This is a genomic window from Streptomyces sp. SAS_281 (assembly GCF_052542855.1).
Map to the genome: position 1 here is coordinate 1 of NZ_JBMNDO010000060.1, position 47704 is coordinate 47704.

The following is a 47704-nucleotide window of genomic DNA, read 5'->3' on the forward strand; positions in this document are numbered from 1 at the left end:
TGATATCGAAGTCGCGTTGGCGTGGGGGCTCGCCACTTGGTGTGGTGAACACCTCGGCCCCGGGCAGGTCAGACGTTGACGCCGAAGTCCTGCGCGATGCCGCGCAGACCGGAGGCGTAGCCCTGGCCGATGGCGCGGAACTTCCACTCCGCGCCGTTGCGGTACAGCTCGCCGAAGACCATGGCGGTCTCGGTCGAGGCGTCCTCGGACAGGTCGTAGCGCGCGAGCTCGCTGTTGTCGGCCTGGTTGACGACGCGGATGTACGCGTTGCGGACCTGGCCGAAGCTCTGCTGGCGGCTCTCGGCCTCGTAGATCGAGACCGGGAAGACGATCTTGTCGACGTCGGCCGGGACCGTGGCCAGGTTGACGTTGATGACCTCGTCGTCGCCCTCGCCCTCACCGGTGAGGTTGTCACCGGTGTGCTCGACGGAGCCGTCGGGGCTCTTGAGGTTGTTGAAGAAGACGAAGTTGCCGTCGTTGGCGACCTTGCCCTCGGCGTTCGTCAGCAGAGCACTGGCGTCGAGGTCGAAGTCCCCGCCGGTGGTGGTACGGGCGTCCCAGCCGAGACCCACGATGACCGCGGTCAGGTTGGGCGCGGCCTTGGTCAGCGAGACGTTGCCGCCCTTGCTGAGGCTGACTCCCACGAGTCCTCCCATTGGTTTCTTGGGGGCCGGCCGGTGCCGGCGCCTCCACGTCGTGTTGACATCCGGTCAACGAGTGGATCCTAGTGACCGGTTCCCGGCCGAAACAGGCTTTCCGCCCCGGGTCGGCCCGCGATCCGTCCGAAGCCGGATCAGAGGGTGCCGAGCGCCTTGACGTAATCGTTGAGGTCGCGCGCGTCGGGCAGGCCGTTGACGACCGTCCAGCGCACCACGCCCTCCTTGTCGATGATGAAGGTGCCGCGCACCGCGCAGCCCTTCTCCTCGTCGAAGACGCCGTAGGCCCGCGAGGTCTCGCCGTGCGGCCAGAAGTCGGAGAGCAGCGGGTACTCCAGACCCTCCTGCTCGGCGAAGACGCGCAGGGTGTGGATCGAGTCGTTGGACACGGCCAGCAGCTGCGTGTCGTCGTTCTCGAACGTGGGCAGCTCGTCGCGGAGCGCGCACAGCTCGCCCGTGCAGACGCCGGTGAAGGCGAACGGGTAGAACAGCAGCACCACGTTCTTCTCGCCACGGAAATCAGAGAGCTTCACGGTCCGGCCGTGGTTGTCCTTCAGCTCGAAATCCGGGGCCTGGGTGCCGACCTCGATCGCCATGAAAACGCGTCCCTTCGCTACGTCACCGGGCTGGGCTGTCCGGGTGACCCCCACCCTACGCAGACCCCCCGGGCGCCCGTGCGGCACCCGGGAAAGCTTCCCGCGTACGCGCGGATCAAGCCAACGGGTATCCGGGACACGGATGTGCGAGCCGGACGTACGAAGGCCCCCGGCCGGCGTGATGCCTGTCGGGGGCCTTCAGGGGTTGGTGGGGTCAGCGCTTGGCCTTGGCCGCTTTGGGCGTGACGAGACGGCTTCCCGACCAGTCCTTGCCCGCGCTGACGCTCTTGGTCTGGGCGAGCCCGGCGGTCTGGGCGGCCTCGTTGATGTCGCTCGGCTCGACGTATCCGTCGCGGCCGGTCTTGGGCGTCATCAGCCAGACCACACCGCCGTCCTCGAGCAGACCGATGGCATCCACCAGCGCGTCCGTAAGGTCGCCGTCCTCGTCGCGGAACCACAGCAGGACGACATCAGCGATGTCGTCGTAGTCCTCATCGACGAGGTCCTGGCCGGTAATGGCCTCAATGCCCTCACGGAGCTCCAGCTCGACGTCGTCGTCGTAGCCGATCTCCTGGACCACCTGTCCGGGCTCGAACCCCAGGCGTGTCGCCGGGTTGGTCCGCTCCTCCGCGTGGTCCGCGGTCGCGCTCACGGGTTGCCTCCTGATCATGTTTCGGAAAATGCTTCAGCCACGCGCGTGCGCGGGGCGTTGGCCGTAGTCCACACGGGAGCGGCGGATCGCGCAAGTACCCAGCGTACGAGACCGCCTAAACGGTGACGTTTCCTGCCACGTCGCCGCCCTTCAGGCAGCCCTTCTGCGAGGGCTTCGCGTCCTCCTCCACTCCTGTCGCGTCCTACGTCCTTGGACAGCTTATGCCGTTTCGGTCCGGCATTCGGAGCCGAGCAGCTTTTGGGAACACTTGCACGCCTTGGGCGTATGGTTGCGTTCCGTCCCTTCTCGCCCCGCCTGCCCCACCCTGTCCGAGACCTTCTGCCTGCACCGATACCCACTCGGCGGCCGTCCATCCGCCCCGGCGGAACCGGGCGGGGGACGCGTTCGGGGTTACCTCTCGGTAGAGATGACGTACGCGTTTCAGCGGTACACGATGGGTTGGCGTACACGTACCTCTCGTCCGGGGGCAGGACTCCCGTAACAGGCCCCGAAGCGCAGCACCGAACAGCGAAGGAACAGCGTGGCTTCCGGATCCGATCGCAACCCGATCATCATTGGCGGCCTTCCGAGCCAGGTCCCGGATTTTGATCCCGAAGAGACCCAGGAATGGCTCGACTCCCTCGACGCCGCCGTCGACGAGCGCGGCCGTGAGCGGGCCCGCTATCTCATGCTCCGGCTCATCGAGCGAGCGCGCGAGAAGCGCGTCGCCGTGCCGGAGATGCGCAGCACGGACTACGTCAACACGATCGCCACGAAGGACGAGCCGTTCTTCCCCGGCGACGAGGAGATCGAGCGCAAGATCCTCAACGCGACCCGCTGGAACGCGGCCGTGATGGTCTCGCGCGCCCAGCGACCGGGGATCGGCGTGGGCGGTCACATCGCCACCTTCGCCTCCTCGGCCTCGTTGTACGACGTCGGCTTCAACCACTTCTTCCGGGGCAAGGACGACGGTCTGGGCGGCGACCAGATCTTCTTCCAGGGGCACGCCTCGCCCGGGATCTACGCCCGCGCCTTCCTGCTGGACCGGTTGAGCGAGGCGCAGCTCGACGCGTTCCGCCAGGAGAAGTCGAAGGCGCCGAACGGGCTGTCCAGCTATCCGCATCCGCGGCTGATGCCGGACTTCTGGGAGTTCCCGACGGTGTCGATGGGCCTCGGCCCGCTCGGCGCGATCTACCAGGCGCGGATGAACCGGTACATGGAGGCGCGCGGCATCGCCGACACGTCGAACTCGCATGTGTGGGCGTATCTCGGTGACGGCGAGATGGACGAGCCGGAGTCGCTCGGCCAACTGTCCATCGCCGCGCGCGAGGGCCTGGACAACCTGACCTTCGTCGTCAACTGCAACCTCCAGCGCCTCGACGGCCCGGTGCGCGGCAACGGCAAGGTCATCCAGGAGCTGGAGTCCCAGTTCCGGGGCGCCGGGTGGAACGTGATCAAGCTGGTCTGGGACCGGTCCTGGGACCCGCTGCTGGCGCAGGACCGCACCGGCATCCTGGTCAACAAGCTGAACACGACGCCGGACGGGCAGTTCCAGACGTACGCGACGGAGACCGGCGCGTACATCCGGGAACACTTCTTCGGGGACGACCCGAGGCTGCGCGAGATGGTCAAGGACATGACCGACCAGCAGATCCTGCACCTGGGGCGCGGCGGTCACGACCACCGCAAGGTGTACGCGGCCTATGCGGCGGCCAAGGCCCACAAGGGCCAGCCGACGGTGATCCTGGCGCAGACGGTCAAGGGCTGGACCCTCGGGCCGAACTTCGAGGGGCGCAACGCGACCCACCAGATGAAGAAGCTCACCGCCGAGGATCTGAAGCGCTTCCGGGACCGGCTGCACATCCCGATCGCCGACAAGGAGCTGGAGGACGGCAACCCGCCGTACTACCACCCGGGCCGCGGCTCGGAGGAGATCCAGTACATGCACGACCGCCGCAAGGGCCTGGGCGGCTACGTCCCGACCCGGGTGGTGCGCGCGAAGCCCCTGCCGCTGCCCGAGGACAAGACGTACGCGGCGGCGAAGAAGGGCTCGGGTCAGCAGTCGATCGCCACCACCATGGCGTTCGTCCGCATCCTGAAGGACCTCATGCGGGACAAGGAGATCGGCAAGCGCTTCGTGCTGATCGCGCCCGACGAGTACCGCACCTTCGGCATGGACGCCTTTTTCCCGAGCGCGAAGATCTACAACCCGCTCGGCCAGCAGTACGAGTCGGTCGACCGCGATCTGCTGCTCGCGTACAAGGAGTCGCCGACCGGGCAGATGCTGCACGACGGCATCTCGGAGGCGGGCTGCACGGCCTCGCTGATCGCCGCGGGCTCCGCCTACGCGACGCACGGCGAGCCGCTGATCCCGGTGTACGTCTTCTACTCGATGTTCGGCTTCCAGCGCACCGGTGACCAGTTCTGGCAGATGGCGGACCAGCTGGCGCGCGGCTTCGTGCTGGGCGCGACCGCCGGCCGGACGACGCTGACCGGCGAGGGGCTCCAGCACGCCGACGGGCACTCGCAACTGCTGGCGTCGACCAACCCGGCCTGCGTGGCCTACGACCCGGCGTTCGGGTTCGAGATCGCGCACATCGTGCAGGACGGTCTGCGCCGGATGTACGGCGGGACCCCCGAGGAGAACGAGGACGTCTTCTACTACCTCACCGTCTACAACGAGCCGATCCAGCACCCGGCGGAGCCCGCCGATGTCGACGTCGAGGGCATCCTGAAGGGCGTCTACCGCTACAGCGGCGGGGAGAGGGGCGAGATCCCGGCCCAGATCCTGGCTTCCGGTGTGGCGGTGCCATGGGCGGTCGAGGCGCAGCGCATCCTCGCCGACGAGTGGAACGTGAAGGCGGACGTCTGGTCGGCGACCTCCTGGAACGAACTGCGGCGCGAGGCCGTGGACGTGGAGCGGTACAACCTGCTGCACCCGGAGGAGGAGCAGCGCGTGCCGTACGTGACGCGCAAGCTGTCCGGGGCGCAGGGGCCGTTCGTGGCGGTGTCGGACTGGATGCGGTCCGTGCCGGACCAGATCGCCCGCTGGGTGCCCGGGGCGTACCAGTCGCTGGGCGCGGACGGGTTCGGGTTCGCTGACACGCGGGGCGCGGCGCGGCGGTACTTCCACATCGACGCGCAGTCGATCGTGCTCGCGGTGCTCACGGAGCTGGCGAAGGACGGGAAGGTGGACCGGTCGGCGCTGAAGACGGCGGTGGACCGCTACGAGCTGCTGGACGTGGCCTCGGCCGATCCGGGGGCCGCGGGCGGCGACGCGTAACACGGGCGCGGAGACCGGCCCGGTGCGGGGCGGTGGGACCCGGGGAGGGTGCCGCCGCCCCGCGGCGCGTCCGGAGCCGGTCAGCTCTCCCACACCTTGAAGGCGCGCACCTGGTAGGGCGAACGCGGCAGCCAGGTGCCGCCGCCCGGGTACGTCTCGAACTCACCGGTTTCCGCGCACTCGGCGGACTGATAGGTGGTGACGGGCCGGCCGGTGCGGTTGGCGAGGGCCTGGGCGGTGGTGCCGGATGGCAGCGGGACGCAGCTCTCGATGTCGATGGTGGACAGCTCATGGGTCTGCCGGGCGCCGGTGAAGTCGGGCTTCGCCCAGAGGCACAGCTGCCCGCTCCCGCATTCCCCGAGCCGGACGGGCGCGGCGGGTGCGGAGGCCCGGGCGGGTGCGGAGGCCCCGGCGGGTGCGGACAGGAACAGGGCGGTGACGGCCAGGACGGCTGCGGCGACGGTCGTACGCATGTGAGTGGAACCCCCGTGTGATGGACGTGTGATGGACATGCCGTGAGGAACTGCTGATGCGGGGCGTCCACCGATGTGGATCTCCCGGCACCCACCTTGCTTGGTTACGGAGAGTAATCGGAAGGGTCGGAGCCCGACTTCACTCCGAAAGGTGACAACCCCCACAGGGTTGACGCGAACGGTGCGGAGCGTGCCGCAAGGCCGTACGCAGGGTGAGGCGATCACGGTGTCCTTCCGCACAGTCGAGTGATCTGGGTCACCCTGCTCCCGAACGGGCTCCACCCGTCTCCTAGGGTGGTCCGGAGTGACTTCCTTCGACTCCTCCCCCACGCTCACCGCCTGGCGCGCCCTGCTCGCCGTAGCGGTCGTTTTCGTGATGCTCGCGACGACCGGCTGGACCGCTGTGCACCACCAGCGCTCCGGCGACTCCCGCGCGCTCGCGCTGGCCGCCTGGGCCAAGGGGTCGATAGCGGGCCAGCCGCTGCCGGACGCCGACACCGCGCCGTACAAGCTGGCCCACTTCTTCGCCACGCTGACACCGGGGCAGCGCGCGCACCTCGCCGACAGATACCCGCTCGTCGTGGGGAACCTCAACGGCGCCCCGGTCACCACGCGTTACCGCGCGAACCGGCGGGCGATCGGGCAGGCCGGTGCGATCGAACGCCAACGCGTCCACGACACCAGACTCTCCGCGTCCGGCCGCGCCGAGGCCCAGCACCGGCTGGACCGATTCCGCTCGATGCTCGCCCGGGACCGCCACTTCCTGGCGTTCGACCCGTCGGGGCGCGGGCTCGCCGCCGAGGTCTTCGGCGACCTGGACCGGGCACGGCGCATCTCGCTCGTCGTGCCCGGCGTCGACACGAATCTGCTGACCCTGGAACGCACCGGCGCCAAGACCAACGCCGCGCCCGTCGGCATGGCCAAGTCGCTGTACGCCGCCGAGCGCGCCGCGAGCCCCGAGGCGCGCACCGCCGTCATCGCCTGGGCCGACTACACCACGCCCGTCGGCATCGGCATGGACGCCGCCCTCGGCAACCTCGCCGAGCGCGGGGCGGTCCGGCTCGACGCGCTCGTCCGGGCACTCCCGGGACCGGCCCCGGTCTCACTGTTCTGCCACAGCTACGGCTCCGTTCTGTGCGGGGTCGCCGCGAGCAGGCTGCCCGGCCGGGTCGAGGACATCGCCGTGGCCGGCAGCCCGGGCATGCGGGCGGACAACGCCGGACAGCTGCACACCCGGGCGCACGTGTGGGCGATGCGGGACAGCGGCGACTGGATCGAGGACGTGCCGAACCTGGAGTTCGGGGGCCTCGGACACGGTGCCGATCCGGTGGACCACGACTTCGGCGCCCGGGTCGTCTCGGCGGACGGCGCGCTCGGCCACAGCGGCTACTTCGAACCGGGCACCGAGAGCCTGGACAACTTCGCCGCGATCGGAGTTGGCGCATACACGTCGGTGACCTGCGCACCGGCCGACAGCACCTGCAACGACGGGGTGTACGCCAACGCGACAGCCTGACACGCGTAGAGACACCGCCTCCGGCCTCCGGAAGCGGTCGACTCCGAGAGGGGACGGGGCGGGCAAGTGCCGCATACGATGAGGCCCATGGGTGATGTGCTGGCCGGAATTCATGCCACCTGGGAGTTCGACGCCGACTCCGTGCTCATCCGCTACGAACGGGGTATCCGCACACCGAGACTCCTCCAGAGCCTCCGTGAGCGCCGCGTCCCGCACGCGGCGCTGTCGTCGGTGACGCTGACCCCGGGCAGGCGGGGCACGGTGGTGCTGCGCGCCGTCCCGCGCCCCGGGGCCGACCCGCTCCTGGAAGCCGCCGCCGGACAGCTGAAGGACGGCTGCGACCCGTACCGGCTGGTGCTCCCCGCCGCCCGCGAGACCCTGGCCGAGTACTACGCGGACGAGCTGCGGTCCTGCCTCGGCGCGGACTCGGGCGATCCCGCCGACCGTTTCCTGGTCGCGGCCCCGGAGGCCCCGATGCAGTTCAAGGCGTACGACGGGCGGGCCGGCTTCGACGGTGAGCGGATCTCCTTCCGCTGGTCCTGGACGGGCGCCTCGTCGGAGAAGTGGAAGGCCGGCGACCAGACGTTCCCGGTCACGGATCTGTGCGGGGTCGAGTGGCGCTCGCCGGAGGGCCTGGAGGGCTATCTGCGGCTGCTGCCCAGGGGCTCGGACACCGCGGTCCCCGCGTCCGGAGGGCTCACCGCTCCCGCGACGGGCGGGACGGCCACCGGCCTCCAGCCGGTGATACCCCGGCCCGCCCGGGCCGACCAGGACCCCGCGGCGGTGATCTTCGGGCTTGGCTACGGCCCGGTCCACGAGTCGCTGCCCTTCGCGGCGGCCGTCCTCGAATCCGTGCGCAGGAAGCAGTCCGCGTCCCCGGCCGCCGGCGCCCTCACCGCAGCCGCCCGGCGCGATCCGGCCGACATCGCGGAGCGCATCCACCACCTGGGGGAGCTGCACCGGGCCGGCCTGGTGACCGATGAGGAGTTCAGCGCCAAGAAGGCTCAGCTCCTGGCCGAGCTGTAGCCGGCCGCCGCCCGAGATGACCGAGCCGATACCCGCTTCCGCCCCCGCGCACACCACCGGTTCCCGGCGGTGGACGAGTTTCCTGCCGCAGGCCGCCGCCGTGCTCCTGACGGTGCTCTTCCTCCCCGTCACCCTGGCCAATCTCCTCGACCAGTACGGGCTCGGCGGCGCGGTCGCCACCACCCTCGCCGTCACCCAGGCCGGGCCCCTGCTGCTGATGGCGCACCGCCCTCTGTGGGCCTGGTGGATCGTCTTCCCGGCGGACGTCGCGGGCGCGCTGGTGCTCCTGGGGCAGCCGGCCCGCGAGTACGACGTGTGGCCGTGGCCGCCCGCGCCGCTCATCGCCCATCTCTTCCTGCTCCTCGCGCTGGCCCTGCGCAGGTCCCGGCGGGTTCTCGTCGCCGTCTGGCTGGCGATCGGGGCGGCGAGCCTCATCCTCCATCTGGTCCGCGCGGACCGCAGCGACGGCTCCGCGCTGCTGCTGCCCCTGTGCGCGGCCGTGGTGCTGGTGATCGGCGCGGCGGTACGGGAACGGCGCGTCGCGCAGCGCCGGCTCGCCGAGCAGGAGACCGTCAGCGAGGCGGAGCGCGCCCGGCGGACGCTGCTGGAGGAGCGGGCCAGGATCGCCCGGGAGCTGCACGACGTGGTCGCCCACCACATGTCCGTGATCACCGTCCAGGCGGACTCCGCGCCCTACCGGCTGCCGGAGCTGTCGGACGAGGCACGGGAGGAGTTCGGGACGATCGCGGCGAGCGCGCGGGAGTCGCTGGCCGAGATGCGGCGGCTGCTCGTGGTGCTGCGCGGTGACGGCGCGGAGGGCGAACGGGCCCCGCAGCCGGGGATCGACCGCTTGCAGCAGCTGGTGGAGTCGACGGTGCGGACGGGGCTTCCCGCCGAACTGTCGCTGGCCGCCGGTCTGGGTGACATACCGTCGGCCGTTGACTTGTCTGCGTACCGGATCGTGCAAGAGGCGCTGGCGAACGTGGTCCGGCACGCGCCGGGTGCCCGAACGCGGATCTCGGTCACCTCGGACGGCGGGCAGTTGACGGTGCTGGTCGTCAACGCCCCTCCGGAGCAGCGGGTTTCGCCGCTGGAGACGGCGGGAACGGGCCACGGTCTGATCGGGATGCGGGAGCGCGTACGGTTGACGGGCGGCTCACTGGACGCCGGGCCGCTGCCGGACGGGGGGTTCCGGGTCGCCGCGCGGCTGCCGCTGTCCCCGGCCGGGCCCGACGACGCCCCCTGAGTCCGGAGGAACCGTGACCATCCGTGTGATCATCGTCGACGACCAGGCCATGGTGCGGGCGGGTTTCGCCGCCCTGCTGGCGGCACAGGCGGACATCGACGTGGTCGGTGAGGCGCCGGACGGGCGCCAGGGCGTCGAGGTCAGCCGCCGTGTCCACCCGGACGTGGTCCTGATGGACGTGCGGATGCCCGAGATGGACGGCCTCGCGGCGGCTCGCGCGCTCCTCGACCCGCCGCCGGGCGTGGTCCACGTGCCCAGAGTGCTGATGCTGACCACGTTCGACGTGGACGACTACGTGTACGAGGCGCTGCGGGCCGGGGCGTCCGGCTTCCTGCTGAAGGACGCGCCCCCGGCGGACCTGATCGCGGCGGTCCGGGTGGTGGCGGCGGGCGACGCGCTGCTCGCCCCCTCCGTGACGCGCCGTCTGATCGCCGACTTCGCGAAGCAGGGGCCTGCGGCGGCGTCCCGGGGCGGGGCGACGCTGCGCCTCAACGGGCTGACGCCGCGCGAGACGGAGGTCCTGGAACTCATCGCGCGCGGCCTGTCGAACCAGGAGATCGCCGGAAAGCTGGTGCTCGCCGAACAGACGGTGAAGACGCACATCGGGCGCGTCCTGGCGAAACTGTCCCTGCGCGACCGGGCGCAGGCGGTGATCTTCGCGTACGAGGCGGGGCTCGTCGTCCCCGGCTCCGCCTGACGCGCCCGCCCCACCCCCTACCCGGGTATCACACGGCTTGGCCCCCCGGTGTGACGCCCGCGCACCCACCGCGTTCCTACCTTCCTCCCGTCGCGCCGAACGGCGTGCGGGGACCGGCCGGTTCGGCCGGAGAGGAAGGGCGGGGCGGATGAGGCGTTACGCGAGGACCCTGGTCGCGGCCGCGCTCGCGGTCACCGTGGTGTCGGGGACGGCGGGCTGGGTGTCGGGCAACGCCCAGCAGGCGGTCACGGGTCCGCCGCCGGGCACGGCCTCCTGGCGGGCCGACCACACGCTGGGCCGCGAACTGCCCGACCCGGAGGCCGATTCGCCCGCCGAAGTCGCCGCGTTCTTCGCGGGGTTGAACGAGGCGCAGCGACAGGCCCTGGCCGCACGGCATCCGCTCGTCGTCGGCAACCTCGACGGCGCCCCCGTCGAACTGCGCTACCGCGCCAACGCCCGTGCGCTGAGGGCGTCCCACGACTCCCGCTACGTCCACCTCGCCGAGGACCCGGCCCGCCGCTTCCTGGCGTTCGACCCGCGCGGCCGGGGCCAGGTCGCGGAGGTCTTCGGCGACCTGACGGCCGCTCGGCGGGTGTCCGTGGTGGTGCCCGGGTCCGACATCGACGCCGGCACGTTCGACCGTACGACCGATGTGTACGGCACCCCGGCCGGCATGGCCAGGTCGCTGTACGCCCGTACGGGGCCGGGCACCGCCGTGATCGCCTGGGCCGGGTACACCACACCGGTGGGCCTCGGGCTCGACGCGGCCCGGGGGACGCTGGCGGAGGCCGGCTCCGCGCGGCTGACCCGGTTCACGGACGGGCTGAGGGCCGCCGGGGCGCCCGTCGCCACGGTGTTCTGCCACAGCTACGGCTCGGTCGTCTGCGGCCTGGCCGCGCACCGGCTGCGCGTCGCCGACCTGGTGGTCCTCGGCTCGCCCGGGATGCGCGCGGACAGCGTGGCCGGTCTGCGCACCGGGGCGCGGGTGTGGGCGGCGAAGGACCCCGGCGACTGGATCGACAAGGTCCCGCACGTCGAGTTCGCCGGGCTCGGCCACGGCGCCGACCCCGCGTCGCCGGGGTTCGGCGCCCGCCGGGTGCCCGCGGACGACGCGCAGGGGCACACGGGGTACTTCGCCCCGGGGACGGAGTCGCTGCGCGCGTTCACGGCGATCGCGACCGGGGCGTACGACTACCGCCCCAGCTCCTCCGCCAACCCGACGATGACACCGGCCGGGCCGCGCAGGTAGCAGAGCAGGTAGCTGTCCTCGAAGCGCGCGACGGAACCGACGAGTTCGCCGCCGAGCGGGCGCAGCCGGGCGACGGTGTCCTCGATGTCGTCCACGGCGAACATCACGCGGTGCGTACCGAGCACGTTGTGCGGCCGGTCGCGCGGGGCGTCGATCGGCGCGGGGCTGAGGTACTTCGCCAGCTCCAGGCGGCTGTGCCCGTCCGGGGTCCGGAGCATGGCGATCTCGCAGTGGGTGCCGTCGAGCCCGGTGCACTGCTCGGCGAAGCCGCCCTGGACCTCGCCCTTGCCCTCCAGCTCCATGCCGAGTTCCCGGAAGAACGCGACGGCGGCGTCCAGGTCCTCGACCACGATGCCGACGTTGTCCATCCGCTTGATCGCCATGCGGCTGCCTCCTCTGTCGCTTCCTCCTACGGACGCTACCCCGCGCTACTCGCGGGCGAGGGAGGTCAGGCTCATGTCCTGGTAGCGGTCGCCCGCGACCTGCCCGGCGATCGGTTCGAGGAGGGCCAGCTCGTCGTCGGTGAGCGTGAGGCGGGTCGCGCCCACGTTCTCCAGGAGGCGGTGGCTCTTGCGGGTGCCCGGGATCGGGACCACGCCGATGCCGTGGACCTGGGCGCGCTGCTGCACCCAGGCGAGCGCGACCTGCCCGGCGGTCGCCCCGTGCGCGGCGGCGATCTTGCGGACGGGCTCCAGGAGCGCCGCGTTGGCCTTCGCGTTCTCGCCGGTCATGCGGGGCTGCGAGGCGCGGAAGTCGCCCGGGGCCAGTTCCTTGCCCGCGTCCGTGAAGGACCCGGTGAGGAAGCCCCGGCCCAGCGGGGAGTACGGGACGACCGTGACGCCCAGTTCGGCGGCGGCGGAGAGCGCGCTGCGCTCCACGTCCCGGCTGAAGAGGGACCACTCGGACTGGAGGGCGGCGATCGGGTGCACTGCGTGCGCCTCGCGCAGTTCGGCGCCGGTGACCTCGCTGAGCCCGAGCTGTTTGACCTTGCCCTCCCGGACCAGCTCGGCCATGGCGCCGACGGACTCCGCGAACGGGACGGCGCTGTCGTGGCGGTGCATGTAGTAGAGGTCGATCACGTCGGTGTCCAGGCGGCGCAGGCTCGCCTCGACGGCCTTGCGGATGTACGCGGGGCTGTTGTTGACGCCCCGGTAGTCGGGGTCCTCGTCGCGCCGCTCGATACCGAACTTGGTGGCGAGGGTGATCTCGTCGCGGTGCGCCCCGACGAACGGCGCGAGGAAGGTCTCGTTGGCGCCGCTGCCGTAGATGTCGGCGGTGTCGAAGAGGGTGACGCCCGCCGCCAGCGCCGTCTCCAGCGTCTCGCGGGCCGAAACCTCGTCGGTGTCGCCGTAGAACTCGCTGATGCCCATGCAGCCGAGGCCCTGGACCCCGACGCGGGGGCCGCCGCGGCCGAGTTCGACGGTGGCGATCTTGTTGTCAGTCATCAGGCACTGGGCCCTTCCGGCACCCTGCGGGCGCCCGCATAGAAGTCGATCTTGTAGTCCAGCACGGCCAGGGTGTCCTGGAGCTCCGCGATCCGCGTCCTCACGTCGCGGCGGGTCGCCTCCAGCAGTTCCTGCCGTTCCTCGAAGGTGTGGTCGCCCTCGCGTATGAGCTCGGCGTACCGGACCATGTGCGCGACCGGCATCCCGGTCAGCCGCAGCTTGGTGACGAAGGCGAGCCAGTCGAGGTCCCGGTTGCTGAAGCGGCGCTGACCGGTGTGCGACCGGTCGACGTGCGGCATGAGCCCGATCCGCTCGTACCAGCGCAGGGTGTGGGCGGTCAGCCCGGTGAACGCGGCGACCTCGCTGATCGTGTAGCGGTCCTGCCCGTCGGGGCGCGGGTGCGCCGAGGGGGCGGAGGCGCAGATATCGGTCCGGGTCGAAGTGGTCTCCATCACCGTCATGCCTCCACGCTATGACGTTGGAGTGCACTCGAAGCAAGCACCACCGGGTGCGGTTTCCGACAGACGGGCTACGGAATCTACTCTCGTACGCATGCAGAGCCTGGCGATGATCGAGAACTGGCCCGTCCCCACCGCCGCGGCGGCCGTCGTACGAGCGGACGGCACGGTCGCCGGTACGCACGGCCCGACCGCGCACCGCTTCCCGCTCGCCTCCGTCACCAAACCGCTCGCGGCGTACGCGGCGCTGGTGGCGTACGAGGAGGGCGCCGTGGAGCTGGACGAACCGGCGGGCCCCGAGGGCTCGACCGTGCGCCACCTCCTCGCCCACACCAGCGGCCTCGCGTTCGACGAGCACCGGGTGATGGCCCCGCCCGGCAACCGGCGCCTCTACTCCAACGCGGGCTTCGAGGTGCTGGGCGACCACATCGCGAAGACCACCGGGATCCCGTTCCCGGAATACGTCCGACAGGCGGTCCTGGAACCGCTCGGGATGACCGCGACCACCCTGGCCGGCTCCCCCGCGAAGGACGGCGTCTCCACGGTCGCCGACCTCGCGCGCTTCGCCGCCGAGGTGCAGGCCCCCCGCCTCCTCGACCCGCGCACCGTGCTCGCCGCGCAGACCGTCGTCCACCCGGGCCTGAAGGGCGTCCTCCCCGGCTACGGCCACCAGAACCCCAACGACTGGGGCCTCGGCTTCGAGATCCGCGACTCCAAGTCCCCGCACTGGACCGGCGCCTCCTCCTCCCCCGCGACCTTCGGCCACTTCGGGCAGTCGGGCACGTTCCTCTGGGTCGACCCGGCGGCGGGCGCGGCCTGCGTCGCGCTCACCGACCGGGCCTTCGGCCCGTGGGCGGTCGAGGTGTGGCCGCCGTTCACCGACGCGGTGCTGGCGGAGCTGGCGGGCTGAGCCGGGCCGGCCGCCCCGGTCAGCGGTCGTTCACCGTCGCCACCCGGCCCGCGTACCGCTGGGTCCAGCCGGTGCCGGTGTCGGCGGTGAGCACCACGTCGTAGTAGCCGTGCTCGGTGGGCCACTCCACGACCGCGGAGTGGCCGCCGGGGACGGTGACCTTACGGGTGCCGCCCGCGTAGTCGTTGGCCTCCAGGGTGTACCGGACGGGGTGGCGGCCGTCGTTGTGCAGCCCCAGGCGGACCACCGGACGCCGGCCCCGGACCAGCCGCGCCTCCACGCGCGGCAGGCCGATGCGGCGGGTGCTCGCGTCCTCGGGAACGACCTGCCCGGCGAAGGAGCGCAGGAACCCGTCGGGGCCGTACACCGAGAAGGCGTACCTGCCGTCGGTGGCGGTCGTGTCCCAGGTGTACGAGCGCGGGGCCGCCTCGCTCACCGTGTGCGGGATGTTCTCGAACGGGAGGTACCGGTCGGGGAAGACCTGGAGGCTCACCGCCTTGCCCTCCGGGCCGCCGGTCAGCGTCATGGCGGCGGTCACCGTGCCGGCGGCCCGGTCCTCGGTGAGCACGGCGTGCGGGTGGAAGGAGAGTCCGCGCGGCTCCATCCGGTCGCGGGGCGGCCTCGGCGGGGTGCCGGTGACCGGGTCGGCGATGACGACCGGGCCGGGTCGCGGGTGCGCGAAGTCGATCGCGCTGGTCAGGTCGCCGGCGATGGAGCGGCGCCACGGGGTGATGTTCGGGCAGGTGAACGGCTTGCCCAGATGCGCGGCCCAGGTCTCCAGGAACTTCACGGTCGAGGTGTGGTCGAAGACCTCCGAGGCGACGTAGCCGCCGCGCGTCCACGGGGAGACCAGCAGCATCGGGACGCGGGGCCCGAATCCGTACGGGGTGGTGCCGGAGTACTCGCCGGGGGTGCCCGCCTCCGGGCGCGGCGGCAGGACGTGGTCGAACTTCCCGTCGTTCTCGTCGTAGGTGATGATCACCAGGGTGTGGTTCCAGATGTCCTCGTTGCTCTGGAGCGTCTTCAGCACCTTGTTCATGTACCGCTCGCCGTGCACCGTGTCGAAGCCCGGGTGCTCGCTCCACGCGGCGGGCATGACCACCCAGGACACCTCGGGCAGCGGGTGCTCGGCGCCCGGCTCGCAGGCGGCGATCAGGTCGCGCAGGACGGCGTCCAGGTTGGCCTCGGAGTCGTCGTTGGGGGTGGTGGCGCCCGCGTAGACGAAGGAGTTGGCCTTCCAGACCTTTCCGGTGCCCGGTTCGAGCTCGGCCGGGTCGGCGGTGCGGGGGTCGAAGACGGCGAAGCTGTTGGTGACGTTGCAGCCGTACTCGCCGACGTACCCGCTCTGGAGGCTCTTGCCGACGCCGTTGCCGCTGTTGTCGGAGTAGACCCGCCAGTTGATGCCGGCCTGCTGGAGCTGTTCGGGGACGGTGGTCCAGCGGCGGGTGTAGTTGTTCTGCCCGGCGTTGCTGGTCTCGCCGCCGGCCGTGCCGCTCATCAGGTAGTAGCGGTTGGGGATGGTGGGTCCGTGCAGCGAGCAGAAGTTCATGTCGCAGACGGTGTACTGGGAGGCGAGCGAGTACATCCACGGCATGTAGTCGGGCGTGTAGTACCACATGCAGTGGTCGCCCTTGTCCTGCACCCAGGTGTCCCAGCGCCCGCCGTTGGCACCGTAGAAGTTGTGCTTGTCGCTCCAGGTGGCGGTCGAGACGGCGGGCGTCACGATGGCGCCGGCGGCGTCGCGCTGCTGGAAGACGGTGGTGCCGTCCTGGAACGTCAGGACCTGCTTGTCGTCGTGGCCGCGCGCCCCCTTCAGCTGGCCGAGGTAGTGGTCGAAGGAACGGTTCTCCTGCATGAGGATCACCACGTGCCTCAGGTCGGAGATATCGCCCTTGAAGCCTTTGGGCAGGCGGTATTCGGCCGCCTCGGCCTGCGCACCACCGACCGCGTCGGCCACCGGCCCGGCGGCGAGGGCGCCGAGCGACACGGCGGCCGTCCGCAACATCCGGCGACGGCTGATGCGCATCTCATTGGTGAGCTCGCCGGTGTCGTCGGCTTCGGTGTCCGAACACGGGATCTCGCTGATCTGAAGGGTCATCGGGGCACCTCTGGGGGAGAGTGGTTCACGAGGAGGAGGGACGTCTGCGCGCCTGCGAAAACTAGGCCGCCGGTGCGAACGGCGGGCGAACCGTGGACGTATTCCTGAGGCACCGGCAGATTCACATGGCCCCGCCACGCAGTCGAGATCCCGCACGGTGATAGCCGAAAGTCGTGCCCCGTTGGCCGGTCCACCGGTCTTGCCGGGACGCTGGCCGCCGGTCACGGACGGCCGCTACGCTCCCCGCCCATGACCGACGACACAGTCCGCGCCACCGCGTCCGACGTCCCCGCGCTCGCGGGCGTGCTGGCGAGCGCGTACGCCGAGGACCCGGTCTGGTCCTGGCTGATGCCCCGCGACCGCGACCGGCGGCTGCGGCTGCTGTTCACCGCGCACCTGGCACAGCAGATCCCGGCGGGCCGGGTGTGGACGGACGAGGACCGCACGGTGGCGGCCGTCTGGGCGGAACCCGGTGCCTGGAAGCTCCCGGCGAGCTACCTGCTGCGCAACGCGGGCACGCTGCTGCGGGCGAGCCGGGCGCAGCTCCCCCGCACGGCCGGGCGCTTGCTCGCCCTGGAGCACCGGCACCCGGCCGGCCCCGCGCACTGGTACGTCGAGTACATCGGCACCCACGCCGACGCACGCGGTACGGGACGCGGCTCGGTGGTCCTCGGCGGCCTGCTGGAACGGGCGGACGCGGACGGCCGCCCGGTCTTCCTGGAGTCGAGCAACAGCCGCAACCTCACCTTCTACCGCCGCCACGGCTTCGAGGTCCGCGAGGAGATGACGTTCCGGTCCGGGCCGCCGATGTGGTCGATGTGGCGGCGGTAGCCCGCCCCCGCCACCGCAATTTTCGTCACCCATCGTGTTTACGGGGCCGGTTTCCGGTTACGACACGTAGTGACAGACCGTCAGTACCCGACGGAAGGCAGGAACATGAACGCCCTCATCGTGCTGATCCTCGTCGCGGTCCTCGCCCCGCTCGCCTTCGTGGCCCTGGCCCCGAAGGTGCCCGCGCGGCGCAACGCGTTTCCCGGCCGGAGCAGCGGCCGGAGCCGTCGGCGCCCGGCGGCGGTGCGGCTGAGTGAGATCCCGCGCCAGCAGACCGACCGGCACCACGCCCGCTGACGCGGGCCGGTGGCCGGGGTGCCGGTCAGTCGCACAGCTCCCAGACCAGCACCTCGGCCGCGTCGGCGGCGACCAGTTCGAGACCCCGTTCAGCGGTGACGCGGGCCGCGTCGCCCGCCGCCAGCTCCTCGGCGCCGATGCGTACGGTCCCCCGCACCACGTGGACGTAGACCCGTGGGGCGTAGGGGACCTCCGCGCGCCCGCCCTCCGAGAGGCGGCGCACATGGAGCATGGCGCCTGCCTCGGGGAGGGCGTACGGGGTGGAGTCGGCGATGCCCGGGACGGTCGTGTACGAGGGCTCGCCGCCGGGCTCCAGGGGCGCGAGCCACATCTGAAGGAACGTCAGCGGGCGCTCGCCGTCGTTGCGTTCGACGTGGCGGACGCCGGACGCGGCGCTGAGGTGCTGGACGTCACCGGCCCGGACCACCGTGGCGTGGCCGGCCGAGTCGCGGTGCGTCAGCTCGCCCTCGACGACCCAGGTGACGATCTCCGTATGGCTGTGCGGGTGCTCCTCGAAGCCCGCGCCGGGTGCGAGGCATTCCTCGTTGCAGGCGAGGACCGGGCCGAAGCGGAGGTTGTCGGGGTCGTAGAAGGTGCCGAAGGAGAACGAGTGGCGGGACGCGATGCCGGCCGCCGCGTCCCCGCCCTCGAACCGGTCGCCCGCGCGGTGTACGGAAATCACCCGTCCACGGTAGCCCGCCGGCCCTCGCGCGGCCCCGCCCGCGGCGGAACCGGCCCGCCATCGGGCCCGCGGAGCGCCGGAGGGCCCCGGAAACCCTTGCTCCGCGCCCCGGACCCGGCCGCCACCGGCCCCGGCCATCCGGACGCGCGGCCGGATAGGGCAGTCTTGTGCACGTGCCCCGACCCGATCCTGAGCAGCCCGCTGCGAACGACGCCCACCTCCATGCCGCGACCCTGAAGCGGCTTGAGCAGTCCTCCGGCCGGCTGGCCGCGAACGCGATCGCCCGCATGGACGAGTCGCTGCCGTGGTACCGGGCGATGCCCCCGGAGAACCGGTCCTGGATCGGCCTGGTCGCCCAGGCCGGTATCGCCGCGTTCACCGAGTGGTTCCGGCATCCGGAGACCCCGCAGGCGATCTCGACCGACGTCTTCGGGACCGCCCCGCGCGAGCTGACCCGGGCGATCACACTGCGGCAGACCGTCGAGATGGTGCGGACCACGATCGAGGTCATGGAGGCCGCGATCGACGAGGTCGCCGCGCCCGGCGACGAGTCGGTGCTGCGGGAGGCGCTGCTCGTGTACGCCCGCGAGATCGCGTTCGCGACCGCCCAGGTGTACGCGCAGGCGGCCGAGGCCCGGGGCGCCTGGGACGCCCGCCTCGAATCGCTCGTGGTGAACGCGGTGCTGTCCGGCGAGGCCGACGAGGGCGCCGTCTCCCGGGCCGCCGCCCTCGGCTGGAACTCCCCCGAGCACGTCTGCGTGCTGCTCGGCACCGCCCCGGACGGGGACAGCGAGCTGACCGTGGAGGCGATCCGGCGCGCCGCCCGGCACGCCAAGCTCCAGGTCCTCACCGGGGTGCTCGGCCACCGCCTGGTGGTCATCGCGGGCGGCAGCGACAACCCGCTCCAGGTGGCGAAGGCCCTGATCGGGCCGTACGCGGCGGGCCCCGTGGTGGCCGGGCCCGTGGTGGCGGACCTGCTGGCCGCGACCCGCTCCGCGCAGGCCGCGGCCGCCGGGCTGAAGGCGTGCGGAGCCTGGCAGGACGCGCCGAGGCCGGTGCTCGCGGACGATCTGCTGCCGGAGCGCGCGATGGCGGGCGACCCTGCCGCGCGCGAGCAGTTGGTGGAGGAGATCTACAGACCGCTGGAAGAGGCGGGCTCCGCGCTCCTGGAGACGCTGAGTGTGTATCTGGAGCAGGCGAGCAGCCTGGAGGGCGCGGCCAGGATGCTCTTCGTGCATCCCAACACCGTGCGCTACCGGCTTCGACGTGTGACAGACGTCACCGGCTGGTCACCTTCCGATGTGCGCTCGGCGTTCACTCTGCGAATCGCCCTGATCCTGGGGCGCCTGGCCGACCGGGATACGCAGTCCTAGACTTTTGTCGGACATCAACAATTCCCCCTACGGTTCTTCGTCCCTGTCCCCACGGGTGTTCCGGACCGTTCACAAGAGAGAGTGTGAGGGTGCTCGTACTCGTCGCTCCCGGCCAAGGCGCTCAGACGCCCGGCTTCCTGACTCCCTGGCTCGACCTCCCCGGTGCCACCGACCGCATCGCGGCCTGGTCCGACGCCATCGGGCTCGACCTCCTGCGCTACGGCACCGAGGCGGACGCGGAGGAGATCCGCGACACCGCGGTGGCCCAGCCGCTGCTGGTCGCCGCCGGTCTGCTGTCGGCCTCCGCGCTCGACGCCTCTCCGGACGTCGTCGCCGGCCACAGCGTCGGTGAGATCACCGCCGCCTCGTTCGCCGGTGTCATCGGCGAGGAGGCCGCGCTGCGCTTCGTCCGTACGCGCGGGCTCGCCATGGCCGAGGCCGCCGCGGTCACCGAGACCGGGATGGCGGCCCTGCTCGGCGGCGACCCCGAGGTCACCGTGGAGCACCTGGAGAAGCTCGGGCTGACCCCGGCGAACGTCAACGGGGCCGGCCAGATCGTCGCCGCGGGCACCGCCGCCCAGATCGCCGCGCTGACCGAGGACAAGCCGGAGGGTGTGCGCCGCGTGGTGCCCCTGAAGGTGGCCGGCGCCTTCCACACGCACCACATGGCGCCCGCCGTCGAGCGGCTGCGCGCCGCGGCCGGGGACCTGGACGTCTCAGAGCCCTCGGTGACGTACGTCTCGAACGCCGACGGCAAGACCGTCGCCACCGGCCACGAGGTCATCACCCGGATCGTCGGCCAGGTCGCGAACCCGGTCCGCTGGGACCTGTGCATGGAGACCTTCAAGGAGATGGGCGTCACCGCGCTCATCGAGGTCTGCCCCGGCGGCACGCTCACCGGCCTGGCGAAGCGGGCGCTGCCCGGCGTCCCGACCCTCGCGCTCAAGACCCCCGACGACCTCGACGCGGCCCGCGCGCTCATCTCTGAGCACGCGGGCGCCTAAGGAGCCCGAGAGCATGTCGAAGATCAAGCCAAGCCAGGGCGCTCCGTACGCGCGGATCATGGGTGTCGGCGGCTACCGCCCGACCCGGGTGGTGCCCAACGAGGTCATCCTGGAGACGATCGACTCGTCCGACGAGTGGATCCGTTCCCGCTCCGGTATCGCGACCCGCCACTGGGCCTCCGAGGAGGAGACCGTGGCCGCGATGTCCGTCGAGGCGTCCGGCAAGGCCATCGCGGATGCCGGGATCACCCCGGAGCAGATCGGCGCGGTCATCGTCTCCACCGTCTCGCACTTCAAGCAGACCCCGGCCATCGCGACCGAGATCGCCCACAAGGTCGGCGCGGGCAAGCCCGCCGCCTTCGACATCTCGGCCGGCTGCGCGGGCTTCGGCTACGGGCTGACCCTGGCCAAGGGCATGATCGTCGAGGGCTCGGCGGAGTACGTACTCGTCATCGGTGTGGAGCGGCTGAGCGACCTCACCGACCTGACCGACCGGGCCACGGCCTTCCTGTTCGGCGACGGCGCCGGGGCGGTCATCGTCGGCCCCTCCAAGGTGCCCGCCATAGGCCCGACGGTCTGGGGCTCCGAGGGCGACAAGTCCGAGACGATCAAGCAGACCGTGGCGTGGAACGACTTCCAGCTCGGCGATGTCACGAAGCTGCCCCTCAACGACCGCGGCGAGGTCAAGTTCCCCGCCATCACGCAGGAGGGCCAGGCGGTGTTCCGCTGGGCCGTCTTCGAGATGGCGAAGGTCGCCCAGCAGGCGCTGGACGCGGCCGGGATCTCCCCGGAAGACCTGGACGTCTTCATCCCGCACCAGGCCAACATGCGGATCATCGACTCGATGGTGAAGACGCTGAAGCTGCCGGAGAGCGTCACGGTCGCCCGTGACGTGGAGACCACCGGCAACACCTCCGCCGCCTCGATCCCGCTCGCCATGGAGCGGCTCCTGGCGACCGGTCAGGCCAAGAGCGGCGACACCGCGCTCGTCATCGGCTTCGGGGCGGGTCTCGTCTACGCCGCGACGGTCGTTACTCTCCCCTAGGCACACCGGGCTTTTCGCCCGGACGCCCGAACCCAGCAGAAATACATCGAAGGAGCGCCGAAATGGCCGCCACGCAGGAAGAGATCGTCGAGGGTCTCGCCGAGATCGTCAACGAGATCGCCGGTATCCCGACCGAGGACGTCAAGCTCGACAAGTCCTTCACGGACGACCTGGACGTCGACTCGCTGTCCATGGTCGAGGTCGTCGTCGCCGCCGAGGAGCGCTTCGACGTGAAGATCCCGGACGAGGACGTCAAGAACCTCAAGACCGTCGGCGACGCCGCGGACTACATCCTCAAGCACCAGGACTGATCCAGCCGGTTCGTGTGTCGCCACCCGGCGGTGGCGCCGCTGATTCACGACCCCCTACACGTGGAGAAGATTTTCCAGTGAACTCGACCAATCGCACCGTGGTCGTCACCGGTATCGGCGCAACCACTCCGCTGGGTGGCGATTCCGCATCGACCTGGGAAGGTCTGATGGCCGGGCGTTCCGGCGTCAAGCCTCTTGAGGGCGAACGTTTCGCCGAACTGCCTGTCCGGATCGCGGCCCTGGCGGCCGTCGATCCCGCTGACGTCCTGCCCCGTCCGCTCGCCCGCCGCCTGGACCGCTCGGCGCAGTTCGCGCTGATCGCGGCCCGCGAGGCGTGGGCGGACGCGGGCTTCACCGGCAAGGCCGGTGAGGACGAAACGATCCAGCCCGAGCGGCTGGGTTCGGTGATCGCCTCCGGTATCGGCGGCGTGATCACCCTGCTCGACCAGTACGACGTGCTCAAGGAGAAGGGCGTACGCCGCGTCTCCCCGCACACCGTGCCCATGCTCATGCCCAACGGCCCGGCCGCGAATGTCGGTATCGAGGTGAACGCCCAGGCGGGCGTCCACACCCCGGTCTCCGCCTGCGCCTCGGGTGCCGAGGCGATCGGGTACGCCGTCGAGATGATCCGCACCGGCCGCGCCGACGTGGTCCTCGCCGGCGGCACCGAGGCGGCGATCCACCCGCTGCCGATCGCCGCCTTCGCCAACATGATGGCGATGTCCAAGAGCAACGACGAGCCGGAGAAGGCTTCCCGCCCGTACGACGTGGGCCGCGACGGCTTCGTCCTCGGCGAGGGCGCCGGTGTCGTCGTCCTGGAGTCCGCGGAGCACGCGGCGAAGCGGGGCGCCCGGGTCTACTGCGAGGTGCTGGGCCAGGGCCTCTCGGCCGACGCCCACCACATCGCGCAGCCGGAGCCGACGGGTCGCGGTATCGCCGCGGCGATGCAGAACCTGCTGGACCAGACGGACCTCAAGCCGTCGGAGATCGCCCACCTGAACGCCCACGCGACGTCCACCCCGCAGGGTGACCTCGCGGAGGTCAAGGCGCTGCGCGCGGTGCTGGGCGAGGACCTGGACCACGTCGCGATCTCCGCGACGAAGTCGATGACGGGCCACCTGCTCGGCGGTGCGGGCGGCATCGAGACCGTGGCGACGGTCCTGGCGCTGCACCACCGGATGGCTCCGCCGACGATCAACGTGGACAACCTGGACGAGGAGATCGACGCGGACATCGTCCGGGAGGCGCCCCGGGCGCTGCCGGAGGGGCCGATCGCGGCGATCAACAACTCGTTCGGCTTCGGCGGCCACAACGTGGTGCTGGCGTTCCGTAGCGTCTGACGCGTGAAGCACGTCGCTTGTGCGTGAAGCCCGTGCCCCTGAGGGGGTGCGGGCTTCTGCTTGCCCCGGCCCCTCCGGCGATCGAGGAGCGCGGTCCGGGACGGCGCCCGGTCACACGACCTGGTGCAGCCAGCGGACGGGAGCGCCCTCGCCCGCATGGCGGAACGACTCCAGCTCGTCGTCCCACGGCTTGCCGAGGAGCTTGGCGATCTCCGCCGCCAGGTCCGTCTCGCCGCCCGCGGAACGGGCCAGCGCGGCGCGGAGGCGGTCCTCGGGGACCAGGATGTCGCCGTGCATGCCGGTGACGGCGTGGAAGATGCCCAGCGTGGGCGTCGAGCTGTAGCGCTCACCCTCCGCCGTGGGTGACGGCTCCGCCGTCACCTCGAAACGCAGCAGGTCCCAGCCGCGCAGCGCGGACGCCAGCTTGGACGCCGTGCCGGGCCGTGCCTGCCAGGAGAATTCGGAGCGCCAGGTGCCCGGCGCCGCCGGCTGTCTGATCCAGTCGAGCTGCACCCGCCCGCCGAGGACTCCCGCCACCGCCCATTCGACGTGTGGGCAGAGCGCGCGCGGCGCGGAGTGAACGTACAGGACTCCACGTGTCGTCACCGGGACCTCCAGTGTGGGACGAGGTTCGCCTTCCCCAGCGGCCTGTCATCAGTAAACATCATCGGGAGATATTCTCCGGAAAAGCGACAGTATGTGACGCGGTGTGATGTTCGGATGCCACCCGAGTGGAGCCGGGCGCCGCGCAAGCCACTGGTTCGACGGGGAAAAGCTACCGCGCCCCGGTGTCGGAGGTGTGACGTACCGTCGGTCCAGGGCCCCTTCTTCGCTCAGTCTTCACCCGGCGGAGCGGCGGGGCACGAACAAGGAGGAGACCAGGCAATGCCGGATCGGTCCGCACGGCACCGCTCACGCACCGCACTGGCGGGGCTGGCCACTCTGGCCTGCCTGGGCTCGGCGGCGCTGGCCGGCTGCGGCTCGGGGTCCGACGGGACGACGAAGGGCTCGGCGGCCGAGCGCCGTCCGTCCCCGGCGGCGGGCCCGGTCTGGGACCCGCGGCCGAAGTCGATCGCGGCGGTCGGGGACTCCATCACGCGCGGCTTCGACGCGTGTTCGGTGCTGGCCGACTGCCCGGAGGTCTCCTGGTCGACCGGCACGGACAGCTCGGTGCGCAGCCTGGCGGTCCGGCTCCTGGGCGCGTCCGGCGCGGCGGACCACAGCTGGAACCACGCGGTGACGGGCGCCCGGATGGCGCAACTGCCGGAGCAGATGGCGCTGGCGGCGGACGAGGACCCCGGCCTGGTGACGGTGATGATCGGCGCCAACGACGCCTGCCGGGACTCGGTGCGGTCGATGACTCCGGTGGCGGACTTCCGGAGGTCGTTCGAGACGTCGTTGCGCGAGCTGCGCGCCGGGGCGCCGAAGACGCAGGTGTACGTGTCGAGCGTGCCGGACCTGAAGCGGCTGTGGTCGCAGGGGCGCGCCAACCCGCTGGGCAAGCAGATCTGGAAGCTGGGCATCTGCAAGTCGATGCTGTCCGACGCGGACGACATGGGCGCGGCGGCGGTGGCCCGGCGCACCGCGGTGCAGGAGCGGGTCGTGGCGTACAACAAGGTGCTGCGCGAGGTGTGCGCGAAGGACCGCCGCTGCCGGTACGACGGCGGGGCGGTGTTCGACTACCGGTTCACCGGCAAGCAGCTCAGCCAGTGGGACTGGTTCCACCCCGGCCGCAACGGGCAGGCGCGGCTCGCCGAGATCGCCTACCGGAATGTCACGGCGGTGCGACCACCCGCGTAGAGTCGCTGATCATGGAAACGGGTTCGGGCACGGTGATCGGTACGGAGCACTTCGGCACCCTCGCGGACGGCACCGCGGTGCACCGCTGGACGCTGGAGCGGGACGGCACACGGGTGCGGGTGCTGACGTACGGCGGCATCGTGCAGTCGGCCGAGGTGCCGGACCGGGACGGCGTACGGGCCGGGATCGCCCTCGGGCTGCCCGACCTGGCCTCGTACCAGGAGTACACGGCGCCGTACTTCGGGGCACTCGTCGGCCGGTACGCGAACCGGATCGGCGGGGCGTCCTTCGAGCTGGACGGCCGTACGCACCACCTCACGCGCAACGAGGGCCGCAACCAGCTGCACGGCGGGGTGCGTGGCTTCGACAAGCGGGTGTGGGACGCGCGCGCGGTCCCGGAGGGGGTGGAGCTGTCCCTCGTCTCGGCGGACGGCGAGGAGGGCTTCCCCGGGCGCGTCGAGCTGACGGCGGCGTACACGCTGGACGAGGGCGGGGCGCTGCGCATCGCGTACCGGGCGGTGACGGACGCGCCGACCGTGCTGAACCTGACGAACCACACCTACTGGAACCTGGCGGGTGCCGACAGCGGCAGCGCGCTCGGTCAGCGGCTGCGGATCGCGGCCGGGGCGGTCACCCCGGTGGACGAGGAGTCGCTGCCGACCGGCGAGTTCCTGCCGGTGGAGGGCACGCGCTTCGACTTCCGCGAGCCCCTGCCGGTGGGCAAGGGGTACGACCACAACTTCGTGCTCGACGGCACGGCCCCGGCGGCGGAGCTGTACGACGAGGGGTCCGGGCGCGTGCTGACGGTGACGACGACGGAGCCCGGGCTCCAGCTGTACACGGCCGACCACATGGACGGGCGGCCGTTCGGCCCGTGCGCGGGGATCGCCCTGGAGACCCAGCACTTCCCGGACTCGCCGAACCGGCCGGAGTTCCCGAGCACGGTACTGCGGCCGGGCGAGGTGTTCGCGTCCACGACGGTGTACGGGTTCTCGGTGCGCTGAGCGGTTCGCGGTGGGCCGGGCGGTTCGCGGTGCGGTGAGCGGGGCGGCCGTTCAGTCCGCGGCGGCGGCCGTCTCACCCTTGCCCGCGTCGTCCGCCTCTTCGTCGCCGACCAGGCTCCGCGCCAGCAGGGTCGCCCCCGCGACGGCCCCGGGCATGAGGACCACCGCGACGAACGGCAGCATGAACGCCAGCCCCAGCGGTACGCCGAAGCCGAGGGTGCGCACGCGGTTGCCGCGCAGCAGGGCGAGGCGGTCCTTCAGCGCCATGCCCCGGCGCTGGAGCGCGACGGCGGTCAGCTCCTCGGCCAGGAAGTACCCGGTGACGCAGAAGCCGAGGACGGGGACGACGGTCTGCCCGGCGACGGGCACGAAGCCCAGGGCGAAGAGCAGGATCGCGTACAGCCCGACCCGGACCAGGATGCGCACGCTGTCGCGGGCGGAGATCCACAGCTCCCGCCAGAGCGGCAGCCCGGATTCGGGGACCGTGCCGCCCTCGGTGCGCTCGACCTCCTCGGACAGCGACTCGTAGAAGGGCTGCCCGACCAGCAGGGTCACGGCGGTGAAGGTGATCACGGCCAGGAACAGGCCGAGGACGAAGACCAGCACGGTCAGGGTGTTGCGCAGCAGGCCCAGCCAGGGCGAGGACCAGTCGTCGGCGAACGGCGTCGCCCACGCCGCCAGGTCGTCGGCGCCGTAGCCGAGGCCGACGAGGGCGCCCGCGTACAGCACGAGGGTGATCAGACCGGGCAGCAGCCCTATGCCGAACCACTTGCCGTGGCCGAACACCCAGCGCTGGCCCTTGATCAGAAAACCGAGCCCCGCCCCGAGATCACGCATGGCCTCAGCCTAGCGGGACCCGGGACGGGGCTCGGTTCAGTGGGAGGGGCGCGGTCAGGCGACCGCGAGCTCCACCTTGATGTTGCCGCGCGTGGCGTTCGAGTACGGGCAGACCTGGTGGGCCTTCTCGATGAGCGCCTGCGCGGTCGCCCTGTCGACGTTCGGGATGGTCGCGGTGATGGCGACCTCCAGACCGAAGCCGCCGGCCTCGGTCTTGCCGATGGAGACCGCCGCGGTCACCGTGGAGCCGGAGATGTCGGCCTTCTCCTGGCGGGCGACGACGCCCAGCGCACCCTGGAAGCAGGCGCTGTAACCGGCGGCGAAGAGCTGCTCCGGGTTGGTGCCGGCGCCGCTGCCGCCCATCTCCTTCGGCGGGTTGACGACGACGTCGAGCTTGCCGTCGTCCGAGGCGACGCGGCCGTCACGACCGTTCTCGGCGGTGGCGACGGCGGTGTACGCGACGGCTATGTTCTGAATGGTCATGCTGAGGATTCCTCCTGCTGATGCGCCGCGACTCGCGCCCACGATCGCGGCGGCCTGGGTTGAGCCTAACGGGTACGGGGAAGGGCGGTTCAGCCGAGGGAGACGATCATCTTCCCGGTGTTCTCGCCGCGCAGCAGGCCGAGGAAGGCGTCCACGCCGTTCTCGATGCCCTCGACGACCGTCTCGCGGTACTTCAGCTCGCCCGAGGCCAGCCAGCCGGCCACGTCCTGGACGAACTGCTGCTGGAGGTCCTGGTGGTCGCCGACGAGCATGCCCTGGAGGCGCAGCCGCTTGCCGATGACCAGCGCGAGGTTGCGCGGGGCGGGGCTGGGCTCGGTGGCGTTGTACTGGGCGATCATGCCGCAGATGGTGGCGCGGCCGTGCACGTTGAACGAGGAGATCGCCGCTTCCAGGTGCTCGCCGCCGACGTTGTCGAAGTAGACGTCGATGCCGTCGGGGGCGGCCTCGCGCAGCTGCTCGGCGACGGGGCCGTTCTTGTAGTTGAACGCGGCGTCGAAGCCGTACTCCTCGGTGAGGAGCTTGACCTTCTCGTCGGAGCCCGCGGAGCCGATGACCCGGGACGCGCCCTTGATCTTCGCCATCTGGCCGACCTGGCTGCCGACCGCGCCGGCGGCGCCGGAGACGAAGACCGCGTCGCCCTCCTTGAAGGACGCCACGTCGAACAGACCGGCGTAGGCGGTGAGCCCGGTCATGCCGAGCACGCCGAGGTAGGCGGAGAGGGGGGCGATCGAGCCGTCGACCTTCACCGCGTGCTGGGCGGGGACGCTCGCGTACTCGCGCCAGCCGAGGCCGTGCAGGACGTGGTCGCCCACCTGGAAGCCCTCGGCGTTCGACGCGACGACCTCGCCGACGGCGCCGCCGTCCATGGGGTGGTCGAGCTTGAACGGCGGGGTGTACGACTTCACGTCGTTCATCCGGCCGCGCATGTAGGGGTCTACGGAGAAGTGCAGGTTGCGCACGAGGACCCGGCCCTCGGCGGGGGCGGCGACCTCGGCCTCACGCAGTGCGAAGTCCTCGGCCTTCGGCCAGCCGTGCGGGCGGGCGGTGAGGTGCCATTCGCGGCCGGACGTGGGAAGAGCTGCAGACATGGGCTCGGGGTCTCCTCGGTGTGGGGTGTCGGTTCAACGGAAGCCCGAAAAGCTTCACTACCTGAAACAACCATGCTCCTGGATATTTCATGTTGTCAAGCAACTGGTTATCCTGTGTGTCATGGCCACCCCGCGCACAGACCCCCTGACCCTCGAAGTCATCGAGCTCATCGGCAGCGTCGTCGCGCGTTACTACGAGGAGTACGACCGGGCGGCCGCCGAGCACAGCCTCACGGGCGCGCAGGCCCGGGTGCTGGGACTGCTGTCCGTCGAGCCGCTTCCCATGCGCAGGATCGCCCAGAAGCTGAAGTGCGAGCCGTCCAACGTGACCGGGATCGTGGACCGGCTGGAGGCGCGCGGCCTGGTGGAGCGGCGTCCGGACCCGGCCGACCGGCGGGTGAAGCTGGCCGCGCCGACCGAGCGGGGCGCGGCGACGGCCGCGCAGCTTCGGGACGCGCTGGACTTCGCGCGGGAGCCGCTGGCGGGGCTGTCCGCGGCGGACCGGACGGTGCTGCGGGATCTGCTGCGGCGGATGCTGGGCGCCTGAGCGGCGGGCGGGCACGATGGGGTCCATGAGCGCCGCCGCCCCTTCCGGGCCCCGCTTCGGGCCCCGTGAGTTCCAGCTCGTCCTGTTGCGCCGGATGGCGGACCACCAGCCGGGACTGGTGGAGGACGCCCGGCGCGAGTTGGGCGCGTCGCTCGCGGAGATGCGGGAGGCGAACCGGCGGTGGCAGGCGATGGTCCGGGCACCGCGCGGGCGGGGAGCGCTGCGGCGTTACCGGTCGGTGCTCGGCGAGCCGGAGTCGACGGGCCGCCGGGTCCTGGGTGACCTGGAGTTCGACGTGCTGCTGTGGCCGGTTCCGCTCTGGCCGGAGCTGCGGTTCGAGGTGATGGTGGCGCCGGGCGGCGCGGTGTGGAACGAGTGGCTGGTACGGGCGCGGGGCGCGGCGGTGCCGGTGCTGCGGACGGTGGACGACCTCGTGCCCTGGTCGTGCACGGTGGACGAGGTCGCCCGTGCCTTCGCCCCGGCGCGGCCGATGGAGGGGAGCGCGCCGACACGGTGGGCGTTGGGCATCGGGACCGGGGCGGGCGCGTGTGTCGCGGAGTTCACGTGGGGGTTGTTGCAGCGGGTGGTGCCGGGGGGTTGAGGGGCCCCGAACGCCGGACGGGCCGGATGCGGGTGCCGGGGCGGTGTTCGTACGTGCGGACGCGCCATGGGCGCGCAACGCGCTCGACACGCCGTCAGGGTGTCCCTCCTCCGGCTCAGTCCAGCGGGCGTGGGGGCCCCGAACGGCGCAGGCTTTCAGGAGAGCCGGCTGTCCGTCGGTCGCCCTCAACGCTCTCGGGAGGAACCCGCCGTGACCGTCAGCCTTGAGCAGTTGCGCCGTTGCCACGTCGCCGTCGACCTGGGGGCCTCCCGCACCCGCGTGTACGTCAAGGGGCCCGGCCTCGTCGTGGACGAGCCGAGTGTCGCCGCCGTCAACACCCGTACCGGCTCACTCATCGCCGTGGGCGCGCTCGCGGAGCAGATGACGGGCCGGACCCCGGACTACATCCGGGTGGCCCGGCCCGTGTCCGGCGGGACCGTCGTGGACATCGAGATGGCCCAGCGCATGCTGCGCCACCTGCTCGGCGAGAAACTCCGGCGCCAGCTGCGCCGCAAGCCCTGGCTGCGCGCCGCCGCCTGCACGCCGCACGACAGCGACCCGCTCGCGCGGCGGGCCTCCGTGGAGACCCTGGTCGGCCTCGGCGCCCGGCGGGTGGAGCTGGTCGACACCCTGATCGCGGCGGCCGTCGGCTGCGGGCTCCCGGTCGAGCAGCCGACCGCGACCATGATCATGGTGTGCGGGGCCGCGACGACGCAGATCGCGGTGCTCTCGCTCGGCTCGATCGTGACGGCGGTACGCCTCCCGGTCGGCGGCGACGCGATCGACCACGCGGTGATCCAGCACCTGCGCCAGCACCACGAACTGATGCTGCCGAGCCAGTCCGTGCGCCCCCTCCAGCTCGCCCTGAGCGACAACGGGCTGACCGCACAGGGCCCCTCGGTCACCGAGATCCACGGCCGGGACGTCGCCACCGGCCTCGCCCGGTCCGTCCAGGTCGACACCGCCGCGATCCGGCAGGCGATCCACCGCCCGCTCACCGCCGTCCTGGACGGTGTGGGCAAGGTGCTGCGGGACTGCCCGCCCGACCTGGTCGCCGACCTCGCGGACTGCGGGATCATGATGGTCGGCGGGAGCGCCCTGCTGCCCGGCCTCGACCGGATGCTGCGCGATGCGACCGGCGTGCCGGTGCACATCGCGGAGCGGCCCGACACCTGCTCGATCCTCGGTCTGGGCGCCATGATGGAGGGCGAGATCAGCCCCCTGGTGCTCGACCCGCTGGCGAGCTGACCCGGGCGGCGGGAGCGGCGGATGACGGACCGGCCACAAGGGGCGCTCCCGGACCGGGGCCTGCCCAGGTCGCCGCTGCTGCCCCGGCTGCTGGAAGCCGTGCTGAGCGTCGGCTCGGACCTCGAACTCCGGGCCACGCTCCAGCAGATCATCGACACCGCGACCGCCCTGACCGACGCCCGGTACGGGGCGCTGGGCGTACTGGACCCCGTACGCGGCACGATCCGCGAGCTGTACGTATGCGGGATGAGCGAGGACGAGCAGGCGGCGATCGGTGACTTCCCGGACGGGCACACCGGCATGCTCGGCGCTCTCGTCGACGCACCGGGTCCGCTGCGCTCCGACGATCTGACGGCCGATCCGCGTGCCACCGGCATTCCGCCCGGGCACCCCCCGATGCGCTCGTTCCTCGGCGCCCCGATCCGGGTGCACCACGAGGTCTTCGGCAACATCTACCTCGCCGAGAAGCCCACCGGGCACTTCACCGAGACGGACGCGGGACTGCTGAAGGTCCTCTCCGCGCAGGCGGGCATCGCGATCGGCAACGCCCGGCTGTACGAGAGCGCCCGCCAGCGGGCACGCTGGATCGAGGGCGCGGCGGCCGTCACCAACACCCTGCTCACCGGCGAGAACCTGTCCGACGCGCTGACGACGGTGGCGGAGCGGGCACGGCTGCTCAGTGACGCCTCGGCCGGGGTGATCCTCCAGCCCACCGACGCGGGCGGGATGGAGATCGTGGTCGCCTCGACGCACGAGGACCCGGCCGGTCTGGTGGGCACGGCGATCGCCCCCGGCTCCCCCGTCCTCGAACAGCTGCTCGGCGGCGAGGCCGTGTTCATCGAGGACTCTGCGACCGATCCCCGGATGACGACGCCGGTACGGTCGCGGTTCGGGCCGAGCATGATGCTGCCGTTGCAGAGCGGGGGCCGGCTCATCGGGACGCTCGCCCTGCCCCGGCGGCGCGGAGCGCGCCCGTACACCGGCCTGGACCGGCTGCTGGCCGCCCAGTTCGCTTCGCAGGCCGCGCTGGCCCTGGTGCTGGCGGACTCGCAGCAGGACCGGGAGCGGCTGGCGGTGTACGAGGACCGCGACCGGATCGCGCGGGATCTGCACGATCTGGTCGTCCAGCGGCTGTTCGCCACCGAGATGATGCTGGAGTCGACGCGCCGGAGGGCCGGTGCCGGGGAGACGGGCGAGCTGCTCGGGACGGCCGTGGACGAGCTGGATTCCACGATCCAGGAGGTGCGGACGGCCATCTTCGCGCTCCAGCAGCCGCCCGCCGAGGCCCCCGCCACCTTTCGGGGGCAGGTTCTCCGGGAGACCGGGGGCGCGGCGGCGGTGCTCGGCTTCCAGCCGTCGGTGCGGTTCGCCGGGGCGGTGGACGCGCTGGTGGCGGAGCCGGTCGGCAAGCGGCTGCTCGCGGCGCTGCGGGGCGCGCTGGCGGCGGCGCACCGGCGGGCCGGGGTCTCGGCGATCGAGGTGGAGGTGGACGCGACGGCGACCCTGCCGGACGGGCGGGGCGGGGTCCGCCTCACGGTGGCGGACGACGGGCGCGAGCCGGACGGTTCGCGGGCGGGGACGGTGACCTGGGAGGCGCCGCTGTGAGGGAGCGGGTCACGGGCCGGGGGCGGCGCGCAGGGCGACCCGGGTGTTCGAGTGCGCGACGCCCGCCTCGCGTTTGAGGCGGCGCAGGAGGGTGTCCAGGGCGGCGGTGTCTGCGGCGGTGGCGCGTACGAGATAGTCGTGGCCGCCCGTCACGTGCACCACCTCGGTGATGCCGGGCAGGGTCAGCACCGCCCGTTCGAACGTCTCGTTGGTGGTGTCCATCCGCAGGGTCACGTCGATGAAGACGACGAGCCCGGTGCGGGTGTCGGCGGCCGGGTCCACGATCACCGTGAAGCCGCGGATGACACCGTCCTTGCGCAGCCGCCGGACCCGGTCGGCCGCCGCGTTGGCGCTGAGTCCGACCCGTACGCCCAGGTCGCGGTACGAGATCCGGGCGTCCTCCTGGAGGACACCGAGGATTTCCCTGTCCAGACGATCCATGGTCCCCATTGTGACAGTTTCGGCGCATATGCGAAGAGTGGGGCGGTATCCCCCGTACGGAGCAGGCCGACGGGCCCACGGCCCGTTGCCGTCCTTGACTGGCTGTGTGGACACAGCCGCGAAGCAGTCACCCGCACCCGTGGACGCCCCGGGCTCCGCCGCGTACCGGAATCTGATCATGGCCACGATCGGCTTCACGCTCACCTTCTGGGCGTGGAACCTGATCGCGCCGATGTCGGGGGACTACAAGGACCGCCTCGGCCTGAGCTCGTTCCAGCAGTCGCTGCTGGTGGCGGTGCCGGTGCTGGTCGGCTCGCTGGGCCGGATCCCGGTGGGCGCGCTGACCGACAAGTTCGGGGCGCGGCTGATGTTCCCGCTGACCTCGGCACTGACCATCCTGCCGGTGCTGCTGCTGATCCCGGCGAGGAACTCGTACGGGGCGATGCTCGCCGTGGGATTCCTGCTGGGCGTCGGCGGCACGACGTTCGCGATCGGCATCCCGCTGGTCAACTCGTGGTTCCCGCCCGCCAAACGCGGTCTCGCGCTCGGCGTCTTCGGTATGGGCATGGGCGGCGTCGCGCTGTCCGGCTACTTCACACCGCGCATCGCCAAGCACGGCGACAACCTGCCGTTCCTCGTGGTCGCCGGCGCCCTCGTGGTGTACGCGGCGCTCTCCGGGCTGCTCATCAACGACCACCCGGGCCGCAAGGTGCCGACGGATTCGCTGGCCCACCGGCTGGGCTCGGCGGGCCGGCTGCGGGTCACCTGGGAGCTGTCCGCGCTGTACGCGATCGGCTTCGGCGGCATCGTGGCGTTCGGCGTGTACCTGCCGACGTACCTCAAGACGTGGTACGAGCTGACGCCGACCGACGCGGGCACGAAGGCGGCCGGGTTCGCCCTGGTCACCGTCATCTTCCGGCCGATCGGCGGCTGGCTCTCGGACCGGATCCACCCGGCGCTCGTCACCTCGGTGGCGCTGGGCGTGGCCGCCCTGATGGCGATCGTCCAGGCGTTCGACCCGCGGCTGGACCCGACGGGCACGGTCGCGCTGCTGGTCATGGCGGCGGGCCTGGGCACGGCGAGCGGCAGTGTCTTCGCGCTGGTCTCCCAGGTCACCCCGCAGGCGAAGGTGGGCAGCGTGACCGGCATCGTCGGCGCGATGGGCGGACTCGGCGGGTTCGTACCGCCGCTGGTGATGGGGGCGATCTACAGCGCGAAGGACTCGTACTCGATCGGCTTCATGCTCCTGTCCGACCTGGCGCTGGCGGGCTGCGTGTACGCGTACGGGCGCATGCGGAACGTGCGGGGGGACGGATGAGGCGGGGCGTGAGGCGGGCCTCATTCGCGCCGGTTCCCGGGGCCGGGCGGAGCGCCGCACCCTAGGGTGCGCAGGGTGATGCCACTTCTGCCCGCACTCCAGGACCCGTCCGGTCCGGCAGCCGTCCACGAGGCCGTCCGGTTCGACGACGTCACCCTCACCTACTCCGGGCTGGCCCGGGTCACGGACGCCCTGGCCGCCCGGCTCACCGGCGCCGGCCGGGTCGCCGTCTGGGCCACACCGACCGCGCACACCGTCGTCGCGGTCGTCGCCGCGCTCCGGGCCGGGGTGCCGGCCGTCCCGCTGAACCCGAGGACGGGTGAACGGGAGCTCGCCCACATCGTCGCGGACAGCGCGCCCTCGCTGGTGCTCGCCTCGCCCGACGACGTCCTCCCGCCCGCCCTGGCCGGTCTCGGACGCCTCGACGTCACCACCGCGTCCCCGGACCCCGCGCCCGCCGCCGTCCTCCCGGAACCGGACCCGGAGGCCCCCGCGCTCGTCGTGTACACCTCCGGGACGACCGGCCCGCCGAAGGGCGCCGTGCTCCCCCGCCGGGCGCTCGCCGCGTCGCTGGACGCGCTGGAGGACGCCTGGGGATGGACCGCCGACGACGTCCTGGTGCACGCGCTCCCCCTCTTCCACGTGCACGGGCTGATCCTCGGCGTCCTGGGCCCGCTGCGCCGGGGCGGCTCGGTGCGCCACCTGGGCCGGTTCACGCCGGAGGGCGTGGCCAGGGAGCTGGGCGCGGGCGGCACGATGCTGTTCGGCGTACCGACGATGTACCACCGGCTCGCGGAGTCACTGGCCGGCCGGGAGGCGCCGGCCGGGCTCGCGAAGGCCCTGGCGGGCGCCCGGCTGCTGGTCTCCGGGTCGGCCGCGCTGCCGGTCCACGACCACGAGCGCATCGCGGCGGCGACCGGCCGCCGGGTCATCGAGCGGTACGGCATGACGGAGACCCTGATGAACACGGGCGTACGGGCCGACGGCGCCCCGCGCCCCGGCACGGTCGGTCCGCCCCTGCGCGGCGTGGAGCTGCGCCTGGTCGAGGAGGACGGCACCCCGCTCACCGGCGCGGACGCGATCGGCGAGATCCAGGTGCGCGGCCCCAACCTGTTCACCGGCTATCTGAACCGGCCCGACGCGACGGCCGCCGCGCTCACCGCCGACGGCTGGTTCCGCACGGGCGACATGGCCACGCTCGACCCGGACGGCTACGTACGCATCGTCGGCCGCAAGGCCACGGACCTGATCAAGAGCGGTGGCCACAAGATCGGCGCCGGTGAGATCGAGAACGCGCTGCTCGACCACCCCGGTGTGCGGGAGGCGGCGGTCACCGGCGAACCCGACGCGGACCTGGGCGAGCGGATCGTGGCCTGGGTGGTACCCGCCGACCCGGCCGCCCCGCCCGCCGCCGAGGAGCTGGCGCACCATGTCGCGGCCCAGCTCGCCCCGCACAAGCGCCCGCGCACCGTCCGCTACCTGGACGCGCTGCCGCGCAACGACCTGGGCAAGATCATGAAGCGGGCGCTCCATGGCTGAACGGCTGACGGCACGCGAGGCGATCGCCGCGCTCACCGACGGGTTCACGGAGCTGCCCGCCCCCGCCGGGGACACCGCAGGCGACGGACCGCTCGGCTGGACCGGCTACGCCGAGTCGCGGTCCCGGGCCACCGCGCGTACCGGCGAGGAGGAGTCCGTCGTCCACGGCACCGCCACGGTCGGCGGGCACCCCTGCGTGCTGCTCTCGTTCGAGTTCGGCTTCCTGGGCGGGTCGCTCGGGCAGCGCACCGGGGACCGGCTCGAAACGGCGTACGAGGAGGCCGTCACCCGGCGGCTGCCGCTCGTCTCGCTCATCGCCACGGGCGGCAGCCGGATGCAGGAGGGCATGATCGCGCTGACCCAGCTCCAGCGGGTGGCCCGCGCCTCGGCCCGGCTGCGGGCGGCGGGCCCGGCACAGCTCGCGGTCCTGCGGGACCCGACGACGGGGGGCGGCTGGGCCACGCTGGGCGCGGGCGCGGATGTGATCCTGGCGCTGCCCGGGGCGCAGATCGGGTTCGCCGGGTCGCGGGTGCGTCCGGCCGGCGCCGACCCCGCCGCGTACACCGCCGAGGGCCAGCTCGCGGCCGGTTCGGTCGACGCGGTCGTGGGGTCCGGGGAGCTGCCGGCCGTGGTGGGCCGCTGGCTCGGCCTGCTCGCCCACCGGGACACCCCGCCCTCCCCCGCCCCGGTCCCGGCGGCGCTCGCGGCGACGGACCTGCCGGAGACGGGCTGGGACGCGGTGCTCCGCGCGCGGGCGGCGGACCGGCCGCGCGCCGGAGCCTATCTGGACGCCTACTTCGACGCGCGCCTTCCGCTGAGCGGCGACCGCTGCGGTGGCACGGACCCGGGGCTGCTCTGCGGATTCGGGCTGCGCGAGGGGCGTGCGGTGGCGTACGTGGCGCAGTGCGGCACGGCGACGCGCCCGGCCGGCTACCGGACGGCGGCCCGCGTGATCCGGCTCGCCGACCGTTTGGGCGTCCCGGTCCTCACGCTGGTCGACACCCCGGGCGCGGCCAATGACGCGGAGGCGGAGCGGGCGGGTGCGGGGGCGGCCATCGCGGACGTGTTCGCGGCGGTGGCGGCGGCGCGGGTCCCGGTCACGACGCTGGTGATCGGCGAGGGCGGCTCGGGCGGGGCGCTGGCACTGGCCGCTCCGGACAACACGCACGTCACCCCGGACAGCTACTTCTCGGTCATCGCGCCCGAGCTCGCCGCCGCGATCCTGAAGCGCTCCCCGGACCGGGTCCGGGAGACGGCCGGGCAGCTGCGGCTGCGCCCGCAGGACCTGGTGGAGCTGGGCGTGGCCCGCTCGGTGGCCGCCGGCCCGCGTGCCGACAGGCAGGGGGCGTGAAGGCTGGCTAGCGTGAACAGGGGGCGTTCACTCGTACGAGGAGATGACCACGATGCCCGCAGAAGCGACCGAGGGCACACCGTGCTGGGCCGACGCGACGTTCACCGATCTGGAGGGCGCGAAACGCTTCTACGGTGAGCTGCTGGGCTGGACGTTCGGCGAATCGCTGCCGGAGTACGGCAACTACACCCAGGCCCAGGTGGACGGCAAGGCGGTCGCCGCGCTGATGCCGCCGGGTCCGGGCGGGATGCCGACCGGCTGGTGCCTGTACCTGGCCTCGCCGGACGCGGCCGCCACCGCGTCGAAAATCCGCGCCCACGGCGGCACCGTCCTGGTGGAGCCCATGCGGGTCGGCGAGTTCGGCACGATGGTGCTGGCCACCGACCCGGGCGGGGTGACCTTCGGCGTATGGCAGCCCGGCAGCCACCGGGGCTTCGAGGCCGGCATGGTCCCCGGCGCCTTCACCTGGGCCGAGGTCTTCACCCGCGCCCCGGAGGAGGCGGACGCCTTCTTCCCGGCGGTCTTCGGCTACGGCGTACAGCGCATGGTGGACGACGGGGCCGACTTCACGCTCTACGACCTCGGCGCCGACCCGGTCATGGGCCGTATGAAGATGACGGACGACTTCCCGGCGGAGGTGCCGCCGTACATCAACGTGTACTTCGCGGTGGACGACTGCGACGCGGCGGTGGAGAAGGCGAAGTCGCTGGGGGCGACGCTGCGGTTCGGTCCGATGACCATCCCGTTCGGCCGGTTCGCCGCCCTCACGGACCCGCAGGGCGCACCGTTCTCGCTGTTCGACAGCAGGACGACGGGCGGCGAGATGCCGAAGCTGGAGAGGGAGGCGTAGGGCCGCCGCCCCCTTACGCCTCGGGGTCGCGCGCGTCGTACCGGGAGAAGGCGGGCCACCGCAGCGCGAGCAGCCCCACGGCGACGGCACACGCGATCCCGCCGCCGGTCACGGCGAGCCCGGGCGAGGTCAGGTCGGCGGCGGACCCGGCGAGGAAGTCCCCCAGCCGGGGCCCGCCGGCCACCACCACGATGAAGACGCCCTGGAGCCGTCCGCGCAGCTCGTCCGGCACGGCCGCCTGGAGCATGGTGTTGCGGAAGACCATGGACGTGGTGTCGGCGGCCCCGGCGAGCGCCAGGAACAGGATCCCCAGCCAGAGCTGCCGGGTCAGCCCGAAGACGGCGATGGCGGCGCCCCAGCAGGCGACGGCGACCAGGACCGCGAGACCGTGCCGCCGGACGCTGCCGAGCCACCCGGAGAAGACCCCGCCGAGGAGCGCCCCGAGCGCCGGTGCGGCGACGAGCAGTCCGGTGGTCTTCGCGTCGCCCCCGTACCAGACGACGGCGACGACGGGGAAGAGCGCGCGGGGCTGGGCGAGCACCATGGCGCAGAGGTCGCTGAGGAACGTCATCCGCAGGTTGGGCCGGGTCCCGAGGAACCGCAGGCCGTCCAGCACGGAGGCCCGCTTCCGGTCCGCCGCGTCGTCCCGGTCGGGCAGCATGGAGGGCAGCCGCCACATCGCGTAGAGGGAGGCCGTGAAGGTGACGGCGTCGACCCCGTACGCGGCCCGGTACCCCCACCAGCCGACGATGAGGCCGCCGAGCATGGGCCCGACGAGCGTGCCGGTGGTGCTGGTCATCGAGTTCAGCGCGTTGGCGGCGGGCAGTTGCCCGGCCGGCAGCAGCCGGGCGATCATCGAGCTGCGGGCGGGCGAGTTGAGCGCGAAGCAGACGGCCTGGAGCGCGACGACCGCGTACAGCACCCCCACCTGCTCGACCCCGGCCACGGTGACCCCGACGAGTGCCACCGACAGCAGGAACGAGCCGAACGCACTGACCAGCCCCAGCTTCCGCCGGTCCACGGTGTCCGCCACGGCACCGCCGTACAGCCCGAACACCACGAGCGGCACCAGCGAACACGCCCCGATGAGCCCCACGGAGAACGCCGACCCGGTCAGGTCGTACACCTGCAACGAGACCGCGAGCGCGGTCATCCCCTGCCCGATCCAGGACACGGTGTTCCCGAACCAGAGCCGCCGATAGTCGGGCGAGGTACGCAAAGGGGTCAGGTCGGCGAATATCCGCCCCCGGGCCACCGGTTCATCGGCGCCCTCGGCGGATTCGGTCAGGGATTCGGTCACGCGGAATGGTATCGACCGGCCGAGGCGCCGGAGGAAGGCCCTAAGGTGCCGCCATGACCGACGGGATCGCGTGGCTGGACGACGAGCTGGGCCGGGAGGGCTACTCCCTCACCATGGTGAAGGGCATCACCGCCGAGGCCCTCGCGGTGCACCTGGGTGCGCGGCCGGGAACGCTCATCGATCCGGAGACCGCCCCGGGGGCCGTGGAACTCTTCCACGGGCCCGGATCCTCGGAACTGCCGGACTGGGCGATGGTGGGCGAGGCGGCCGGTTGGGCGTTCGCCCTGGAGACGCCCGAGGCCGGACACCGCGACGACCGGCTGGCCCCCGGCAGAGACCTCAGGTCCCGCCACACGGTCGTGGACATCCTCGACACCACCATGGACCCCCCGTCCGTCACGGTGACGGTGGACGGCGAGACCGACTGGACGCTCCGGGAGTACGGGACGGCCGACGCCTCCCACCCGGTGAGCCGGCGCCTGATCACGGAGGCCGGTTTCCGCGCCCACCCCCACGGCGTCTTCGGGGACGACGCCTCCGGCGTCCTCCGCGTCCTCCGCGTCCTCGGCGACCACTACGGCCTGACCCTGCCCCGGGCAGCCGTCGCGGAGGCCCGCCTGCCCCACGTGTTCACGGAACCGAGGACCCTCCTCCACACGGAGGCGCGCTGCCCGTCCTGCGGCGGGACCCGGATGCTGCCCCATGGGCCGCGGCTGGTCTGCGTCTACTACAAGGTCCGCGACGTGCCGGGATACCCGCCGCCCGGGTGCCCGGGGGAGGTCACGGGTGCGGTGCGCGGGGAGCCCAATCCGAAGTACGGGAACGCGCCGTAGCGTTCGAGCCGGACAACCAACCCCAACTGCTTTATCTGTCAAGGAGGTTGCTGCGGCCTGCCCGGTTCGGCAGACTGCGGACCATGCCGAACAGCAATCGCGTCCTTCTCTTGAGTTACGACCTCCAGGAAGGTCGCGTGGTCCTCGCGCGAAACGACCCGGACCGTGCGCGCGCGGTCGTCGTCATGGTGCCCGGTGTCGGCTCCGGGCTGTCCGAGATGGAGCGGCTCCAGGACCAGACGGAGTCCCTCTTCCGGAAGGTCGCCTCGGGGCCCGACGACGACACGGTGTCCGTCATCACCTGGATCGACTACGTGGCACCGCAGTCGCCCCGGGAAGCCGCCGACCCGGCGTACGCCGTCGCCGGCGCCCGACGCCTCGCGAGCTTCCTCGTCACCCTGCCGCTGTCCCGGCCGCGGTCGGGCCCCGCGTCCGGAGCGGCCCGGGTCACCGTCGTCGCACACGGCTACGGCGGACTCGTCGCGGGGCTCGCGGCCAGGGACCACGGTCTGCGGGCCGACGCCCTGGTGCTGCTCGCCAGTACGGGAACCGGCGTCGGCCACGTGGGCGAACTGCGCTACACGGGGCCCGTGTTCGCGACCTCGCAGGCCGTCGGCGGCGACGGCACCGCCGCGGGTCTGCACGGTGCACCCCCGGACAGTCCCGGATTCGGGGCGACCGTGCTCCGGGCCGGACCGCTGTCGCACAAGGGAGATCCGGTGACGCCCTACGTTCCGGAGCTGCGCCGCATCATCGCCGGTCAGAGCTGAGCGGAGCAGGGCCGGCCCCACCGGGGGTTCACGCGCCGAAGTGCAGGTGCGAGGCCCACAGGGACGGCGTGCCCGGGTAACGGTCCCGCTGCTTGCGTACGGCGTGATGCAGGGCGTGTCCGGCCGTGCGCAGGTCCAGTCCACCGGAGTGCGGTTCGCGGAGCAGCGCGTAGAAGTCCTCGGTGATCTCTTCCGCGATCTCGTCGTCCAGTTCCCACATGGTGCCGACCACTTGGGGAAAGCCGGCCGTCTGGAGTGCCCCCACCAGGTGGATGCCCTCGTCCAGCAGCCGCTCGGCCGAGTTCACCGCGGTGTGGCAGGCGGACAGGTAGGCGAGCTGTGCGCCGTCGAGGTCGGCGGAGTACAGGTCCGCGACGGTGAGGGGGCGTTGCCCGTGATCCTTCAGCAGCAGCCGGCCGGCCGACGGGTCGTCGGGGTCGAAGCTGCCGTGGCAGGCGAAGTGCGCGATGGCGCGGCCGGGCAGTTCGGCCAGCACCCGCGCGCGGTCCGGCGCCGTCAGCAGCAGGGAATCGGGGAGCATGTCACGGACCAGCTCCGCTTCGGGGGCGACGTTCCGCAGTCCGGCGAGTCCCGGAGTCTCGGGCATCGCGACGATGAGAGCGCTGCTCGCGGTGGCGGCTGACATCGACTGGCGGCGTCGCGCGTCCCGAAGGGCGCTGATGGTGGGCGTGTAGGACGAGACGACGCGGTCCATGACGGTGCGCCGCCCCTCGGCCGGATCGTCGTGGTGGCCGGCGGCGTGGAGGGGCAGCAGGCTGAGGTACCCGCCGGGCGCCCACCACACCCGGGGCCAGGGAGCGCCGTCGGCGGGCGGGCCGTGGTGGCCCAGAGCGTCGAGCACGGGGCCGGTGATGTTGTCCCAGAGCCACTTCAGCACCTGGGTGAGGGCGTGCTGGGCGGCGACGCGGTCCCGGTGCGGGTCGCCGGCTTCCCGGAGGGCCACGTGGAAGGCGTTGACCTGGTCGATCACCGTCTCGACGGTAACCCCGGGAAGTTCGAGCGCGGTGTTGCCCTCCGCGGTCAGCAGCAGGGCGTCGCCCCGGTAGGCGACGTTCAGACTGACGACCGGGCCGAGGTCGGCCGCGGAGAGCAGTTCCTCGCCGCTCGGCGGCAGGGCGAAGCCGGCGAAGCCGTCCAGGGCGCGGATCCGGCGGAGCGTCGCAGCCAGTTCCGCGGCCGCCCCGATGCGGTCCTGTCCGGTCGGCGCCTGTTCCACTCCCCCGTCCAGGAGATCACGGAGGGCGGCGAACCGGGCCGCCAGCTCCGGTTCGGCCTCGTGGAGTCCGGCGAGGTCCCTGCGGGCGTGGAGACGCCGGCTCAGCAGCACCGAACGCCCCATCTCCAGCAGCGACAGGGCGCGGCGGGCGCGGTCCGCCGGAGGCCGAAGAGGATCGGAGAGCACCATCGCCGCGGCGTCGCCGGCTATTCCTGACGCCGTCTCCATGGTCTCCTGCTGCTCCTCCCGGCGCATCCGGCGCGGGGCCAGTTCGGGGAGCGCGAGGACGGCCGCTTCCAGCAGGTCGGCCGCGAGCGCGAAGTCCTCGCTCCCGGCCGGGAGTTCGACGACGGCCAGCCAGGCGCCCAGCTTCGCGCCGTGCACCTTCAACCGGGGCGGCGCCGAGTCGGATCGCAGGACCACTTCGGAAAGGGCCCGGAGCGCCTCCGCACGGTCGGCCTCCTGCCCGGACCCGTCGTCCCTGAGGCGACGGCCCCGGACACGGGCCATCAGCGAATCCGCGAGGATCAGCAGGAATTTCGGCCGGTGGGCTCCGTCGCCCTCCGCGGTGACGGCCGCGCGCGCGGCGATCACCGCCTCATCGGCATCAGCCGCATCCCTGAAATGCTCGAAACGGGTCAGCAGCACCTGGGAGAGGTTCGCGAAGGCTTCGGCCGGAAGCAGGGCGTCGGCGCGGACCTGTGTCGCCAGCCGGGCCAGCTGGACTGCTTGATCGAGGTCGGCCGTTTCCCGGTACTCCACGAACCGAACACGGAAGGTGTCGCTCAGCGAGGAGAGGAAGTCACCGTCGCCGGGCGTGATGGACAGGGCCCGCTGGACGGTCGTCACGGCTTCGTCCAAGTCCTCGGACCGGCCGGCCCGGTGGAAGCGGAGCTTGAGGGCGTAGCTCAGCAGGGCGAGGTCCCTGGCCCGGTCGCCGTCGTCCATGCCCTCGGCTCCCCCCGTCGCGAGCGCCTCACGGCGTGCTTCGACGAGGGCGTCGATGTCGGCCAGCACATCGGTCCGCTCGAAGCGCCTTGTCAGGTAGGCGCAGAGCAGCCGTTGCAACTCCGGCCGGTTCGGCTCGTCCCCGGCCGTCGCGCCCCGCATGACGTCCGGGACGCGTGCCTGGACGACTCCGCGCTCCGGGCGCTTCGTCCGGCGGTGCCCGGCCGGCGCCGCCGCGGCGGCAGCCCGCCGGACCAGGCCGATCGCCGTGTCGAGATCGTCGAGGGACCCGGTGGTGCGCGCACAGAAGTCCAGCACGATCGCCAGGCTCATCAGCAGACCCGGGGAGCATGCGGTCGGCGCCTCGGCAGCGGCCTCGCGGGCCGCGTCGGCCGCCTCGTCCAGGTCGGCCCGCGCGCCGCGGCGCTCGAATCGACTCTGCAGCACGCAACTGAGGTCCGACCTGCAGTACAGCCGCTCCTCGTCGGTGGAGGCGGCGGACAGAGCGTCGCGCAGGGCGTTCACGGCCCCGTCCAGGTCCGCCGGATCGTGCCGTATGTCGAACCGCGTCAACAGGGCCTGCCCCAGCGAGGTGAACTGCTTGCCGCGCCCGGCGTCGGTGACCCTGCTCGTCCCGGCGAGGACGGAGCGCGCCTCGGTCACCTCGTCCAGGTCCGCTGCCGAGTCGGTCAGGCCGAACCTCGTCCACAGCAGGTCGGCCAGGACCTCCAGCCGTGCGCGCTCACCGGGCCGGCCCGTGCCGCTGGACACCGCCTCGCGGCCCGCTTCGATCGCCTCGTCCAGGTCCGCGACCGCTCCGGTGCGGAGGAATCCCTCGAACAGCACCGCGGTGAAGAGGCCCATCATCGCGGCCCGCTCCGGGTCGTCCGGGCGACTGTGGGCGACGCCTTGCCGGGCGGCGGCCAACGCCTGTCCCAGCCGCACGAAGCGGCCGTTCCGGGCGCTTCGGGACAGCAGCGCGTGACAGACGACGGCCAGCCGGTGCGCCCGCTGAGGATGCCCGCTGGGGGTGGCGTTCGCGATGTGCACCGCGGTGTCGACCAGGGCCACGAACTGATCGTCGTCCGGGCTGGACAGCGCGTACTCGATCATCGCGGGCAGGCGCGTGGCGGCCTCGTCGGCCAAGGCGGGCAGCAGCGGCTCGGGAAACGGCACCATCCCGATCACCATCGCCGCCGGGACCAGCACCCGCAGCGCCTCGTCCGCCGCCCGTTGCCGCTCCTCCCCCGACGCGGCGCACGCCTGGTACCACTTGAGCCACCCCAGCGCCTGCCGCGCCGGAATGTCCCACCCCTCCGCCTCGTCGAGCTCGTCCGCAAGGTCCTGCGCCAGCGCGGTCATCTGGGGTGACCAGGCCATGGCCGTATCACCGGTCTCACCGATCCACTGCACGAACTCGCCCAATATCAGCAGCAGTTCATCGCGGCGCGCCATCGAGTCCTCCTCGTCGCAGCGCGTCTCAGCATACGATGCGGTACCCCGGTGGGGTGGTCGCCGGGAATCAGCATCCGGAGGGCGGCGCAGTGGCACGCGGAAGCAGGCGGACAGCGGAACAGATCGCCGACGGCATCGCACAGTTCTGCGAGAACATCGAGCGGACGCGGGCCACGCTGGCACGCGGCCCGGCGGACGGCACACGCCTCCTCGACGAACTGCTCGACGCCCTGCGCGACGGGACGGACCCCTCCGAGCAGTTGGAGGCCGTCCATCACGCGCTGCGGCAGGGGCAGGACGCGATGGGCATCTTCGGGCGCACCCGCGACATGTCGATGGCGACGCCGCCGGGCCTCCCGCCCGCCCGCACCGACGAGCCCGTCCTCCTCTGCCCGCGCGCCGACCACCCCTGTACGCGCTTCAGCTGGCCGACGCCGGACAGCACCCACGTCTGCCATGTGACGGGCACCCCCTTGCGGCGCAGCACCCTCGCGACGTGACGGGAATGCTCGGCGACTTCGGGGCCCAGCTAGGCAAGGGGCTCGCCGACAAGTGGCTGAGCCTGCTGGCCCTCCCCGGTGCGCTCTACCTGGCGGTGTGCGCGGCCGCACAGGCCCTCGGCCACGCGCACGCGCTCGACGCAGCCCGTCTGGCCCACCAGGTCACCACCTGGGCCCACGCACCCGCGGTGCGTACCGCCGGCGGCCAAATCGTCGTGCTGGTGGCCGTCCTCGCCGCGTCGGTGGCGGCAGGTCTCGCGGCCCGGGCGTTGGGAGCGGGGATCGAACGGGTCTCGCTGGCGGCGGACTGGCGGTCCTGGCCCCGCCCCGCGGCGGCCCTCGCGCAGCGCCGGACGGACATCCGTCGGCGGCGGTGGGACGCCGCACACCGCGATTACAGCGCCCAGTGGGCACGGGCCGCGCGCGAGGCGGCCCTGGGCCGCGAAGCCGACCCGACGGCTCGGCAAAGGGCGCTCGGGGCCAGGGCGGCGATCTCCGCGGAGCGTCCGGACCGGCCGACCTGGAGCGGCGACCGGGTCCATGCCGTCGCGGTGCGGCTGCGGCGCGACCAGAACCTGGATCTCGGCCGGCTGTGGCCCTACATCTGGCTGTCGCTTCCCGAAGAGGAACGTACGGAGCTCGTCGCCACCCGGTCCGCCGGCGCCCGCGCGGCCGAACTGGGTGCGTGGTCGGTGCTGTACGCGGCGCTGGCGGCGGTGTGGTGGCCGGCGGGCGTCCTGGCCGTACTGCTCGCGGCGACCGCTCGTCGGCGGGCCCGTTCCGCCACGGACGGTTACGCCCAGCTCGTGGAAGCGGCCGTCCGCCTGCACCGTCGGGAACTGATGGAGCGCTTCGGGATCGAGGACGCCGGTCCGCCGTCCTCCGGCGACCGCCTCGGCGATGCGCTCGGCACGGCACCGCCGGTGGTGGACGCCGCGGAGGGTTCGGCGGATCCGGCGCGCCGCGACGGGCCCGGAAGCGCGGGCGGGCAACGGTCGTAGCGCCGGACATCAGCCCCGCGCCGCCGCTACAGGAACAGCAGCCGGCGTCAGACGCCGATGGCGGCGAGGGCGGAGCCGCCGGTGAACGACGGCGCGGTCCGTCCTCGCCCCTGACACGTGCGGCCTGGCCACGTTCACCACCCAGCTCTTCCAGGCGCACCGGATGCCCCTGAACACCTGTCCGGGCGAGGCCGCCGGCCACCGGTCCTGGAGGACTGGACGAGGCCGGGCCCGGGCTCGGCGATGGTCCCCCGTTCAGAACGCAGCCCGCCCGGCGTCTGCCACCGCTGTCGTGCGCACCCCGGTCTGCGAAGAATTCATCCCCGGGGCGGACCTCGCCCCCGCAGCGGACGGCTTCGACTCCTGCCACCCGATCGGCCGGACCGGCACGTCCGACGACGTCGCCGCCACGGTCGCCTCCGCTCGGCACGCAGCCCGCCCGGCGACGGGCCACCGGTACGGGCAGGCCGGCTGTCGGCCCCCCGCACAGACCTGCGCGTCGGCCCGGGGAGGCGGGCGGGACTGCGCGTCGGCCCGGGGAGGCGGGCGGGACGGAACGCGCGTCGCGCGGCCGGCGAAGAGCGGCGACGAACCCGTCGCGCTGCTGACACCGGCTCCACCGTCTCGCCCGCCGAGCACCTGCCGCAGGGCAGTCGCCGGGCTACCGGACCGTCACCCCGGCTGCTCTCGCCCAGGGCGTCGAGCCCACGCTCCGGCGGTCCCGGGGCTACTGGCCGATGTTGCTCTGCGGCCCTGCGTACGTGCCCAGGATCGCCGGGACGTCCTCGGCGGCGTCGGGGGCGTAGCTGTAGTAGGCGCGGGGATCGAACGTGGTACCGCCCGTCTGCTGCTTTCCGCTGGAGTTGATGACGATGGACCCCTTCTGCGACAGGGACGCCGCGGAAGTGTCGATGTTGTACGGGTTGGCCACGTGGTCGTAGTAGCTGTTCTCGATGACGACCTTGGACTTTCCGCGCGACAGGTTGCCGTACGAGGTGATGTCCTCCAGGTAGTTGTTGTACAGGTGGGCGAGAGCCACGTTGTCGATGCTGGGGTTGCGCTGGTTGGTGTCGTGGATCCAGTTGTGGTGGATCGTCATGCGAGCGGTGACGTTCTCCGTCCAGCCGATGCCGAATGCCTTGTTGGACTCTCCGATCTTGTTCCAGGACACGGTCAGGTAGCTGGTGTCCTTGCGGCTGTCGATCAGGCCGTCGTTCATCCGCTCGATGGTGTTGTGGTCGATCCAGATGTGGTCGGCCGTGTCCATCTGGATGCCGTCGTAGTCGTAGAGCTTGTCGTCCGGGTCGTCGTCGGCCATCCGGGTGTCACGGATCGTGAGGTTCCGGATGATCACGTTCTTCGTGCCGACGCCGAGGAAGAAGCCGCCGTTGACGATCTGCCCCGAGGTGCCGACACCGACCACCGTCTTGTTGGACTTGACGGGAATCTCGTGGCCGTACGGGGTCACCTTGATGGCCGCGGCGACCTTGATGGTGTATGCCTCGGACGCCGTCGCGTACTTCACGAGATCTGCGTAGGTCTTCACGGTGACCGTGGCCCCGGCCGCGCCGCCGGTGGTGCCGCCCCCGGTGGACGCGAAGCCGTCGGCGGTGTTCGACCAGGACCGGCCGTTCCCGCTTCCGCCGACGGGTGTGAAGGCCCATTGCTTGTTGCTGTTGTGGGTGCAGGTCTCCTGGATCACGGCGGCGCCGTTGGCGGTGGAGGCGTCCTGGTCGGAC

The 47704-nt window shown here is 72.2% G+C and carries 45 protein-coding genes; 28 read left to right on the forward strand and 17 right to left on the reverse strand.

Annotation, left to right across the window (positions count from 1 at the left end; translation table 11 throughout):
• Positions 1-68 precede the first annotated feature (68 nt).
• From ACN6LM_RS22265 to ACN6LM_RS22275, 3 genes are all read right to left on the reverse strand, one after another.
• Entirely contained in the window at positions 69-644 is a 576-nt protein-coding gene (locus ACN6LM_RS22265; RefSeq protein WP_164402590.1) for a TerD family protein, read from the reverse strand.
• Between the two features lie 149 nt (positions 645-793).
• The gene (locus tag ACN6LM_RS22270; RefSeq protein WP_164402589.1) at positions 794-1252 is read right to left on the reverse strand and encodes a peroxiredoxin; all 459 of its coding nucleotides are present in this window, start codon (positions 1250-1252) and stop codon (positions 794-796) included.
• 214 nt (positions 1253-1466) lie between these two features.
• Positions 1467-1904 carry a DUF3052 domain-containing protein gene (locus tag ACN6LM_RS22275; protein ID WP_445067136.1) on the reverse strand — a complete coding sequence of 146 codons (438 nt, stop codon included), beginning with the start codon at positions 1902-1904 and terminating at the stop codon, positions 1467-1469.
• Positions 1905-2445: 541 nt separating this feature from the next.
• Between ACN6LM_RS22275 and aceE the strand changes: the two genes are divergently transcribed.
• On the forward strand, positions 2446-5187 hold the full coding sequence (gene aceE, locus ACN6LM_RS22280; protein WP_445067137.1) for a pyruvate dehydrogenase (acetyl-transferring), homodimeric type: 2742 nt from the start codon (positions 2446-2448) through the stop codon (positions 5185-5187).
• Positions 5188-5267: 80 nt separating this feature from the next.
• Here aceE and ACN6LM_RS22285 read toward each other — a convergent pair whose 3' ends face one another.
• A complete protein-coding gene (locus ACN6LM_RS22285; RefSeq protein ID WP_445067138.1) occupies positions 5268-5660 on the reverse strand; it encodes a peptidase inhibitor family I36 protein in 393 nt (130 codons plus the stop codon).
• A 304-nt stretch (positions 5661-5964) separates the two neighbouring features.
• On the opposite strand from ACN6LM_RS22285, the gene ACN6LM_RS22290 reads away from it, so the two are divergent.
• The 5 genes from ACN6LM_RS22290 to ACN6LM_RS22310 all read left to right on the forward strand — a co-directional run bounded on the left by ACN6LM_RS22290 (position 5965) and on the right by ACN6LM_RS22310 (position 11394).
• Positions 5965-7176: an alpha/beta hydrolase gene (locus ACN6LM_RS22290; RefSeq protein ID WP_445067139.1), complete on the forward strand. Its 1212-nt coding sequence runs from the start codon at positions 5965-5967 to the stop codon at positions 7174-7176.
• 87 nt (positions 7177-7263) lie between these two features.
• Positions 7264-8202, forward strand: coding sequence for a DUF4429 domain-containing protein (locus ACN6LM_RS22295; RefSeq protein ID WP_445067140.1), 939 nt, complete (start codon positions 7264-7266; stop codon positions 8200-8202).
• 16 nt (positions 8203-8218) lie between these two features.
• Positions 8219-9448: a sensor histidine kinase gene (locus ACN6LM_RS22300; RefSeq protein ID WP_445067141.1), complete on the forward strand. Its 1230-nt coding sequence runs from the start codon at positions 8219-8221 to the stop codon at positions 9446-9448.
• A gap of 13 nt (positions 9449-9461) precedes the next feature.
• Positions 9462-10145: a response regulator gene (locus ACN6LM_RS22305; RefSeq protein ID WP_445067142.1), complete on the forward strand. Its 684-nt coding sequence runs from the start codon at positions 9462-9464 to the stop codon at positions 10143-10145.
• Between the two features lie 148 nt (positions 10146-10293).
• A complete protein-coding gene (locus ACN6LM_RS22310; RefSeq protein ID WP_445067143.1) occupies positions 10294-11394 on the forward strand; it encodes an alpha/beta hydrolase in 1101 nt (366 codons plus the stop codon).
• Here the strand turns inward: ACN6LM_RS22310 and ACN6LM_RS22315 are convergent.
• Genes ACN6LM_RS22315 through ACN6LM_RS22325 form a run of 3 tightly spaced genes read right to left on the reverse strand, consistent with a single transcriptional unit; the run spans position 11337 to position 13300 of the window.
• A complete protein-coding gene (locus ACN6LM_RS22315; RefSeq protein WP_445067144.1) occupies positions 11337-11777 on the reverse strand; it encodes a VOC family protein in 441 nt (146 codons plus the stop codon). The two genes, ACN6LM_RS22310 and ACN6LM_RS22315, sit on opposite strands and share 58 nt — an antisense overlap.
• Positions 11778-11822: 45 nt before the next feature.
• Entirely contained in the window at positions 11823-12839 is a 1017-nt protein-coding gene (locus ACN6LM_RS22320) for an aldo/keto reductase (protein ID WP_445067145.1), read from the reverse strand.
• A complete protein-coding gene (locus tag ACN6LM_RS22325) occupies positions 12839-13300 on the reverse strand; it encodes a MerR family transcriptional regulator (protein ID WP_445067146.1) in 462 nt (153 codons plus the stop codon). The genes ACN6LM_RS22320 and ACN6LM_RS22325 overlap by 1 nt, the downstream gene beginning before the upstream one ends.
• Before the next feature lie 91 nt (positions 13301-13391).
• Between ACN6LM_RS22325 and ACN6LM_RS22330 the strand changes: the two genes are divergently transcribed.
• Complete coding sequence (locus ACN6LM_RS22330) at positions 13392-14207, forward strand: serine hydrolase domain-containing protein (RefSeq protein WP_445067147.1); 816 nt, start codon at positions 13392-13394, stop codon at positions 14205-14207.
• Between the two features lie 19 nt (positions 14208-14226).
• On the opposite strand, the gene ACN6LM_RS22335 is transcribed toward ACN6LM_RS22330, so the two are convergent.
• Entirely contained in the window at positions 14227-16305 is a 2079-nt protein-coding gene (locus ACN6LM_RS22335) for an alkaline phosphatase family protein (protein WP_445067148.1), read from the reverse strand.
• Positions 16306-16554: 249 nt separating this feature from the next.
• On the opposite strand from ACN6LM_RS22335, the gene ACN6LM_RS22340 reads away from it, so the two are divergent.
• Entirely contained in the window at positions 16555-17136 is a 582-nt protein-coding gene (locus tag ACN6LM_RS22340) for a GNAT family N-acetyltransferase (protein WP_445067149.1), read from the forward strand.
• A 105-nt stretch (positions 17137-17241) separates the two neighbouring features.
• Positions 17242-17433: a hypothetical protein gene (locus tag ACN6LM_RS22345; RefSeq protein WP_445067150.1), complete on the forward strand. Its 192-nt coding sequence runs from the start codon at positions 17242-17244 to the stop codon at positions 17431-17433.
• Positions 17434-17458: 25 nt separating this feature from the next.
• Here the strand turns inward: ACN6LM_RS22345 and ACN6LM_RS22350 are convergent, their stop codons facing one another.
• Positions 17459-18115, reverse strand: a complete 657-nt coding sequence (locus ACN6LM_RS22350; protein WP_445067151.1) for a pirin family protein — start codon at positions 18113-18115, stop codon at positions 17459-17461.
• A gap of 173 nt (positions 18116-18288) precedes the next feature.
• On the opposite strand from ACN6LM_RS22350, the gene ACN6LM_RS22355 reads away from it, so the two are divergent.
• The 5 genes from ACN6LM_RS22355 to fabF all read left to right on the forward strand — a co-directional run bounded on the left by ACN6LM_RS22355 (position 18289) and on the right by fabF (position 23188).
• Positions 18289-19488 carry a PucR family transcriptional regulator gene (locus ACN6LM_RS22355; protein WP_177154061.1) on the forward strand — a complete coding sequence of 400 codons (1200 nt, stop codon included), beginning with the start codon at positions 18289-18291 and terminating at the stop codon, positions 19486-19488.
• 89 nt (positions 19489-19577) lie between these two features.
• Positions 19578-20492 (forward strand): ACP S-malonyltransferase, encoded by a 915-nt coding sequence (locus tag ACN6LM_RS22360; protein ID WP_445067152.1) that lies wholly within the window; start codon positions 19578-19580, stop codon positions 20490-20492.
• Positions 20493-20505: 13 nt separating this feature from the next.
• Positions 20506-21537 carry a ketoacyl-ACP synthase III gene (locus ACN6LM_RS22365; protein WP_445067153.1) on the forward strand — a complete coding sequence of 344 codons (1032 nt, stop codon included), beginning with the start codon at positions 20506-20508 and terminating at the stop codon, positions 21535-21537.
• 62 nt (positions 21538-21599) lie between these two features.
• Positions 21600-21848 (forward strand): acyl carrier protein, encoded by a 249-nt coding sequence (locus ACN6LM_RS22370; protein WP_164402572.1) that lies wholly within the window; start codon positions 21600-21602, stop codon positions 21846-21848.
• Positions 21849-21925: 77 nt separating this feature from the next.
• Entirely contained in the window at positions 21926-23188 is a 1263-nt protein-coding gene (gene fabF, locus ACN6LM_RS22375; protein WP_445067154.1) for a beta-ketoacyl-ACP synthase II, read from the forward strand.
• A gap of 111 nt (positions 23189-23299) precedes the next feature.
• Here fabF and ACN6LM_RS22380 read toward each other — a convergent pair whose 3' ends face one another.
• Positions 23300-23794, reverse strand: coding sequence for a DUF3145 family protein (locus tag ACN6LM_RS22380; RefSeq protein ID WP_164402570.1), 495 nt, complete (start codon positions 23792-23794; stop codon positions 23300-23302).
• 279 nt (positions 23795-24073) lie between these two features.
• On the opposite strand from ACN6LM_RS22380, the gene ACN6LM_RS22385 reads away from it, so the two are divergent.
• Entirely contained in the window at positions 24074-24988 is a 915-nt protein-coding gene (locus ACN6LM_RS22385) for an SGNH/GDSL hydrolase family protein (protein ID WP_445067155.1), read from the forward strand.
• Between the two features lie 11 nt (positions 24989-24999).
• Positions 25000-25992, forward strand: a complete 993-nt coding sequence (locus ACN6LM_RS22390) for an aldose epimerase family protein (RefSeq protein WP_445067156.1) — start codon at positions 25000-25002, stop codon at positions 25990-25992.
• A gap of 51 nt (positions 25993-26043) precedes the next feature.
• On the opposite strand, the gene ACN6LM_RS22395 is transcribed toward ACN6LM_RS22390, so the two are convergent.
• From ACN6LM_RS22395 to ACN6LM_RS22405, 3 genes are all read right to left on the reverse strand, one after another.
• Positions 26044-26829: an EI24 domain-containing protein gene (locus tag ACN6LM_RS22395; RefSeq protein ID WP_445067157.1), complete on the reverse strand. Its 786-nt coding sequence runs from the start codon at positions 26827-26829 to the stop codon at positions 26044-26046.
• A gap of 54 nt (positions 26830-26883) precedes the next feature.
• Positions 26884-27312: an organic hydroperoxide resistance protein gene (locus tag ACN6LM_RS22400; protein WP_073965309.1), complete on the reverse strand. Its 429-nt coding sequence runs from the start codon at positions 27310-27312 to the stop codon at positions 26884-26886.
• A gap of 89 nt (positions 27313-27401) precedes the next feature.
• Positions 27402-28421: an NADP-dependent oxidoreductase gene (locus ACN6LM_RS22405; protein ID WP_445067158.1), complete on the reverse strand. Its 1020-nt coding sequence runs from the start codon at positions 28419-28421 to the stop codon at positions 27402-27404.
• A 121-nt stretch (positions 28422-28542) separates the two neighbouring features.
• On the opposite strand from ACN6LM_RS22405, the gene ACN6LM_RS22410 reads away from it, so the two are divergent.
• From ACN6LM_RS22410 to ACN6LM_RS22425, 4 genes are all read left to right on the forward strand, one after another.
• Positions 28543-28968, forward strand: a complete 426-nt coding sequence (locus tag ACN6LM_RS22410; protein ID WP_445067159.1) for a MarR family winged helix-turn-helix transcriptional regulator — start codon at positions 28543-28545, stop codon at positions 28966-28968.
• Positions 28969-28993: 25 nt separating this feature from the next.
• On the forward strand, positions 28994-29569 hold the full coding sequence (locus tag ACN6LM_RS22415) for a hypothetical protein (protein ID WP_445067160.1): 576 nt from the start codon (positions 28994-28996) through the stop codon (positions 29567-29569).
• 210 nt (positions 29570-29779) lie between these two features.
• Positions 29780-30817: a rod shape-determining protein gene (locus tag ACN6LM_RS22420; RefSeq protein WP_445067161.1), complete on the forward strand. Its 1038-nt coding sequence runs from the start codon at positions 29780-29782 to the stop codon at positions 30815-30817.
• Between the two features lie 21 nt (positions 30818-30838).
• Positions 30839-32422 (forward strand): GAF domain-containing sensor histidine kinase, encoded by a 1584-nt coding sequence (locus tag ACN6LM_RS22425; protein ID WP_445067162.1) that lies wholly within the window; start codon positions 30839-30841, stop codon positions 32420-32422.
• A gap of 9 nt (positions 32423-32431) precedes the next feature.
• On the opposite strand, the gene ACN6LM_RS22430 is transcribed toward ACN6LM_RS22425, so the two are convergent.
• Positions 32432-32863, reverse strand: coding sequence for an Lrp/AsnC family transcriptional regulator (locus ACN6LM_RS22430; protein WP_026171549.1), 432 nt, complete (start codon positions 32861-32863; stop codon positions 32432-32434).
• A 106-nt stretch (positions 32864-32969) separates the two neighbouring features.
• Between ACN6LM_RS22430 and ACN6LM_RS22435 the strand changes: the two genes are divergently transcribed.
• The 4 genes from ACN6LM_RS22435 to ACN6LM_RS22450 all read left to right on the forward strand — a co-directional run bounded on the left by ACN6LM_RS22435 (position 32970) and on the right by ACN6LM_RS22450 (position 37921).
• Positions 32970-34181: a nitrate/nitrite transporter gene (locus tag ACN6LM_RS22435; RefSeq protein WP_445067163.1), complete on the forward strand. Its 1212-nt coding sequence runs from the start codon at positions 32970-32972 to the stop codon at positions 34179-34181.
• Positions 34182-34259: 78 nt separating this feature from the next.
• Positions 34260-35720, forward strand: a complete 1461-nt coding sequence (locus ACN6LM_RS22440; protein WP_445067164.1) for an acyl-CoA synthetase — start codon at positions 34260-34262, stop codon at positions 35718-35720.
• A complete protein-coding gene (locus ACN6LM_RS22445; protein ID WP_445067165.1) occupies positions 35713-37071 on the forward strand; it encodes a carboxyl transferase domain-containing protein in 1359 nt (452 codons plus the stop codon). Before ACN6LM_RS22440 ends, ACN6LM_RS22445 begins: the two co-directional genes overlap by 8 nt.
• Before the next feature lie 43 nt (positions 37072-37114).
• On the forward strand, positions 37115-37921 hold the full coding sequence (locus ACN6LM_RS22450; RefSeq protein WP_445067166.1) for a VOC family protein: 807 nt from the start codon (positions 37115-37117) through the stop codon (positions 37919-37921).
• A 13-nt stretch (positions 37922-37934) separates the two neighbouring features.
• Here the strand turns inward: ACN6LM_RS22450 and ACN6LM_RS22455 are convergent, their stop codons facing one another.
• On the reverse strand, positions 37935-39221 hold the full coding sequence (locus ACN6LM_RS22455; protein ID WP_445067167.1) for an MFS transporter: 1287 nt from the start codon (positions 39219-39221) through the stop codon (positions 37935-37937).
• Between the two features lie 53 nt (positions 39222-39274).
• Here ACN6LM_RS22455 and ACN6LM_RS22460 point away from each other — a divergent pair, with 53 nt between their 5' ends.
• Positions 39275-40054, forward strand: coding sequence for a hypothetical protein (locus ACN6LM_RS22460; protein WP_445067168.1), 780 nt, complete (start codon positions 39275-39277; stop codon positions 40052-40054).
• 83 nt (positions 40055-40137) lie between these two features.
• Positions 40138-40824 carry an alpha/beta hydrolase gene (locus ACN6LM_RS22465; protein ID WP_445067169.1) on the forward strand — a complete coding sequence of 229 codons (687 nt, stop codon included), beginning with the start codon at positions 40138-40140 and terminating at the stop codon, positions 40822-40824.
• 28 nt (positions 40825-40852) lie between these two features.
• Here the strand turns inward: ACN6LM_RS22465 and ACN6LM_RS22470 are convergent, their stop codons facing one another.
• Entirely contained in the window at positions 40853-44464 is a 3612-nt protein-coding gene (locus tag ACN6LM_RS22470) for a CHAT domain-containing protein (protein WP_445067170.1), read from the reverse strand.
• 89 nt (positions 44465-44553) lie between these two features.
• Between ACN6LM_RS22470 and ACN6LM_RS22475 the strand changes: the two genes are divergently transcribed.
• On the forward strand, positions 44554-44964 hold the full coding sequence (locus ACN6LM_RS22475; RefSeq protein ID WP_445067171.1) for a hypothetical protein: 411 nt from the start codon (positions 44554-44556) through the stop codon (positions 44962-44964).
• Complete coding sequence (locus tag ACN6LM_RS22480; protein WP_445067172.1) at positions 44961-45965, forward strand: hypothetical protein; 1005 nt, start codon at positions 44961-44963, stop codon at positions 45963-45965. The genes ACN6LM_RS22475 and ACN6LM_RS22480 overlap by 4 nt, the downstream gene beginning before the upstream one ends.
• 727 nt (positions 45966-46692) lie before the next feature.
• Here the strand turns inward: ACN6LM_RS22480 and ACN6LM_RS22485 are convergent.
• The coding region (locus ACN6LM_RS22485; RefSeq protein WP_445067173.1) for a pectate lyase family protein at positions 46693-47704 on the reverse strand (1012 nt) is incomplete at its 5' end.

Bases quoted from the DNA above. Each gene is read 5' to 3' on its own strand.
- ACN6LM_RS22270 (WP_164402589.1), bottom strand. From the start codon at position 1,252: ATGGCGATCGAGGTCGGCACCCAGGCCCCGGATTTCGAGCTGAAGGAC.
- ACN6LM_RS22285 (WP_445067138.1), bottom strand. From the start codon at position 5,660: ATGCGTACGACCGTCGCCGCAGCCGTCCTGGCCGTCACCGCCCTGTTC.
- ACN6LM_RS22295 (WP_445067140.1), top strand. From the start codon at position 7,264: ATGGGTGATGTGCTGGCCGGAATTCATGCCACCTGGGAGTTCGACGCC.
- ACN6LM_RS22300 (WP_445067141.1), top strand. From the start codon at position 8,219: ATGACCGAGCCGATACCCGCTTCCGCCCCCGCGCACACCACCGGTTCC.
- ACN6LM_RS22310 (WP_445067143.1), top strand. From the start codon at position 10,294: ATGAGGCGTTACGCGAGGACCCTGGTCGCGGCCGCGCTCGCGGTCACC.
- ACN6LM_RS22315 (WP_445067144.1), bottom strand. From the start codon at position 11,777: ATGGCGATCAAGCGGATGGACAACGTCGGCATCGTGGTCGAGGACCTG.
- ACN6LM_RS22320 (WP_445067145.1), bottom strand. From the start codon at position 12,839: ATGACTGACAACAAGATCGCCACCGTCGAACTCGGCCGCGGCGGCCCC.
- ACN6LM_RS22325 (WP_445067146.1), bottom strand. From the start codon at position 13,300: ATGACGGTGATGGAGACCACTTCGACCCGGACCGATATCTGCGCCTCC.
- ACN6LM_RS22330 (WP_445067147.1), top strand. From the start codon at position 13,392: ATGCAGAGCCTGGCGATGATCGAGAACTGGCCCGTCCCCACCGCCGCG.
- ACN6LM_RS22335 (WP_445067148.1), bottom strand. From the start codon at position 16,305: ATGACCCTTCAGATCAGCGAGATCCCGTGTTCGGACACCGAAGCCGAC.
- ACN6LM_RS22340 (WP_445067149.1), top strand. From the start codon at position 16,555: ATGACCGACGACACAGTCCGCGCCACCGCGTCCGACGTCCCCGCGCTC.
- ACN6LM_RS22345 (WP_445067150.1), top strand. From the start codon at position 17,242: ATGAACGCCCTCATCGTGCTGATCCTCGTCGCGGTCCTCGCCCCGCTC.
- ACN6LM_RS22365 (WP_445067153.1), top strand. From the start codon at position 20,506: ATGTCGAAGATCAAGCCAAGCCAGGGCGCTCCGTACGCGCGGATCATG.
- ACN6LM_RS22370 (WP_164402572.1), top strand. From the start codon at position 21,600: ATGGCCGCCACGCAGGAAGAGATCGTCGAGGGTCTCGCCGAGATCGTC.
- ACN6LM_RS22385 (WP_445067155.1), top strand. From the start codon at position 24,074: ATGCCGGATCGGTCCGCACGGCACCGCTCACGCACCGCACTGGCGGGG.
- ACN6LM_RS22390 (WP_445067156.1), top strand. From the start codon at position 25,000: ATGGAAACGGGTTCGGGCACGGTGATCGGTACGGAGCACTTCGGCACC.
- ACN6LM_RS22395 (WP_445067157.1), bottom strand. From the start codon at position 26,829: ATGCGTGATCTCGGGGCGGGGCTCGGTTTTCTGATCAAGGGCCAGCGC.
- ACN6LM_RS22400 (WP_073965309.1), bottom strand. From the start codon at position 27,312: ATGACCATTCAGAACATAGCCGTCGCGTACACCGCCGTCGCCACCGCC.
- ACN6LM_RS22405 (WP_445067158.1), bottom strand. From the start codon at position 28,421: ATGTCTGCAGCTCTTCCCACGTCCGGCCGCGAATGGCACCTCACCGCC.
- ACN6LM_RS22410 (WP_445067159.1), top strand. From the start codon at position 28,543: ATGGCCACCCCGCGCACAGACCCCCTGACCCTCGAAGTCATCGAGCTC.
- ACN6LM_RS22415 (WP_445067160.1), top strand. From the start codon at position 28,994: ATGAGCGCCGCCGCCCCTTCCGGGCCCCGCTTCGGGCCCCGTGAGTTC.
- ACN6LM_RS22425 (WP_445067162.1), top strand. From the start codon at position 30,839: ATGACGGACCGGCCACAAGGGGCGCTCCCGGACCGGGGCCTGCCCAGG.
- ACN6LM_RS22430 (WP_026171549.1), bottom strand. From the start codon at position 32,863: ATGGATCGTCTGGACAGGGAAATCCTCGGTGTCCTCCAGGAGGACGCC.
- ACN6LM_RS22440 (WP_445067164.1), top strand. From the start codon at position 34,260: ATGCCACTTCTGCCCGCACTCCAGGACCCGTCCGGTCCGGCAGCCGTC.
- ACN6LM_RS22445 (WP_445067165.1), top strand. From the start codon at position 35,713: ATGGCTGAACGGCTGACGGCACGCGAGGCGATCGCCGCGCTCACCGAC.
- ACN6LM_RS22450 (WP_445067166.1), top strand. From the start codon at position 37,115: ATGACCACGATGCCCGCAGAAGCGACCGAGGGCACACCGTGCTGGGCC.
- ACN6LM_RS22460 (WP_445067168.1), top strand. From the start codon at position 39,275: ATGACCGACGGGATCGCGTGGCTGGACGACGAGCTGGGCCGGGAGGGC.
- ACN6LM_RS22465 (WP_445067169.1), top strand. From the start codon at position 40,138: ATGCCGAACAGCAATCGCGTCCTTCTCTTGAGTTACGACCTCCAGGAA.
- ACN6LM_RS22470 (WP_445067170.1), bottom strand. From the start codon at position 44,464: ATGGCGCGCCGCGATGAACTGCTGCTGATATTGGGCGAGTTCGTGCAG.